At 68.5% G+C, this 56552-nt stretch carries 51 protein-coding genes (2 of these 51 running past the window's edge); 35 read left to right on the forward strand and 16 right to left on the reverse strand.

Going from position 1 to position 56552, the window contains the following annotated elements; translation table 11 throughout:
• From WDZ95_RS19415 to WDZ95_RS19530, 24 genes are all read left to right on the forward strand, one after another.
• On the forward strand, positions 1-481 hold the 3' portion of the coding sequence (locus WDZ95_RS19415; RefSeq protein WP_425780884.1) for a response regulator. It extends 215 nt beyond the left edge of the window; the window shows 481 of its 696 coding nt (coding positions 216-696); the start codon falls outside the window, past its left edge; the stop codon is at positions 479-481.
• A 201-nt stretch (positions 482-682) separates the two neighbouring features.
• Positions 683-1114: a type II secretion system major pseudopilin GspG gene (gspG, locus tag WDZ95_RS19420; protein ID WP_425780886.1), complete on the forward strand. Its 432-nt coding sequence runs from the start codon at positions 683-685 to the stop codon at positions 1112-1114.
• Between the two features lie 6 nt (positions 1115-1120).
• Positions 1121-2302 (forward strand): type II secretion system F family protein, encoded by a 1182-nt coding sequence (locus WDZ95_RS19425; RefSeq protein WP_166222979.1) that lies wholly within the window; start codon positions 1121-1123, stop codon positions 2300-2302.
• A 47-nt stretch (positions 2303-2349) separates the two neighbouring features.
• On the forward strand, positions 2350-3960 hold the full coding sequence (locus WDZ95_RS19430) for a GspE/PulE family protein (protein WP_425781093.1): 1611 nt from the start codon (positions 2350-2352) through the stop codon (positions 3958-3960).
• Positions 3947-4759: a hypothetical protein gene (locus WDZ95_RS19435; protein WP_425780888.1), complete on the forward strand. Its 813-nt coding sequence runs from the start codon at positions 3947-3949 to the stop codon at positions 4757-4759. Before WDZ95_RS19430 ends, WDZ95_RS19435 begins: the two co-directional genes overlap by 14 nt.
• 2 nt (positions 4760-4761) lie before the next feature.
• Positions 4762-5286, forward strand: a complete 525-nt coding sequence (locus WDZ95_RS19440) for a hypothetical protein (protein WP_425780890.1) — start codon at positions 4762-4764, stop codon at positions 5284-5286.
• A complete protein-coding gene (locus tag WDZ95_RS19445) occupies positions 5283-5828 on the forward strand; it encodes a GspMb/PilO family protein (protein WP_425780892.1) in 546 nt (181 codons plus the stop codon). The genes WDZ95_RS19440 and WDZ95_RS19445 overlap by 4 nt, the downstream gene beginning before the upstream one ends.
• Positions 5825-6355, forward strand: a complete 531-nt coding sequence (locus WDZ95_RS19450; RefSeq protein ID WP_425780894.1) for a hypothetical protein — start codon at positions 5825-5827, stop codon at positions 6353-6355. The genes WDZ95_RS19445 and WDZ95_RS19450 overlap by 4 nt, the downstream gene beginning before the upstream one ends.
• A complete protein-coding gene (locus WDZ95_RS19455) occupies positions 6352-8511 on the forward strand; it encodes a secretin N-terminal domain-containing protein (protein WP_425780896.1) in 2160 nt (719 codons plus the stop codon). The genes WDZ95_RS19450 and WDZ95_RS19455 overlap by 4 nt, the downstream gene beginning before the upstream one ends.
• Positions 8512-8516: 5 nt before the next feature.
• Positions 8517-8996: a type II secretion system protein gene (locus WDZ95_RS19460; protein ID WP_425780898.1), complete on the forward strand. Its 480-nt coding sequence runs from the start codon at positions 8517-8519 to the stop codon at positions 8994-8996.
• 5 nt (positions 8997-9001) lie between these two features.
• Positions 9002-9379 carry a type II secretion system protein gene (locus tag WDZ95_RS19465; protein ID WP_205710750.1) on the forward strand — a complete coding sequence of 126 codons (378 nt, stop codon included), beginning with the start codon at positions 9002-9004 and terminating at the stop codon, positions 9377-9379.
• 4 nt (positions 9380-9383) lie between these two features.
• Positions 9384-9902, forward strand: a complete 519-nt coding sequence (locus WDZ95_RS19470; RefSeq protein ID WP_166223003.1) for a type II secretion system protein — start codon at positions 9384-9386, stop codon at positions 9900-9902.
• Complete coding sequence (gene epsA / locus WDZ95_RS19475; RefSeq protein WP_166223006.1) at positions 9899-10690, forward strand: XrtB/PEP-CTERM-associated transcriptional regulator EpsA; 792 nt, start codon at positions 9899-9901, stop codon at positions 10688-10690. Before WDZ95_RS19470 ends, epsA begins: the two co-directional genes overlap by 4 nt.
• 219 nt (positions 10691-10909) lie before the next feature.
• Positions 10910-11764 (forward strand): PEP-CTERM sorting domain-containing protein, encoded by an 855-nt coding sequence (locus tag WDZ95_RS19480; protein WP_425780901.1) that lies wholly within the window; start codon positions 10910-10912, stop codon positions 11762-11764.
• Positions 11765-11806: 42 nt separating this feature from the next.
• Positions 11807-13258 (forward strand): hypothetical protein, encoded by a 1452-nt coding sequence (locus WDZ95_RS19485; protein WP_425780903.1) that lies wholly within the window; start codon positions 11807-11809, stop codon positions 13256-13258.
• A gap of 114 nt (positions 13259-13372) precedes the next feature.
• Positions 13373-14947: a ShlB/FhaC/HecB family hemolysin secretion/activation protein gene (locus WDZ95_RS19490; protein WP_425780905.1), complete on the forward strand. Its 1575-nt coding sequence runs from the start codon at positions 13373-13375 to the stop codon at positions 14945-14947.
• Between the two features lie 61 nt (positions 14948-15008).
• On the forward strand, positions 15009-25385 hold the full coding sequence (locus WDZ95_RS19495) for a filamentous haemagglutinin family protein (RefSeq protein ID WP_425780907.1): 10377 nt from the start codon (positions 15009-15011) through the stop codon (positions 25383-25385).
• A 131-nt stretch (positions 25386-25516) separates the two neighbouring features.
• Positions 25517-27262 carry a DUF2341 domain-containing protein gene (locus tag WDZ95_RS19500; RefSeq protein WP_425780909.1) on the forward strand — a complete coding sequence of 582 codons (1746 nt, stop codon included), beginning with the start codon at positions 25517-25519 and terminating at the stop codon, positions 27260-27262.
• Positions 27263-27264: 2 nt separating this feature from the next.
• Complete coding sequence (locus WDZ95_RS19505) at positions 27265-27675, forward strand: ExbD/TolR family protein (protein WP_425780911.1); 411 nt, start codon at positions 27265-27267, stop codon at positions 27673-27675.
• 15 nt (positions 27676-27690) lie between these two features.
• Positions 27691-28356: an energy transducer TonB family protein gene (locus WDZ95_RS19510; RefSeq protein WP_425780912.1), complete on the forward strand. Its 666-nt coding sequence runs from the start codon at positions 27691-27693 to the stop codon at positions 28354-28356.
• A gap of 33 nt (positions 28357-28389) precedes the next feature.
• Positions 28390-29958, forward strand: a complete 1569-nt coding sequence (locus tag WDZ95_RS19515; RefSeq protein WP_425780913.1) for a putative porin — start codon at positions 28390-28392, stop codon at positions 29956-29958.
• A complete protein-coding gene (locus WDZ95_RS19520) occupies positions 29945-30787 on the forward strand; it encodes an ankyrin repeat domain-containing protein (protein ID WP_425780914.1) in 843 nt (280 codons plus the stop codon). Before WDZ95_RS19515 ends, WDZ95_RS19520 begins: the two co-directional genes overlap by 14 nt.
• Positions 30787-31440: a hypothetical protein gene (locus tag WDZ95_RS19525; protein ID WP_425780915.1), complete on the forward strand. Its 654-nt coding sequence runs from the start codon at positions 30787-30789 to the stop codon at positions 31438-31440. Before WDZ95_RS19520 ends, WDZ95_RS19525 begins: the two co-directional genes overlap by 1 nt.
• Positions 31403-32275, forward strand: a complete 873-nt coding sequence (locus WDZ95_RS19530; protein WP_425780917.1) for a DUF3047 domain-containing protein — start codon at positions 31403-31405, stop codon at positions 32273-32275. Before WDZ95_RS19525 ends, WDZ95_RS19530 begins: the two co-directional genes overlap by 38 nt.
• Here the strand turns inward: WDZ95_RS19530 and epsL are convergent.
• The gene (epsL, locus tag WDZ95_RS19535; protein ID WP_425780919.1) at positions 32249-33493 is read right to left on the reverse strand and encodes an XrtB/PEP-CTERM-associated polysaccharide biosynthesis outer membrane protein EpsL; all 1245 of its coding nucleotides are present in this window, start codon (positions 33491-33493) and stop codon (positions 32249-32251) included. The two genes, WDZ95_RS19530 and epsL, sit on opposite strands and share 27 nt — an antisense overlap.
• Positions 33493-34932 (reverse strand): undecaprenyl-phosphate glucose phosphotransferase, encoded by a 1440-nt coding sequence (locus WDZ95_RS19540; RefSeq protein ID WP_425780921.1) that lies wholly within the window; start codon positions 34930-34932, stop codon positions 33493-33495. The genes epsL and WDZ95_RS19540 overlap by 1 nt, the downstream gene beginning before the upstream one ends.
• A gap of 174 nt (positions 34933-35106) precedes the next feature.
• Here WDZ95_RS19540 and WDZ95_RS19545 point away from each other — a divergent pair, with 174 nt between their 5' ends.
• Positions 35107-35862 (forward strand): DsbC family protein, encoded by a 756-nt coding sequence (locus WDZ95_RS19545; protein ID WP_425780923.1) that lies wholly within the window; start codon positions 35107-35109, stop codon positions 35860-35862.
• Positions 35863-36111: 249 nt separating this feature from the next.
• On the forward strand, positions 36112-37794 hold the full coding sequence (locus WDZ95_RS19550; RefSeq protein ID WP_425780925.1) for a HipA domain-containing protein: 1683 nt from the start codon (positions 36112-36114) through the stop codon (positions 37792-37794).
• A gap of 61 nt (positions 37795-37855) precedes the next feature.
• On the opposite strand, the gene WDZ95_RS19555 is transcribed toward WDZ95_RS19550, so the two are convergent.
• The 3 genes from WDZ95_RS19555 to WDZ95_RS19565 form a co-directional block, all read right to left on the reverse strand.
• The gene (locus WDZ95_RS19555; protein ID WP_287468310.1) at positions 37856-38491 is read right to left on the reverse strand and encodes an NUDIX hydrolase; all 636 of its coding nucleotides are present in this window, start codon (positions 38489-38491) and stop codon (positions 37856-37858) included.
• Positions 38488-38892: a hypothetical protein gene (locus WDZ95_RS19560; RefSeq protein WP_425780928.1), complete on the reverse strand. Its 405-nt coding sequence runs from the start codon at positions 38890-38892 to the stop codon at positions 38488-38490. The genes WDZ95_RS19555 and WDZ95_RS19560 overlap by 4 nt, the downstream gene beginning before the upstream one ends.
• A 150-nt stretch (positions 38893-39042) precedes the next feature.
• Positions 39043-39306 (reverse strand): helix-turn-helix domain-containing protein, encoded by a 264-nt coding sequence (locus tag WDZ95_RS19565; RefSeq protein WP_166223128.1) that lies wholly within the window; start codon positions 39304-39306, stop codon positions 39043-39045.
• Positions 39307-39494: 188 nt separating this feature from the next.
• On the opposite strand from WDZ95_RS19565, the gene WDZ95_RS19570 reads away from it, so the two are divergent.
• Positions 39495-40598: a hypothetical protein gene (locus tag WDZ95_RS19570; protein WP_425780930.1), complete on the forward strand. Its 1104-nt coding sequence runs from the start codon at positions 39495-39497 to the stop codon at positions 40596-40598.
• A gap of 358 nt (positions 40599-40956) precedes the next feature.
• Here WDZ95_RS19570 and WDZ95_RS19575 read toward each other — a convergent pair whose 3' ends face one another.
• On the reverse strand, positions 40957-41889 hold the full coding sequence (locus tag WDZ95_RS19575; protein ID WP_240936469.1) for a LysR substrate-binding domain-containing protein: 933 nt from the start codon (positions 41887-41889) through the stop codon (positions 40957-40959).
• 83 nt (positions 41890-41972) lie between these two features.
• On the opposite strand from WDZ95_RS19575, the gene WDZ95_RS19580 reads away from it, so the two are divergent.
• Both WDZ95_RS19580 and WDZ95_RS19585 read left to right on the forward strand, forming a co-directional pair.
• Positions 41973-42716 carry a sulfite exporter TauE/SafE family protein gene (locus tag WDZ95_RS19580; protein WP_240936468.1) on the forward strand — a complete coding sequence of 248 codons (744 nt, stop codon included), beginning with the start codon at positions 41973-41975 and terminating at the stop codon, positions 42714-42716.
• Positions 42717-42722: 6 nt separating this feature from the next.
• On the forward strand, positions 42723-42914 hold the full coding sequence (locus tag WDZ95_RS19585) for a hypothetical protein (RefSeq protein ID WP_425780933.1): 192 nt from the start codon (positions 42723-42725) through the stop codon (positions 42912-42914).
• Positions 42915-43423: 509 nt separating this feature from the next.
• On the opposite strand, the gene WDZ95_RS19590 is transcribed toward WDZ95_RS19585, so the two are convergent.
• The 3 genes from WDZ95_RS19590 to WDZ95_RS19600 form a co-directional block, all read right to left on the reverse strand.
• Complete coding sequence (locus tag WDZ95_RS19590; RefSeq protein ID WP_425780935.1) at positions 43424-43891, reverse strand: hypothetical protein; 468 nt, start codon at positions 43889-43891, stop codon at positions 43424-43426.
• Positions 43892-44060: 169 nt separating this feature from the next.
• Complete coding sequence (locus tag WDZ95_RS19595; RefSeq protein WP_166228088.1) at positions 44061-44396, reverse strand: SMI1/KNR4 family protein; 336 nt, start codon at positions 44394-44396, stop codon at positions 44061-44063.
• Between the two features lie 70 nt (positions 44397-44466).
• The gene (locus WDZ95_RS19600; protein WP_166228086.1) at positions 44467-45027 is read right to left on the reverse strand and encodes a hypothetical protein; all 561 of its coding nucleotides are present in this window, start codon (positions 45025-45027) and stop codon (positions 44467-44469) included.
• On the opposite strand from WDZ95_RS19600, the gene WDZ95_RS19605 reads away from it, so the two are divergent.
• The gene (locus WDZ95_RS19605; protein WP_166228084.1) at positions 45026-45289 is read left to right on the forward strand and encodes a hypothetical protein; all 264 of its coding nucleotides are present in this window, start codon (positions 45026-45028) and stop codon (positions 45287-45289) included. The genes WDZ95_RS19600 and WDZ95_RS19605 overlap by 2 nt on opposite strands.
• Before the next feature lie 452 nt (positions 45290-45741).
• On the opposite strand, the gene WDZ95_RS19610 is transcribed toward WDZ95_RS19605, so the two are convergent.
• From WDZ95_RS19610 to WDZ95_RS19625, 4 genes are all read right to left on the reverse strand, one after another.
• Entirely contained in the window at positions 45742-46197 is a 456-nt protein-coding gene (locus WDZ95_RS19610) for a helix-turn-helix domain-containing protein (protein WP_425780938.1), read from the reverse strand.
• 164 nt (positions 46198-46361) lie between these two features.
• A complete protein-coding gene (locus WDZ95_RS19615; RefSeq protein ID WP_425780940.1) occupies positions 46362-46781 on the reverse strand; it encodes a hypothetical protein in 420 nt (139 codons plus the stop codon).
• Between the two features lie 126 nt (positions 46782-46907).
• A complete protein-coding gene (locus tag WDZ95_RS19620; protein WP_425780942.1) occupies positions 46908-47177 on the reverse strand; it encodes a hypothetical protein in 270 nt (89 codons plus the stop codon).
• Positions 47174-48898 (reverse strand): recombinase family protein, encoded by a 1725-nt coding sequence (locus tag WDZ95_RS19625; RefSeq protein WP_425780944.1) that lies wholly within the window; start codon positions 48896-48898, stop codon positions 47174-47176. Before WDZ95_RS19625 ends, WDZ95_RS19620 begins: the two co-directional genes overlap by 4 nt.
• A gap of 94 nt (positions 48899-48992) precedes the next feature.
• Between WDZ95_RS19625 and WDZ95_RS19630 the strand changes: the two genes are divergently transcribed.
• The 3 genes from WDZ95_RS19630 to WDZ95_RS19640 are packed head-to-tail and all read left to right on the forward strand — an operon-like array spanning position 48993 to position 51534.
• Entirely contained in the window at positions 48993-49406 is a 414-nt protein-coding gene (locus WDZ95_RS19630; protein ID WP_425780946.1) for a DUF3489 domain-containing protein, read from the forward strand.
• Positions 49403-49783 carry a DUF2924 domain-containing protein gene (locus WDZ95_RS19635; protein ID WP_425780947.1) on the forward strand — a complete coding sequence of 127 codons (381 nt, stop codon included), beginning with the start codon at positions 49403-49405 and terminating at the stop codon, positions 49781-49783. The genes WDZ95_RS19630 and WDZ95_RS19635 overlap by 4 nt, the downstream gene beginning before the upstream one ends.
• Complete coding sequence (locus WDZ95_RS19640) at positions 49783-51534, forward strand: recombinase family protein (protein WP_425780949.1); 1752 nt, start codon at positions 49783-49785, stop codon at positions 51532-51534. The genes WDZ95_RS19635 and WDZ95_RS19640 overlap by 1 nt, the downstream gene beginning before the upstream one ends.
• Positions 51535-51734: 200 nt before the next feature.
• Here the strand turns inward: WDZ95_RS19640 and WDZ95_RS19645 are convergent, their stop codons facing one another.
• Positions 51735-52415, reverse strand: coding sequence for a hypothetical protein (locus WDZ95_RS19645; protein ID WP_425780951.1), 681 nt, complete (start codon positions 52413-52415; stop codon positions 51735-51737).
• A gap of 159 nt (positions 52416-52574) precedes the next feature.
• Between WDZ95_RS19645 and WDZ95_RS19650 the strand changes: the two genes are divergently transcribed.
• The gene (locus tag WDZ95_RS19650) at positions 52575-52820 is read left to right on the forward strand and encodes a helix-turn-helix domain-containing protein (RefSeq protein ID WP_425780953.1); all 246 of its coding nucleotides are present in this window, start codon (positions 52575-52577) and stop codon (positions 52818-52820) included.
• A 328-nt stretch (positions 52821-53148) separates the two neighbouring features.
• Here WDZ95_RS19650 and WDZ95_RS19655 read toward each other — a convergent pair whose 3' ends face one another.
• A complete protein-coding gene (locus WDZ95_RS19655) occupies positions 53149-53832 on the reverse strand; it encodes a hypothetical protein (protein ID WP_425780955.1) in 684 nt (227 codons plus the stop codon).
• Between the two features lie 11 nt (positions 53833-53843).
• A complete protein-coding gene (locus tag WDZ95_RS19660) occupies positions 53844-54728 on the reverse strand; it encodes a DNA-processing protein DprA (protein WP_425780957.1) in 885 nt (294 codons plus the stop codon).
• A 442-nt stretch (positions 54729-55170) separates the two neighbouring features.
• Here WDZ95_RS19660 and WDZ95_RS19665 point away from each other — a divergent pair, with 442 nt between their 5' ends.
• Positions 55171-56552 carry the 5' portion of an SMEK domain-containing protein gene (locus WDZ95_RS19665; protein ID WP_425780959.1) on the forward strand. The gene runs 79 nt beyond the window's last position, so 1382 of the gene's 1461 nt are visible here — the first part of the coding sequence; it begins with the start codon at positions 55171-55173; its stop codon lies off the right edge, out of view.

A 56552-nucleotide genomic window follows, 5' to 3' on the forward strand; every position in this document is an offset into this window, starting at 1 on the left:
GAAGCTGCGCGACGTGCCGGTGATCCTGCTGTCGGCGCGCAGCGAGGAGCGCGACAAGATCGCGGGCCTGGAGGTGGGGGCCGATGACTACATCACCAAGCCGTTCTCGACGCGCGAGCTGATCGCGCGCATCGGCGTGGTGCTGCGCCGGCGCGCGCCGCAGGTCAATGCCGAGGTGGTGCGCCTGGGCAGCATCGTGCTCGACCCGGCCGCCATGACGGTGAGCGCGGCCGGCATGCCGCTCAACATCGGCGGCACCGAGTTCCGCCTGCTGCACTTCCTCATCACGCACGCCGACCGGGTCTACAGCCGCTCGCAACTGCTCGACCACGTCTGGGGCAGCCATTACGTGGGCGACGACCGCACGGTGGACGTGCACATCAGCCGCCTGCGCAACGCCCTGCTGCCCGCGGGCATGGACCGCATGATCCGCACCATCCGCGGCAGCGGTTACAGCTTCAACGTCAACGGCACGGTGTGAGGGGCGCGGCCGGCGCCGGGCGGTTTGTGTGCCTTGTGTTGCAGGCCTTGGCGCGCGCCATGGTTCTTTTGGAGGGGTGGCGTGCGCGCCGGCGCGCAGAGCCCGATCCCAAAGCGCCGTTGTAACCCGCGCTTCACGAGCCCTGCCTAACCTTTGGTCATCGGCACAACGCCGCCTGTCATCGGTCCGGAGTCACCACCCATGAGCCTTTCCATCCGCGCGCGGGCGCGGCGCGCCCGCGGCTTCACCTTGCTCGAACTGCTGGTGGTGATGGTCATCATCGGCCTGCTCGCGGGCTTCGTGGGGCCGCGCTTCTTCTCGCAGGTCGGCAAGTCCGAGGTGAAGACCGCCAAGGCGCAGATCACGTCCATCGGCAAGGCGCTCGACCAGTTCCGGCTCGACGTGGGTCGCTACCCCACGACCGACGAAGGCCTGGCCGTGCTCTTCGAACGCCCGCAGGGCGAGGCGCGCTGGAACGGGCCCTACCTGAGCAAGGCCGCGCCGCCCGACCCCTGGGGCCAGCCCTACGTGTACCGATCGCCGGGCGAGCACGCCGAGTACGACCTCATGTCCTATGGCAAGGACCGCCAGCCCGGTGGCAGCGGCGAGGCCGAAGACGTCGTGAGCTGGTGAAGCCCCATGCGCTATCGCGTGCTGTCGCTGCAGCCTGATCTGCAACGGGTGAGGCTCACGGTCGATGCGGTCGACGAGGCCGACGCCCGGCGCCAGCTCGGCGCGCGCGGCCATGAGGTGATCTCGCTGCGCGCCGACCGCGGGCCCTGGGGCGGCGCGCGCGGCGCGGCCTTTCCCCTGGTGCTGTTCAGCCAGGAACTGCTGGCCCTGCTGCGCTCGGGCGTGGGCATCGTGGAAGCGGTGCAGACCCTGCAGGAAAAGGAAGGGCGAGGCGCCACGCAGGCCGTGCTCGAGCGCGTGAATGCGTGCCTGCGCGAAGGCCAGCCGCTGTCGGCCGCGCTGCAGGCGCAGCCGCAGGCCTTCTCGCCGCTGTACGTGGCCACGGTGCGCGCCAGCGAGCGCACCAGCAACCTGGCCGAAGCGCTCGAACGCTACGTGGACTACGCGCGCCGCATCGACGAGGTGCGCGGCAAGCTGGTGAATGCGGCCATCTACCCGGTGCTGCTGGTGTTGGTGAGCGCGCTGGTGGTGCTGTTCCTGCTCGCCTACGTGGTGCCCCGCTTCGCGCACGTGTACGAAGACCTGGGCGATCGGCTGCCGCTGGCCTCGCGCTGGATGCTGGCCTGGGGCCAGGCCATCGAACAGCATGGCCTGCTGTTGCTCGCGGGGGCGGGCGCGCTGGCGGCGCTGGCGCTGTCGGCGCCGGGCCGGCGCCTGTGGGGCCTGCTGCTGCAGCGGCTCTGGGCCCTGCCGGCCGTGGGCGAGCGGCTGCGCGTGTTCCAGCTCGCGCGGCTGTACCGCACCGTCGGCATGCTGCTGCGCGGTGGCATCGCGGTGGTGCCCGCGCTCGAAATGGTGCAGGGCCTGCTGTCGCAAAGCCTGCGGGCCGATCTGGGCGCCGCCACCGAGGCCGTGCGCAACGGCCGCCCCTTGTCCGCGGCCTTCGCCGAGCACCGTCTGACCACACCGGTGTCGCTGCGCATGCTCGCCGTGGGCGAACGCACCGGCGCCATGGGCGACATGCTCGAACGCGCGGCCGCGTTCCACGACGACGAACTCGCGCGCTGGGCCGAATGGGCCACGCGCGTGGTGGGGCCGGCGCTGATGCTGGTGATGGGCGTGCTCATCGGCGGCATCGTGGTGCTCATGTACCTGCCGATCTTCCAGCTCGCGGAGAGCATCCAGTGAACGCCCCCACCGATCTGCAGGCGCTGGTCGCGCCCTACGACACCGCCATGCTGCGCAGCGCGCTGCGCGAGGCGGCCGCGCGCGGCCTGCCCCTGGTGGCCCTGCTCGAAGCGCAGGGCGAAGACCCGCAGGTGCTGTCGCTGCGGCTGGCGCGCAGCGCCGCGCTGCCGCACCTGGACAGGCACGCGCTCGACGCGCTCACGCCCGCCTTCGACGCCTTGCCCTACACCGAGGCGGTGCAGCGCGAATGCCTGTTCATGCGCGACGCCGCCGGCGCGGGCGTGCTCGTGGTGGCCAACCCCTTCGACGCCGACCTGCAGGCCTGGGCCCAGGAGCGCGTGCGCTGCCCCATGGCGCTGCGCGTGGCCGCGCGCGGCGACATCGAGGCCTGGCTCGCACGGCACGAGGAAAGCCTGCGCGCCATGGACGGCCTGTCGAGCGAGCAGGCCGGCACGGCCGACGACGCGCGCGCCGAAGACATTTCGCTGCGCAGCATCGGCGAAGACACCAGCCCCGTGGTGCGGCTGGTCAACTCCACGCTCTACGACGCGCTCAAGGCCGGCGCGAGCGACATCCACCTCGAGACCGGCCCCGGCGGCATTGCCATCAAGTACCGCATCGACGGCGTGCTCGCCTCGGTGGGCCACATCGCGGGCAGCGACACCGCCGACCAGGTGGTCTCTCGCATCAAGGTCATGGCCGAGCTCGACATCGCCGAGCGCCGCGTGCCGCAGGACGGCCGCTTCAAGGTCGCCGCGCGCGGCCGGCGCATCGACATCCGCGTCTCCATCATGCCCAGCATCCACGGCGAAGACGCGGTGCTGCGCGTGCTCGACAAGGAGCGCCTGGCCGATGCGGTGAGCGGCCTCACGCTCGACACCCTGGGCTTCGACGCGGCCACCAAGGACGTGCTGCGCGGCCTGTGCCGCCAGCCCTACGGCATGGTGCTGGTCACTGGCCCCACGGGCAGCGGCAAGACCACCACGCTGTACGGCGCGATCAACGAGATCCACAGCGGCCACGACAAGATCGTGACCATCGAAGACCCGGTCGAATACCAGCTCGGCGGCGTGCTGCAGATCCCGGTCAACGAGAAAAAGGGCCTCACGTTCGCGCGCGGCCTGCGCTCCATCCTGCGTCACGACCCCGACAAGATCATGGTGGGCGAGATCCGCGACGCCGAGACGGCGCAGATCGCCGTGCAGGCCGCGCTCACCGGCCACCTGGTGCTCACCACGGTGCACGCCAACAACGTGTTCGACGTGCTGGGCCGCTTCACCCACATGGGCCTGGACCCGTACAGCCTGATGGCCGCGCTCAACGGCATCGTGGCGCAGCGCCTGGTGCGCGTGCTCTGCAAGGAATGTTCGGTGCCCGCCGCGGCCCCCGACCTCATGGCCGCGCCCGGCGAAGGCCAGTGGCGCAGCGCCTGCGGCTGCGCGGGTTGCCGCGGCACCGGCTACAAGGGCCGCAAGGCCGTGGCCGAGGTGCTGGTGCTCGACGACGAACTGCGCGAGGCCATCGTGGGCCGCGAACCGGTGCGGCGCATCAAGGAACTGGCGTTCGCCAAAGGCACGCGCGAACTGCGCGAAGCCGCGCTGGCCCTGGCGCGCCGCGGCGAGACCAGCCTGCAGGAGGTGCAGCGTGTGGTTCGCTGACACCGCGGTCCCCGCCGGCCTGCTGGCCGACGGCGCCGTGCTGCTGCCTGTGCGGCGTGCGCGCGGTGAGCCCGAGCTGCGCGCGGCCACGGCGCCGCCGGCGGCCGGCGATCCGCCCTGGCAGTCCAGCCTGGACGCCCTGCTGGCCCTGCTGCGCGCGCCGGCCCGGCGCCCCGCGGCGCTGAGCCTGAACCTGAGCGCGGCTTTCGTGCGCTGGCACCTGCTGCCCTGGCCCCCGGGCGCGGGATCGCCCGCCGAGCTCGACGCCGCGGTGCGCCTGCGCCTGCGCGCAGTGCACGGCGCGGCCGTCGAGGGCTGGCTGCTGCAGCGCGCCGAGGGCGTGCCCGGCCAGCCGGTGCCGGTGTGCGCGATCGACCAGGCCCTGCTGCAGGCCGTGCGCAGCGGGCTGGCGGGCGCGGGCTGGCGGCTGCACCGCCTGCAGCCCTATGTCGCCGCGGCCTTCGATCACTGGCGCCCGGTGTGGCGCCGCGGCGCGGCCTGGCTGGCGGTGGTCGAGGCCGATCACCTCACGCTCGCGCTCGTGGACCGCGGGCGCTGGGCTGCGCTGCGCAGCGTGCGTTGCCACGGCGGCGACAGCGCGGCGCTGCAGGCCGCGTGCGCCGGCCTGCAGGCGCGGCTGGCCCTGGAGGCCGAGCGCCCGGTGCCGACCGACACGCCGCTGTACCTGACCGGCCCCGTGGCGCACGCGGGCGCGGGCCCGGTGGCCGGGCAATGGCTGCGGCCCGAAGGCGGGCCCGCGTGGTGCGACGGCCCCGCGCGACTGGCCTGGGGGCGCTGAGCATGGCGGCCCTGAACATCGACTTCGCGCACCCGCGCCCGCGCCACCCGCGGCTGGCCTGGGTGGTGCTGGCCCTGGGCGCGGCCGGCCTTGCGCTCGCCCTGCTCGACCACCAGGCCGCGCGCGCGCAACACCGGCTTGCCGAGGCCTCGCTCGCCCAGGTGCGCGCGGTGCCGCGCGCGCGCACGGTGGCCGCCGCGGCGGCGCCCACGCCCGAGGCGCAGCGCGCCACCGAGCGCGCGCGTGCGGCGCTCGTGAGGCCCTGGGGCGCGGTGTGGCGCGAACTCGAAAACACCCTGACCGGCGACGTGGCCCTGCTCGGCATCGACGCCTCGGCGGCCCGGCTGGACACGCGGCTGACCGCGGAGGCGACCGGCATGGAGCCCGCCGTGGCCTACGTGGAGGCCCTGCGCGCCTCGCCGCGCGTGCGCTCGGCACAGCTCACGCACCACGAGCGCCGCGAGGTCGAGGGGCAGCCGCTGCTGCGCTTCACGGTCGAGGTGCGCTGGGAAGGGGTGGCCCCATGAAGCCGGTGCGCAGCCCCGTGTGGCGCTACCGCCTGCAGCGCGCGGGCTGGCCCGCCTGGCTCGGCGGCGCCATGGTGCTGGCCGCCCTGGCCATCGGCCCCTGGGTGAGCGACCCCTTGCGCGCCGAGGCGGCGTCGCTGGCCGCGCAGGCCGAGCGGCTGCGGCGCGCCCAGGCGCAGCGGCCGGCCGATGTGTTGCAGCGCGCGAGCGACCAGGGCGCGGCCTTCGTGGCCGAGTTGCCCGCGAGCGATGCCGCGCTGGCCGCGGTGCAGGACCTGCACCAGCTCGCGCAACAGCACGGCGTGCGCCTGGCCTCGGGCGAGTACCGGCTGGTCGCCGAGCCCGGCCAGCGCTGGCAGCGCTACGAAATCAGCCTGCCCGCGCAGGCCAACGACCTGGCCCTGCGCCGCTGGATGGCCGACGCGCTCAACCGCTGGCCCAGCCTGGCGCTCGACGACTGGAGCGTCTCGCGCGAGCAGGCCGCGCAGGACGCGTTGCAGGCGCGCGTGCGCTGGTCCTTCTACCTCCGGAGCCCTTCATGACCCGGTCGCTGCTGCTTTATGGCGGCCTGGCCGCCACGCTGATGGCCGTCTGGTACACCGCCGGCCTGGACGCGGACGCGCCGGCCGATGAGCTGCTGGCGCCGGCGCGGCGCGCCGCGGCGCCCGGCGCTGCCGTGCCGGCCGCGCCCGCGCCCGCCGCCGTGGCCGCGGCCCCGATCGCCGGGCCCGTGGTGCGCATGGGCGAGGAACGCATGGCCGCGCCGCGCGGCGCGCTCATGGGCGCGCGCGACTGGCGGCCACCGCCGCCACCGCCGGCCCCGGCACCGGCCGTGGCGGCGGCGCCGCCGCGCGCGCCCCAACTGCCGTTCCAGTACCTGGGCCGCCTCGACGACGAGGGCGGCACCCGGGTGTTCCTGAGCGAAGGCAACCAGGCCCGGCCGCACGTGGTGCGCGTGGGCGACCGCCTGCGCGACTACCAGGTCGAGTCCATCAGCGCCCAGGGCATGGGCCTGATCTACCTGCCCCTCAACCAGAAGCAGCAACTGCTGTTCGGAAGCGCCCCGTGAAACCTTTGTCCGTGTCCCGCCACGCCGGCCTCGCACCGGCCGTGCTGCTCGGCCTGCTGCTGGCGGGCTGTGCGTCCCATCCGGCGATCCAGGAAAGCGAAACGCTGTATGCCAGCGGGCGCGGCGAAGAGGGCGTGCAGCGCCTGGAGAGCGCAATGCGCGAGTCGGGCAGCGACCGCGAGCTGCGCGCCGCCTACTTCCGCCAGCGCGACCGCGTCTCGGCCGCACTGGTGGCGCAGGCCGAGACCGAACGGCTCGAAGGCCGGCTCGACACCGCGCGCGAGCTGTTCGATCGCGCGCAGCGGCTCGACCCCAACAACCCGCGCGTGCGCGACGGCCTGATCGGCCTGGACAACGAGGTGCGCGTGGCCACGCGCATGGCCGAGGCGCGCCAGCAGATCGAGCGCAAGCAGGGCGAGCAGGCCGAGCGCACGCTGCGCGAAGTGCTGCGCAGCGCGCCCGGCCATGGCGAGGCGCGCCGCCTGCTCGAACGCCTGCGCGCCGAGGCGCCGCGGCCCGCGACCGCGCCCACCGCGCTCGCCGAAGCGCTGAGCAAGCCCATCACGCTCGACTTCAGGGACGCGCCCATCAAGTCGGTGTTCGACGTCATCGCCCGCACCAGCGGCGTGAACTTCGTGTTCGACAAGGACGTGCGCGCCGACACCCGCGTGACGCTCTTCGTGCGCAACACCAGCGTCGAGGAGGTGATCCGCATCGTGCTCACCACCAACCAGCTCGACCGCAAGCTGCTCAACGACAACACGCTGATGGTGTTTCCGGACACGCCCGCCAAGGCGCGCGGCTACCAGGAGCTCGTCACGCGCAGCTTCTACCTCGCCAACGCCGACGTGAAGCAGGCGCAGACCATGATCCGCACGCTGGTGAAGTCGCGCGACATCTTCATCGACGAGAAGCTCAACCTCGTGATCGTCAAGGACACGCCCGATGCGGTGCGCCTGGCAGAGCGCCTCATCGAGTCGCTGGACATGGCCGAACCCGAGGTGATGCTCGACGTCGAGGTGCTCGAGGTCACGCGCAGCCGTCTGCTGGAGCTGGGCGTGCGCTTCCCCGACCAGATCGGCTACGGCCGGCTGCAGAACGACCTCACGACCACCATCGTCAACAACGGCGTCACGCAGAGCAACACCACGCCGGGCGGCCGCCTCGCCGAGGGCTTCATCGACCTGCAGAACCGCAGCGGCCTGACCTCATTCGTGGCCAACCCCGCGCTCACGCTCAACCTGCGCAGCCAGGCCGGCACCGGCAACACGCTGGCCAACCCGCGCATCCGCGTGAAGAACCGCGAGAAGGCCAAGATCCACATCGGCGACAAGCTGCCGGTGTTCACCACCACGTCCACCGCCAACGTGGGCGTGTCTTCGTCGGTGTCCTACCTCGACGTCGGGCTCAAGCTCGACGTCGAGCCCAACGTGTATCTCGACAACGAGGTGGCGATCAAGGTGGCGCTCGAAGTGAGTTCGGTGGTGCGCGAGATCACCGGCCCGGCCAACGCGCTGGCCTACCAGATCGGCACGCGCAGCGCAGGCACGGTGCTGCGCCTGCGCGATGGCGAAACGCAAGTGCTCGCCGGCCTCATCAGCGACGAAGAGCGCAGCAACGCCAACCGCCTGCCGGGCCTGGGCGACGTGCCCGTGCTGGGACGGCTGTTCTCGAGCACGCGCGACAACTCGGGCAAGACCGAGATCGTGCTGCTGATCACGCCGCGCGTGGTGCGCAACGTGGCCCGCCCCGAAAGCGCTGATTTCGCGCAACCCGCGGGCTCGGAGGCCGCCGTGGGCGTGGCGCCGCTGCAGCTGCAGCGCACCGCGCCGCGCAACCTCTCGGTGTCGAGCAGCGGCGGCGCGTCCGCGCGCCTGCCGTTGCCGCAGGCCGTGCCGGCGCCGCGCGAAGCGGCCGATGCGCCCGCCGAGGCCACCGCCCCCGAGCCCGGCGCGGGCCGCGAGCTGCGCGAGGGCGGCGCGCCTTCGGCCAGCGCCACGCCCGCCGCGCCCGCCAACGCCACCGCCGAGGGCGCAGCCAGCGCGCCGGATCGCGCGGCCGAGTCCACGCCACCGGCCAACCCCTCGTCGGTCACGCTCACGCCGGTGGCGCCGTTGGCGCCCGCCACGCCGGCCACGCCGGCCGCACCCCGGTGATGCCCATGCAGGCCCTGCAGCGCGGCTTCACGCTCATCGAACTGGTGGTCACCGTGGCCATCGTGGGCGTGCTCGCCTCGGTCGCCGTGCCGCTGGTGGAGGTTCAGGCGCAGCGCGCGCGAGAAAGCGAGCTGCGCGCCGCGCTGCGCCAGATCCGCGAAGCGATCGACGCCTACAAGCAGGCCTACGACGAGGGCAAGCTGCCGCAGCGCGTGGGTGCCAGCGGCTACCCGCGCTCGCTCGACGAACTCGTGCAGGGCGTGCCCGACGTGCGCAGCCCCGACGGCAGCCAGCGCCTGGTCTTCCTGCGCCGCATTCCGCGCGACCCCATGAGCCCCGACCTGGACGCCCCGGCCACCAGCGGCTGGGGCCTGCGCGCCTACGGCAGCCCGCCCGACGAGCCGCGCGCGGGCGAGGACGTGTTCGACGTCTATTCGCTCTCGCCGCGCCGTTCGCTGCGCGGCGAGCCCTACCGCCAGTGGTGATGCGCATGCGATCCCGCGGCTTCACGCTCATCGAACTGCTGGTGGTGATGGCCATCGTGGCCACGCTGCTCACGCTGGTCACGCCGCGCTACTTCGCGCAGGTCGAGCGCGCGCGCGAGGTCGCGCTGCGCGAAACCCTGGGCGTCACTCGCGCGGCCATCGACCGCTTCCACGGCGATCACGACCGCTATCCCGCGAGCCTCGAAGAACTGGTGGACAAACGCTACCTGCGCAGTCTGCCGCTCGACCCCGTGACCGAGCGCAGCGACAGCTGGGTGCTGCTGCCGCCCCCCGGGCGCGCCGACGGCGAAGCGGCGGGCGGCGCGGTGTGGGACCTGCGCAGCGGCGCCGTGGTGGAGGGCAAGGCCTATGACCAGTGGTGAGCGCATGCCGGCGCCGCGGGCCCGCCGCCAGCGGGGCATGGGCTACCTGCTGGTGCTTTTTGCCATGGCGGCCATCGGCATCGGCCTGGCGGGCACGGGCGAGGTGTGGCGAACGAGCGCGCAGCGCGAACGCGAAACCGAGCTGCTGTTCGTGGGGCAGCAGTTTCGCCTCGCGCTGGCCTCGTACCGCGACAGCAGCCCGCCCGGCACGCCGGTGGCGCCGCAGAGCCTGGACGAGCTGATCGAAGACCCGCGCTTTCCCAACGCGCGGCGCCACCTGCGCCGGCTCTGGGCCGACCCCATGACCGGCAAGGCCGAGTGGGGGCTGGTGGTGGCGGGCGGGCGCATCGTGGGCGTGCACAGCCTGGACACGCGAGAGCCGCTGCGCAGCGCCTTTCGCGCGCGCGACGCCGAGCTCGCGGGCGCGAGCTCGTACGCGCAATGGATCTTCAAGGCTGCCGAGATCCGGCAGCCCCTCAGCGACCCGTCCGTTTCGCCGAACGCCCCCCGGAGCCCTCCATGACCACGACCCCGCTGCCTTTCGTTCGACTCAACGCCAGTGACCTCGAGCATTTGCTCATCACCATCGAGCGCTCGCTCGAGGTGCAGACGCACGCGCAGTTCTACCTCTGGGCCCAGGGCGCGCTGCAGGGCTTCATTCCCCATGAGGCCATGTGGTGCGCCTGGGGCAATGTGGACACGATCCAGCTGCGCGTGCAGATGTTCGCGCGCGGCGTGATCGCGCCGCGCGTGGAACAGCAGATGACCGATCCCACCGACGGCATCCTGCCGCGCCTGGTCGACGACTGGTTGCGCGGCGGCCGCGCACCGCGCCTCATCAGCAGCGCCGGTGGCGACCAGATGGGCCGGCGCCAGCTGATCGGCGACCTCAAGCGCTGCGGCTTCGAGCATGCGGCCGTGCACGGCGTGCGCGAGGTGCAGGGCGACTACGGCAGCTTCTTCGTCTTCGCGGGGCTCGACCGCGTGCCCGACCACCGCACCGCCTACATGCTGGAGCTGCTCATGCCGCACCTGCACCTGGCGCTGCACCGCATGCGCCAGCGCGAGACCCACGAGGCCTGCGCCGAGGTCGCGCCCGTGACCATCCTGTCCAAGCGCGAAATCCAGGTGCTGCACTGGGTGCGCAACGGCAAGACCAACACCGAGATCGGCCAGATCCTGGGCATCAGCCCGCCCACGGTGAAAAACCACGTGCAGAAGATCATGCGCAAGCTCAACGTGAACAACCGCGCCCAAGCGGTGGGCAAGAGCGCCACGCTGCGCCTCGTGACGCACGCCGACCTCGGCTGAGCAGGCCTTCGCCCGGCGGTGGGCCGGACGGGTCCGATGGTCAAAAACGTGACGCAATTCACCCTCTGAACGGACTATCGGCCGCCGGGAACACGGCGGCGGCCCCGCAAAGTTCGGTTTCTACAGTCCATCTCGTTCAACGAAGAAGCCATGGCGGTTTTGGAGTTGGCAGACGAAAGAAGTTCCTTCAACTTTTTCCTTCTCAGGACTGGACCCGACATGAAACTCAAACTCATCGCAGCCGCCGCTGCCTTCGCCGCTGCCGGCGCTGCGCACGCGGCCATCGCCCTGCCCACGGCCACCGGCAACAGCGACCTGGTCGCCAGCTTCTACAGCGTGGCCAGCAACTCGTCCGTGTATTTCGACCTCGGCGTGTCGATGTCCGACTTCGCCGCGGCCACGGGCGGCGCCTCGGGCACCGGCATCAAGCTGGTGTGGGACCTTGACGCCGGCACCTTCCAGGACCTGAGCGCCGCTGCCACCGGCCTCGCGACCCAGGCCATCAACTACGGCAGCGTGTTCACCAGCTTCCTCGGCGAGGTCTCGCTGGGCGACGTGAAGTTCGACGTCAAGGCCGGTGACCGCCAGTACTCGGGCCTGCAGCCCGCGGCCGGCGCCGTGAGCCTGCTGACCACCAGCGCCGCGCCCACCGTGAGCTCGACCAACTCGAACCTGCTCACCGCGCTGACCAACCTGAACACCGCGTTCGGCTTCATGAACGGCGACACCACGAGCTCGACCCACAGCGACGCCGCCGGTGCCAACAAGTTCGACGAAGGCGACAACGCACAGCAGCTGGCCTACCTGAACGCCCAGGGCGAAAACATCAAGGTGCTGCCGTTCCAGACCGCCGGCTCCATCGCCAACCCGCTCAACATGTTCCTGGTGAGCTACACCACCGGCATCAACCCCACGGCCGTGACGACCTACGCCGGCCAGTGGAGCTTCGACTCGGTGACCAACCAGCTGATCTACGCGACCGCGCCCGTGCCCGAGCCTGAGGCCTTCGCGATGCTGCTGGCCGGTCTGGGCCTGATGGGCGCGATCGCCCGCCGCCGCCGCACCCAGGCCTGAGCGCCTGACACCCCATCCCCGTCTTTCATCCAGAGGTTTCTCATGAAGCTCAAGCACATCGCCGCGATCGCCAGCCTGGCGGCCGCCGCTCCCGCCTTCGCCGCCACCGGCTCGCTGCAGGCGCTCTACAACGTCACCGCCGCGCGCACCGTGTACATCTCGGGCGCCTCGGCCCTCACCGGCTCGCTGGCCAGCGCCGTGGGTGCGCTCTGCCAGGGCGGCGTCGCCAACGTGCGCACGCTCAGCGTGGGCGGCAGCACCAGCGACGGCCGCGTGTTCGTCTGCACCACCTCGTCGGCCGGCCCGGCCGCGGGCGTCTTCAACGCGCCCTTCGCCGTGGTCAAGCGCGACACCAACGGCTCCTTCGACGGCGTCGGTCCGGTGATCAAGGGCAGCGCCCTGACCACCTGGGCCAACGTGGGCAACTGCGACGACGTGGCCCTGAACTGCGCGCGTGACACCACCACCGCCATCGTGCCCAACGGCGGCCTGTCCGACGTTGAAACCGCCATCTGGCGCGGCCTGAGCAACACCGGTGCGCTGAGCCAGCCGGTGCCCGTGCCCACCGGCATCACGCTCGAAACCGGCTTTGCCGGCCAGGGCTTCGGCATCATGGTCAGCGAAGAGCTCTACAAGGCCATGCAGACGCAGCAGAAGGCCGCCGGCCGCCTGCCCTCGACCTGCACCGTGGGCGACTTCACGGCCGGCGCGTGCCAGCCCAGCATCTCCAAGGCCGAGTACACCGCCGTGGTGCGCGGTGACGCCTTCAACTACGCCTTCAACGCCGCGCTCACGGGCACGAACGACCCGATCAACCTGTGCCGCCGCGTCGAGACCTCGGGCACCCAGGCCGCGTCGAACGCCTACTTCCTGAACAACCCCTGCGGCAACGGCAACCCCACGTTCGGCGCCATCCCGCCCAAGACCGTGGACTTCAGCGGCGGCACCGCCGTGAGCTGGACCAACGGCGTGGCCGGCGCGACCGTGTCGGGCAACTACGACGACTTCGGCGGCCAGTTCGGCCTGTTCGAAGGCTCGGGCACCGGCGATGCGCGCAACTGCGTGATCCGTCGCAACAGCGGCAACAACCCCAACAACGTGGCCGACAGCCTGGGCAAGTACGCCATCGGCTTCATCTCGCTGGAGAACGCCCCGGCCGCCGGCTGGAAGCTGATCAAGCTCGACGGCGTGTCGCCCAACGCCTACGAGTCCACCGCCGCCGGCGGCTGGACCGTGGACAACGACCAGCGCCGCACCGTGGTGCAGGGCCGCTACGACCTGGCGCCCGAGTTCGAACTGCTGTACCCCACGAACAGCCCGTTCGCCGGCTTCTTCAGCGCCCTGAAGACCGCCTTCTCCACGCCTTCGGTGCTGAACACGCGCGGCATCTTCATCTCGCCGGCCGGCGCCAACACCTACACGGCCTTCCCCACGCAAGTGGCCAAGGGCACGCGCGCCGGCAACTTCTGCGCGCCGCAGAGCCTGACCGAGTAAGCCTCGGTTGAACAGGCCGTCCGGGCCCCCGCGGGCCCGGATCGGGCCGGACCATCCTCCAACCATCTGCCGGCAACGGCAGATGGTGTTTGTCTTCCTGGGCTGGGGTTTCTGATGCCTGCTGTTTTTCCGCGCGCCTGGCGGCGCGCCACCGGTGGCCTGCTGCTGGCGCTGTGCGCGTCGGTGCAGGCGCAGGACGCGCGCTTCGACGTCTTCGAGTACCGCGTCGAAGGCACTAGCCTGCTGCCGGCGATCACCATCGAACGCGCGGTGTACGCGCACATGGGCGAGAGCAAGACGCTGGCCGACGTGGAGAAGGCGCGCGAAGCGCTCGAGAAGGCTTACCACGGCGCCGGCTACCTCACGGTGCTGGTGAGCATTCCGCAGCAACGCGTGGACGGCGGTGTGGTGCGCCTGCAGGTCACCGAAGCGCCGGTGGACCGGCTGCGCGTGACCGATGCGCGCTTCTACAGCCCCGAAGACATCAAGGCCGCCGCGCCCTCGATGCAGGAGGGGCAGGTGCCCAACTTCCAGGACGTGCAGGCCGAACTGACGGCCCTCAACCGCAGCCCCGACCGCCGCGTGACCCCGGTGCTGCGCCCCGGCAAGACGCCGGGCACGGTGGAGGTGGACCTGAAGGTGCAGGACCGCTTCCCCTTCCACGGCAGCTTGGAGCTCAACGACCGCTACAGCCCCGACACCACGCGCACGCGCGCCAGCGCCAACCTGCGTTGGGACAACCTCTGGGGCCGCCAGCACAGCATCGGCCTCACGGTGCAGACCGCGCCCGAGAAGCCCAGCGAGAGCCGGGTGTTCTCGCTCAACTACACGCTGCCCCTGCAAAGCGGCGGCCTCCTCGCGCTATACGGCATCCGCTCCGACTCCGACGTGTCGGCCGTGGGCGCGCTCAACGTGGTGGGCCGCGGCGACATCTTCGGCCTGCGCTACATCCGCCCGCTGCCGGGCAGCGACGGTTTCTTCCACAACGCCAGCTTCGGCATCGACCACAAGGACTTCGACCAGTCGGTCAACCTGATTGGCAGCGGCGGCTTCAACACGCCCATCGCCTACACGCCCTTGAGCATCGGCTGGGACGGCACCTGGCTCACCGCGCAGCGCACCACGCGCGCGGGCCTGTCGTTCAACTTCCACACCAGCGGCCTCGGTGCAAGCGAACAGGAGTTCGCCGACAAGCGCTTCATGGGCCGGCCTTCGTACATGTACCTGCGCGGCCATGCCTCGCAGGAACGCACGCTGGCCGGCGATTGGGGCATCGACTGGCGCGCGAGCGGCCAGTGGGCCGACCAGGCGCTGATCTCCAACGAGCAGTTCGCCATCGGCGGCCTGGACACGGTGCGCGGCTACTACGAGTCGGCCGCACTGGGCGAGCTCGGCCTGGCGCTGAGCGTGGAGGGCCGCAGCCCCAACCTGGCCAGGCGCTGGCCTTCGCTGGCCGACACCTTCAGCGAACTGCGTGCGCTGGCCTTCGTGGACGCGGGCCACGTGCGCGTGATCGACCCCATCACCGAAACCCGCAAGTACACCCTGGCCAGCCTGGGCCTGGGCGTTCGCGCGCGCGGGCCGAACGGCCTGCAGGCGGCCCTGTGGTGGGCCTACCCGCTCAAGGCCCTGGGCAGCACCGCGCGCGGCGAGCAGCGCCTGCACTTCAGCCTCGCCTACGAGTGGTGAGGCCGCGCCGCGCCGCCGCACCCCCAACCTTGCCGATCACCGCCCCGAGGAGAACCCCGCCATGAACCGCCAACGCTACCGCATCGTCTTCAGCCGCCACCTCGGCGCCCTCGTGGCCGTGGCCGAATGCGCGCGCGCCCAGGGCAAGGCCGCCAGCGGTGCACGCGCCGCGGGCGCGGCGCTCGCGGGCGCGCTGCTGCTCACGGCCACCGCGCACGCGCAGAACCTGCCCGTGCCCAGCGCGGGCGTGGGCATGCCCTCGTTCGTGACCTCGGGGCAGGCGGCCTACCAGACGCTGGGCAACCAGGCCTTCGTGAACCAGGTGGGCAACAAGGCGATCCTGAACTGGCAGAGCTTCAACGTGGGCGCGGGCCACAGCGTGCAGTTCCGCCAGGTGCAGGACCTCGCGGGCAACCAGCTGGTGCCGGGCGCGAGCTTCACCACGCTCAACCGCATCTGGGACATCAACCCCAGCGTGATCGCCGGCAGCATCGGCCAGGCCCCGGGGCAAAAGGCCAACGTGATCATGGTCAACACCAACGGCATCGCCTTCATGGGCGGCTCGCAGGTCAACCTCAACAGCTTTACGGCGAGCTCGCTCAACATCGCCGACCGCTTCATCACCGAGTCCTTCGTGCCCGGCGACGGCGTGGCCCAGTTCCAGGGCGACACCGGTTTCATCAAGGTCTTCGAAGGCGCGCAGATCAGCGCCGGCAACTTCGGCCGCGTGATGCTGCTGGCTCCCACGGTGGTCAACCGCGGCGAGGTCAAGGCCCCCGATGGCCAGGTGATCGCCGCGGCCGCGAGCAAGGTCTACCTGAGCAGCGCGGGCGCCGACAGCAACGTGCGCGGCCTGCTGGTGGAGATCGACACGCCCGCGGCCGCCACCGTCCTGGACGTGGCCAACACCAGCGTGCGCGACGGCGTGCTCGACGGTCGCGCGGTGGCGCTCACCAACGCCGCCGAGGACAAGCTGGGCGCGGTGACCAACCGCGGCACCCTGGCCTCGGACCGCGGTAACGTGACCATGATCGGCCTGTCGGTGAACCAGTCGGGCATCGCGCGGGCCTCGACCTCGGTGGTGGCCAACGGCTCGGTGTACCTGGTGGCGGCCGATCGCGCCATCGACGCGAACGGCCAGCGCCTGGCCAACGGCGCGCAACGCGGCGGCCGCGTGGTGCTTGGCGCGGACAGCCGCACCGAGGTCACCATCGACGAACAGACCACGATCGACGCCGCGACCGGGCAGCCCAAGCCGCTCACCTCCACCGACAACCCGCAGCTCGGCGGCAGCGGCCTCGACCGCCCCTCGGTGGTGGCGGTGACGGGGCACGACGTGCGCATGGAAGGCGGGGCCGCCATCACCGCGCGCGCCGGCCGCGTCACGCTGACCGCGCTCGACGCGCCAGGCGCCGCGAGCCAGCTCGTCGAGGGCGGCGTGCCCGCCTCGTCATCGGCCAGCCTGCACATCGCCGACGGCGCGCGCATCGACGTCTCGGGCCTGGACGACGTGCAGGTTTCGGTGGCGCGCAACAGCGTGGCCGTCGAACTGCGCGGCGACGAGCTCAAGGACTCGCCCATCAACCGCAACGGCCCGCTGCGCGGGCGCACCGCCTACGTGGACGTGACGCGCGCGCTCGCCAACGCCGAGGCCGGCCTGCCCACGCTGATCGCCGAAGACAGCCTGGCCGCCTACGCCGCGCGCCTGGAGCGAACGGTCTCGGAGCGTTCGACCCAGGGCGGCCAGATCGAGCTCTTCAGCCAGGGCCAGGCGGTCGTGAAGAGCGGCGCCACGCTCGACGTGTCGGGCGGCAAGGTCACCTACACGCCGGGCGTGGTGAAGACCTCGCTGCTCGTGAAGGACGGCAAGCTCACCGAGCTCGCCGACGCGCGCGCCGACGTGGCCTACAGCGGCATCGCCAACCAGTACGTGGTGGACCACGGGCGCTGGAACGTCAAGGAGACCATCGAGCTGCCCAGCACCTGGCAGTACAACGCGGGCTATGTGGAAGGCAAAGCCGCGGGCGGGGTGCAGGTCTTCGGCATGAAGGCCACGGTGATGCAGGGCCAGGTGCAGGGCCGCACCACCGCGGGCAGCCTGCAGCAGCGCGCGGGCACGCTGCCGCGGGGCGCCACGCTCACGCTGGGCTACGACGACCTCAGCGCCGCGCGCAACGCGGTGAGCACGCTGGCCTTGCCCACGCGCGACTTCAAGATCAACCAGCAGGTCGTGATCGGGCAGGGCCTGGCGCGCCTGCCCGACGGTTATCAGGTGGGCGACGCCCTGCCCGACGAGCAGGCGCGCCAGCTCAACCTGGACAGCGGCCTGGTCGGTGAAGGCAAGGTGGCCAACCTGCGCGTGCTGTCCAACCAGGCGGTGGTGGTGCGCGATGCGCTGCGCACGCCGCAGGGCGGTTCGGTGTCGCTCACCGGGGCCTCGGTCGACGTGCAGGCCGACATCACGGCGCGCGGCGGTTCGGTGAACCTGCTCGCGCGCAACACGGCGGGCACCATGCCGGTGTCGGCCTCGGGCGCGGTGCCCGACCCGGTGCTGCGCCTGGCCGACGGGGTGCGCATCCAGACCGAGGGCGTGTTCACCAACGCGCGCGCCAGCGCGCCGGGCGACCGGCAGGCCGCGGTCGCGCTCGACGGCGGCAGCATCCAGCTGCGCGCGGAAAGCCAGGCCAACGGCACGGTGCAGGCTTCGCGCGGCCAGGTGCTGCTGGGGCAGGGCGTGCGGCTGGACGCGAGCGCGGGCGCCGCGCTCGCGGCCGACGGCAGCGTGCAGCAGGGCGCGGCCGGCGCCGTGACGATCGCGGGCCACACGGTGCAGGGCTTCACGGGCGACACCGCGCAGGCGTACGGGGCCGACCGCGGCGGCTCGCTCACGCTGGGCAGCCAGCGCATCCAGGTGGGCGGCGCGGCAGCGGCCACCGCCGGCACGCTCAACCTCGACCCGGCGCTGCTGTCGCGCGGCGGCTTCGGCACGGTCCAGCTCAACGGCATCGAACGCGTCGAGGTGGCGGCCGACACCACCGTGGCGCCGCGCCTGCAGAACCGCGTGCTCGACGCCAACGCCCCGGCGCGCGCGAGCGGCACGGCCATGGCCGAGGTGTCGTCGGTGGTCACGCGCAGCGACGAGCAGCGCCGCGCGGTGAACCTGGGTCTCGCGGCGGGGCAGAGCGAACTCGGCGTGGGCACGGTGGTGGTCAACGCGGGCGCGCGCATCGAGGCCGATCCGGGCGCCACCGTCACGCTGTCGGCGCGCGACGCCATCGTCATCGACGGCACCGTGCGCGCGCAGGGCGGGCGCATCAGCGCCACGCTCGACCGCAGCACGGGCCAGGCCAACACGCCGGGCAACGTGAATCCGATCTTCCTCGGTGCCCGGGCCGTGCTCGACGCGTCGGGCACCTTCGTGGGCTACACCGATGCGAGCGGCGCGCGGCAGGCGCGCCGCTTCGACGGCGGCACGGTGGAGCTGCTCGCCAGGTCGGGCTACGTGGTCACGCAGCAGGGCGCCACGATCGACGTCTCGGGCGCTGCGCCGCAGACCCTGGACCTGCCCAACGAGGCCGGCGGCGTGGGGCGCACGCTGGGCACCGACGGCGGCACGGTGCGCATCCGCGCCGAAGAGGGCGCGCTGCTCGACGGGCGCCTGCTCGCGCAGGGCGGCACAGCGAGCGATCGGGCCGGCACCTTCGAATTCACGCTCAGCCAGTACGTGCAGCAGCCCGCGGGTTCGCCGCCGCAGCCGCCCATCACGCTGCGCTTGGACGACAGCGTGGCGCCGCAGACCGCGGGCCTCACGCCGGCCTCGGCCATTTCCAATGCGTCGAGCACGCGCGCCACGCTGAGCGCGCAGGCGCTGGAGCAGGCGGGCTTCGACCGCATCCGCCTGAGCAGCCGCGACGGCATCGCGCTGGGCGACGGCCTGGCGCTGGGCGAAGGCCGCGCGCGGCCCCTGCGCGAGCTCACGCTCGACGCGGCCCGCATCCGCACCGACAACGGCAGCGCGCGGGTGCAGGCCGAGACGGTGCGCCTGGGCAACTTCGACACCGGCCGCGTGGCCGCCAGCGGCAGCGCGCAGACCGCGGGTTCGCTGCAGGTGCAGGCCGGGCAGATCGAGGTGGCGGGCAAGCTGCAGTTCGAGGGCATGGGCGCGGCGCGGCTCGAGGCCCGCGACAGCCTCACGCTGTCGGGGCTGAGCAATGGCAGCACGCGCCCCGCAGGCGCGCTCACGAGCTCGGGCGATCTCACGCTCAGCGCCGCCACCGTGTCGCCCTCGACCTTCAGCGACTTCACGGTGCAGGCCGACGGGCGCCGCCTGCGCATCGAATCCCCGGGCGCGGCGCCGGCGCAGCCGCTGTCGGCCCAGGGCCGGCTCACGCTCAAGGCCGCCGACATCACCCAGGCCGGCGTGCTGTGGGCGCCGCTGGGCAGCATCGACCTGCAGGCCACGGGCGCGCTGTCCTTCGAGCCCGGCAGCCTGACCTCGGTGGCGGCCACGCCGGGCAGCGTGCTGCCCTTCGGCAAATTGGTCAACGGCCGCGACTGGGTGTACGACGTGGACAGCACGCGCGTGCCCGCGGGCCAGATCGCGGTGGCCGGCCTCGAAGGCAAGGCCGTGCGCGCCAGCGGCGGCACGGTCAAGCTCAAGCAGGGCGCGCGCATCGACCTCTCGGGCGGCGGCGACCTGCAGGCCTACGAGGTCACCGTGGGGCCGGGCGGTTCGAGCGACGTGCTCGCGGCCGCGGGCACCTACGCTATCCTGCCCGGCTACCGGGGCGGCACCGCGCCGGTCGACGCGCAGGAGGCCCGCGGCTTCGACCGCGCGGTGGGCGATGCGGTCTACCTCTCGGGCGTGCCGGGCCTGGCCGACGGTGTCTACACGCTGCTGCCGGGCCACTATGCCCTGCTGCCCGGCGCCTACGCGGTGCGGCTGGACAACCGCGCCGGCGCGGTGCTGCCGGGCCAGGCCTACACGCGCGAGGACGGCATCCGTGTGGCCGCGGGCTACTTCACCGACACGCGCGCCAACGCCACGCGGTCGTCGCAGTGGCAGGGCATCCAGTTGCTCAGCGGCGATCAGGTGCGCGAGCGCGCCGAATTCACCGTGGCGCGCGCCTCGTCGTTCTTCGCGAGCGGCAGCCGTCCGCAGGACGCGGGCCTGCTGTCGGTGCAGGCCACGCAGGCCGGGGCTGGCGCGATCGCGCTGGGCGCGCAGGTCTCGGGCCGCGCGGTCGGCGACGGGCGCGGCTTGGCGCTGGACATCGCCGCGCCCGACCTCGCCATCGTGGGCGGCGGCGCCACGGCCCCGGCGGGCGCCACGGTGATCGACACCGCGCAGATCGCGGCCATGGGCGCGGACAGCATCCTCATCGGCGGCGTGCGCAGCACCGCGAGCGCCAACGGCCAGGCGGTGACCACGGTGCGCACCCAGGCCAACCGGGTCACGCTGGCCAACGACGCCGGCCACGCGCTGAGCGCCGACGAAGTGATGCTCAGCGCGCGTGACCGGATCGAGCTGCAGGACGGCAGCGTGGTCGAAGGCCAGGGCGCGCAGCGCGCGCGCGAGGCGGTGCAGGTCGACGGCAACGGCGCCTTCGTGCGCGCCGCGTCCTTCGACGCCGGCTTCGAGCGCACCGGCAGACCCGACGGCAGCACCGGTGTGCTGAGCGCGGCCAGCGGCGCCACGGTGCGCGCGTCCAGCGCCATCGTGCTCGATGCGACGCGCGACAACGCCTTCGGCGGCCAGCTGCGTTTCGAAAGCGGCGGCCAGCGCACCAAGGGCCACTTCGCCCAGGGCGCTTCGCGCTTCAACTTCGGCGCGGTGCCGGCCGGCACCAGCGGCATCACCTACTCGCAAAGCGCGCTCGACGACTTCGCGGACCTGGCCTCGCTCACCCTCACGAGCTACAGCAGCTTCGACTTCCACGGCGGCGTCACCGTGGGCCAGGCCGATGCCCAGGGCCGCGCCACGCTGGGGGCGCTGCGGCTGCAGGGCGGGGCCATTCGCGGCGTGAACAACGACGGCCAGACCGCCACGCTGCGCGCCCGCTCGCTCACCCTGGCCAACCCCGGCGCGCCGGTGGCGGCCGGCGCCACGGCGAGCGGCAGCGGTGCCTTGCGCGTCGAGGCCGAGCAACTGGTGCTGGGCACGGCCACGCCCCAGCCCCTGCCCGCGGGCCAGACCACCGACAACCGCGGCCAGGTGGCCGTGGCCGGCTTCGCCCAGGGCGTGAGCGTGCGCGCCGACGAGGTGCTGGCGCGCGGCAAGGCCGCCCTGGCCGTCGACGGCACGCTGGCCGTGTCGACCGCGCGCATCGCCGCCGACAAGGGCGCCGACCTCGCGCTGTCCAGCAGCGGCGCCATGGCCGTCACGCAACACGCGCCGGCCGCGGCCCTGCCCGGGTCGCAGGCGCTGGGCGGGCGCGTGTCGCTGCAAGGCCCGTCGGTGCGCTTCGACACCCTGGCCAGCCTGCCTTCGGGCCAGCTGGCCATCACGGCGGACAGCGGCGAACTCGAGCTCGGGCCGAACGCGCGCGTGGACGTGGCGGGCCGCCGCCTGGCCTTCGGCGACGCCAGCGCGGTGTCGCCCGGCGGCGCGGTGCAGCTCACGGCCAAGGCCGGCAACGTGCGCGTGCAGCCGGGCGCGCGCATCGACATCTCCGCGCCCGCCGACGCCGATGGCGGGCGGCTGCAGATCGACGCGGTGGCCGGCACCGTGTCGCTGGCCGCCGGCAGCGTGGCGGCCGGCACCGCGGGCGCGGGCGAAGGCGCGCGCGTGGCGATCGATGCCGGGCGGGTGGACAACTTCTCCGACCTCAACGCGGTGCTGGAGGCGGGCGGCGCCAGCGGCGCGCGCAGCGTGCGCGCGCGCACCGGCGATCTGGTGGTGGCGCAGGGCGACACCGTGCGCGCGCACGAGATTGCGCTCGCGGCCGACGCGGGCCGCGTCGCGGTCAACGGCACGCTCGATGCCTCGGGCGCACAGGCCGGGCGCATCGGCGTGCTGGCCGGGCAGGACCTCACGCTCGGCGGACAGGCGCTGGTTCAGGCGCGCGCCAGCGCCGCGGGCGAGAACGGCGGCCAGGTGCTGCTGGGCTCGCGCGAGGGCACGGTTACGCTGCAGGGCGGCAGCCGCGTGGACCTCGCGGGCGGGCAGGGCGGCCGCGGCGGCACGCTGCAGTTGCGCGCCCACCGCACGGGCACGGGCGGCGCCGCGGGCACGGGCGCGGGCGCCGGCACCGGCGTGGCCGTGGCGCGCGTGGACGGCACCGTGGCCAACGCCGCCGCGATTCACATCGAGGCCGTCAAGGTCTACGAGGGCAAGACCACGCTGACCGCCACCGGCGCGAGCACCGGCAGCACCCTCAGCCGAAGCGACGTGGACAGCCAGAACACCGCGTTCGCGGCCTCGCACGGCGCCATCAAGTCGGCGCTCGGGCTGGCCAGCGACCCGCGGGTGCACGTGCTCAATGGCGTGGAGGTGCGCTCGGCCGGCGCCATCACGCTCGCTGCCGACTGGAACCTCGACACCAGCAAGGCGGGCGGCGAGCCGGGCGTGCTCACGCTGCGCGCGCAGGGCAACGTGAACCTCAACAACAACCTCTCCGACGGCTTCAGCGTGGCCACGCCCTGCACCACGCCCACCTGTGCACCCAACGCGCCCTCGGTGGCGGTGCTGCGCGCGGCGCCCTCGTGGTCGTACCGCATCGTGGCCGGCGCCGACGCCAGCGCGGCCGACCCGCTGCAGCTGCGCCCGGCCGATGCCGACGTGGTGCTGGCCAGCGGCAAGCTGGTGCGCACGGGCACGGGCAGCATCGACGTGCGCGCCGCACGCGACATCGTGCTGCAGGGCAATGGCAGCGTGATCTACACCGCGGGCCGCGTGGCCGACAGCCTGCCTGGCTACGCGATCCCGAACAACCTGCTGCGGCCCGTCTTCGCGCAGGACGGCGGCGACCTGAGCCTGCAGGCGCAGCGCAACATCACCGCCCAGCCCTCGACCCAGCTGTTCTCGGACTGGCTGTTCCGCCAGGGCGCGGTCAACCTGGGCACCGGCGCCTTCACGCAGACGCCGTCGTGGTGGGTGCGCTTCGACCGCTTCCAGCAGGGCGTGGGCGCGCTCGGCGGCGGCGACGTGAGCGTGCGCGCGGGCCAGACGGTCAAGGACCTCGCGGTGTCCGCGCCCACCCAGGGCCGCACAGTGGGCGCCCAGCCCGGGGCCGCCACCACCACGGTGACCGGTGGCGGCGACGTGCGCATCGAGGCCGGCGCCGACGTGCTCGGCGGCGCCTGGCTGGCCGGCGATGGCGCGCTCAACGTGCGCGCCGGCCGCAGCGTGGGCGCCAGCGACACGGCCGTGCTCACCGGCGCGGCGCCGCTGGCGCCGGTGATCGCGCTGGGCGACGCCCGGGCCCGCGTGACGGCGGGCGGCGACCTCAGCGTGCAGCAGGTGCTGAGCCCGCAGGCGCTGGTGCAGTCGCCGGCCAACCTGGTCACCGGCATCGGCCTCACGCAGCCCGCGCGCAGCCTGTTCACCACCTATGGCGACGACAGCGGCCTGCAGGCGCAGTCGATCGCGGGCGACGTGCGCCTGATCGCCTCGCGCGATGCGCTCGAAAGCGCCTACCCCGCGCTGGCCACGCTCGAAGGGCGGCGCGTGGCCGACGCGGCCTACGTGATGCCGCCGCAGCTGTCGATGACCGCGCTGCAGGGCTCCGTCGCGGTCGGTACCAACTCGCGCGATCTGCTGCTCGCGCCCTCGCGCCAGGGGCAACTGGCCCTGCTGGCCGCCGACTCGGTGAAGATCAACAACCTGGTCACGCTGAGCGACCAGGGCAGCGGCGTGGTGCCGACCGCGGCACGACCCGCGCTGGTCAACACCGCCTCGGGCGACCTGAGCCTGCCGGGCGTGATCGTGAACCCCGACGCGCCGCGCGCCAGCGACCACGCGTCCACGCCGGTGCACGGCGCCGACGCGGCGCCGGTGGTGGTGGTCGCGCGCGACGGCGACGTGGCGGGTTTCTACAACCCGGCGCTGCAGCAGCTCTACGGCGGCATCCAGAGCGCCAAGCCGGTGCTGGTGCAGGCCGGGCGCGACGTGCAGGACCTGAGCGTGCTGGCGCAGCACAGCGACGCCGCGCAGACCTCGCGCATCGAGGCCGGGCGCGACCTGCGCTTCTCGGGCAGCCAGCGCCGCGAGCGCGCGCGCATCGCGCTGTCCGGACCGGGCGCGCTCGAGGTGACGGCGGGCCGCGACATCGCGCTCGGCACGTCGGCGGGCATCAGCTCGCGCGGCAACCTCGACAACCCCAACCTGCCCGAGGCCGGGGCCGACCTGCGCCTGGCCGCGGGCGTGGGCCCGCAGGGCCTGCAGCTCGAGAACGCGGTGACGCGGCTGCTGCAGAAACTCGATGCGGGCACGGTGGACGACAGCAGCCTGTGGCAGGCGCGCTGGCTCACGGGCGACGCCACGCTGCAGGCCGGCAACGCGCGGGCCGCGGTGCAGGCGGTGGCCGCGCTCGACGTGGCGCAGCAGCGCCTGAAGGTGCGCGAGATGCTGTTCACCGCCTTGCGCCAGACCGGGCGCGACTCGAACGACGCGGCCAGCGGTTACGCCGGCAACTACCAGCGCGGCTACGACACGATCGAGTTGCTGTTTCCGGGCATCGGCCAGGCCGGCCAGACGCGCTACCAGGGCAAGGTCGACCTGTTCGCCAGCCGCGTGAAGACCGAGCGCGGCGGCAGCATCGACGTGCTGGTGCCGGGCGGCGACCTGGTGGTCGGGCTGGCGAACACGCCGGCCGATCTGGTCAACGTGGGCAGCAACGTGCTCGGCATGGTGGTGGCCGGGGCCGGCGATCTGCGCGGCTTCTCGCGCGGCGACATGCTCGTGAACCAGTCGCGCATGCTCACGGTGGGCGGCGGCGACGTGCTGCTGTGGTCGAGCGAAGGCGACATCGACGCCGGCCGCGGCAAGAAGACCGCGTCGGCCGTGCCGCCGCCGCTGATCGCCATCGACGCCCAGGGCAACGTGACGCAGGTGCTGCAGGGCGCGGTCTCGGGCTCGGGCATCGGCGCGCTGCAATCGGGCGCCACGCCGGCCGGCGACGTCGACCTGATCGCGCCCAAGGGCACGGTCAACGCGGGCGACGCGGGCATCCGCGCGGGCAACCTCAACATCGCCGCGCAGGTGGTGCTCGGCGCCGACAACATCTCGGTGAGCGGCACCAGCACCGGCACGCCGGTGGCCGACACGAGCGCCGTGACGGCCGCCGCCTCGGGCGCCACCACGGGCGGCGACGACGCCTCGCGCGTGGTCGAGTCGCTCAACCAGGCCGCGGCCGAATCGGCCAAGGCGGCGCAGGAACTCGCGAGCGCGCTGCGCCCGTCGGTGGTGCGCGTCGAGGTGCTGGGCTACGGCGAATGAGCGCGTGTGGCGGGGCCGATCGGACCTCGATAGTCCGATCGGCTCACGCCACGTTTCTGACACAAGCGCGCCGCCGTCGCTTCTTAACGTCGCTGTTTTGCCGCGCGACCGCGGCCTTCGTTCTCACGACCATGAAACGTTTTCTCGCCCTGTTTGCGCTGGTGCTCGCGCTGCCCCTGTCCGCCCACGCCTGGTGGAACGGCGACTGGTCCGCCCGCAAGAAGATCACCCTGGACACCGCCGCCGCCGGCATCGGCAGCGAGGTGGTGGACGTGCCCGTGCTGGTGCGCCTGTCCACCGGCGGTTTCGACTTCCTCGCGGCGCAGGACAACGGCGGCGATCTGCGCTTCGTCGCTGAAGACGACAAGACCGTGCTGGCCCACCGCATCGAGCGCTTCGACAGCGTCAACGAGCTGGCCTTCGTCTGGGTGCGCGTGCCGCGCCTGGCGCCGGGCAACAGCACGCAGCACGTGTGGCTCTACCACGGCCACCAGGCCGCGCCCGCCGCGCAGGCGCTGCCGGTCTACGACGAGGCGCAGTGGGCGGTGTGGTCGATGAACGAGGAACAGGGCCTGCCGCAGGACAGCACCGCGGCGGGCCACCACATCGGCGCCGGCGCGCTCACGCCGGTGCCGGCCGGCCTCGTCGGCGGCGCGGCGCGGCTGTCCAACGGCGCCGGCCTGCAAAGCGGCGCGGCTTCGCTCGCCGCGGGCAGCGGCTTCACGCTGTCGCTGTGGGTCAAGCCCGAACAGGCCGATGGCCAGTTGCTGGCCTACGGCAGCCTGAGCCTGGCGCTGGCGCAGGGCACGCCGGTGGCGCAGGTCGGTGCGGCGCGCGCCGCGGCCCCCGCGCCGCTCTCGCTCAACGCCTGGCACCACGTGGCTGTGAGCTGGGGGGGCAACGCGCTCACGCTGTTCGTGAACGGCCAGCCTGTGGCCACGGCGAACGCGGCCTTCGTGGGCGCGCCCGCGCTCACGCTGGGCGCGGGCTTCACGGGCGAACTCGACGAGGTGCAGGTCTCCACGGTGGCGCGCAGCCCGGCCTGGGTGGCGGTGCTGGCCGACAGCCAGGGCATGGCGCCGCGCCTGGTGCGCCAGGGCCCCGAGGAAAGCGCTGGCGGCGGCGAACACACCGGCTACTTCATGGCCACCATGAACAACCTGACGGTGGACGGCTGGGTCGTGACCATCATCTGCGTGTTCATGCTGTTCGTGGCGCTCTACGTGATCTGGGCCAAGGCGCTGCTGCTGGCCCGCGTGGAGAAGAGCAACCCACGCTTCAGCGAGGCCTTCCAGCGGCTCAGCGAGCAGCTGCGCACGCTCGACGCCGACGCGCGCGAACACGCCAGCCGGCTCGACGCGCTGACCGCGCAGCAGGTGCAGTTCCGCCACTCGCCGCTGATGCGCATCTACGAGGTCGGCGCGCGCGAGCTGAAGTCGCGCTTTCATTTCGGCGACGAGCGCGCCTCGGTGGTGCACCCCGATGGCGTGAGCGCGCCGTCGGTGAGCGAGCGCGCCATGCTCGCCGTGCGCGCCGCGCTGGACGCGCAGATGACGCGCGAGCGCGCGCGGCTGGACCGCAACATGGTGTTGCTGACCATCGCGATCTCGGGCGGGCCCTTCCTGGGCCTGCTGGGCACGGTGGTGGGCGTGATGATCACCTTCGCGGCGATTGCCGCCGCCGGCGACGTGAACGTGAACGCGATCGCGCCCGGCATCGCGGCCGCACTGGTGGCCACGGTGGCCGGCCTGGGCGTCGCGATTCCCTCGCTGTTTGGCTACAACTACCTGCAGACCAAGATCAAGACCTTGTCCAACGACATGACGGTGTTCGTGGACGAGTTCGTGACCCGCATGGCGGAAACCTACGGGGACTGAACATGGCCAAGGCCCAGGAAGACGGTGCCGTCTACGACGACATCAACATCACCCCCATGCTGGACCTGTCGTACGTGCTGCTGGTCATCTTCATCCTGATGACCACGGCCTCGGTGCAGGGCATCCAGGTGAACCTGCCGCGCGCGAGCAACACGCCCAGCCTGGCCAAGCCGTCCACGCGCGCCATCACCATCACCAACACCGGCGCGCTCTACCTCGACGCCTACCCCATGGCCACCTTGGCCGACCTCGAGGCGCGACTGCTGCAGTTCAAGGCCAACACGCCCGATTTCCCGGTGATCGTCAAGGGCGATTCGGCGGTGCAGTACGAGAAGGTGGTCGAAGTGCTGGACCTGCTCGGGCGCATCGAGCTCAACCAGATCGGCCTGGTGACGCAGCGCCCTGCGCGCTGAACGTGCGGGTGCCTCATGTCCGAAGCCCCCAAGCGGTACGCCCGTCTGGTGCTCGTCGCGCTGCTGGCAGCGTTGGCGATCGCGCTCGTGGTCTGGCTCTACCAGCTGTTTTCCAAGCCGGCCGAGGGCCCGCGCAAGCGCGCGGTGCAGGAGATCGAGCTCGTGAAGCCGCCCCCGCCGCCACCTCCCCCCAAGACTCCACCGCCGCCCCCCCCGCCGCCGCAGCAGGAAAAGATCGACGTGCCCAAGCCCGCGGCCTCGCCCGCGCCCACGCCAGCGCCCGACGCGCAGCCGCCCGGGCCCACCTCGTCACTGCCGGGCAACGGCAGCGGCGATGCCTTCGGGCTGCCGCCCGGTGACGGCCGCGCCAGCATCGGCCCCGTGGGCGGCGGCGGTGGCGGTGACCGCTTCGCCTGGTACGGCGCGCTGGTGCGCGAGCGCATCACCGAGGCGATCCTGCGCGACGAGAAGCTGCGCAAGGCGCAGGACTACCAGCGCGTGGTCAACGTGTGGGTGAGCGCCAGCGGCGCGGTCACGCGCGTGGAGCTGGTGGGCGCGGCCGCCCAGCCCGAGCTCGACGAGGCCTTGCGGCTGGCCCTGCGCAACCTGGCCCCGGTGCGCGAGGGCGCACCGGCCGACATGCCCCAACCGATCCGGCTGCGGGTGTCCGCCCGCTCCTGAAACCCTTTCATCCGATCCCAGACGAGAACGCCCATGAACCAGCAGCCCTTTGCCTTTGCCCTGCGCCCCGGCGTCCTGGCCGCGGCCCTGCTCATCGCCGGCGCCGCGCAGGCGCAGACCGCGGGCAGCGAGCGCGAAAGCCTCGAAACCCTGCGCCAGACCACGCTGCAGCTCATCGAAGCCCTGGTGCAGCAGGGCGTGCTGCCGGCCGACAAGGCGCGCGCCCTGGTGGCGCAGGCCGAGGCGCGGGCGCGCGCCACCGTGGCCGAGCAGCAGAAGGCCGAGCAGAACACGGTGCGCATCCAGTACGTGCCGGCCTCGGTGCGGCAGCAGATCGCCAACGAGGTGCGCGAAGAGGTGGTGGCCCAGGCCAAGGCCGAGCGCTGGGGCGACGTGAACGCGGTGCCCGAGTGGGTCGACCGCTTCCGCTTCGACGGCGAGATCCGCGTGGGCTACCAGCGCGACATGTTCGACAAGACCAACGCGCCCGAGGTGTTCCAGCAGATCGCGGGCCAGAACATCAACAACACCCTGATCGACCGCGACCGCGAGCGCCTGCGCGCCCGCCTGGGCCTGACCGCGCGCGTCACGCAGGACGTGACCGCCGCGCTGCGCCTGACCACCGGCAGCAGCAGCGATCCGGTGTCGACCAACCAGACCCTGGGCAACTACGGCAGCAAGTACAACTTCGCGCTCGACAGGGCCTACCTGCGCGCGCGCTCGCAGGACGTGCTGCCCTGGCTCACCACGACCGCGGGCCGCATCCCCAACCCCTTCTTCAGCACCGACCTGATGTGGGACGACGACCTCGCGTTCGACGGCATCGCGCTGCAGTACGAAGACCCCGCCGCGAGCACGCGCGAATGGCGCCCCTTCGCCACCGTGGGCTGGTTCCCGCTGCAAGACAGCGAGCGCTCGGCGAGCAATGCCGCGCGCAGCCGCTCGCTGCTCGCCGCGCAAGGCGGCGTGGAATGGGTGCCCAGCAACGAGTTCCGCGCCAAGGTCGGCCTGGCGCTGTACGACTTCCGCAACGTCAGCGGCGTGCGCAACGACTTCAACAGCGTCACGCAGAACGGCACGCAGCCCGCGTTCCGCCAGAAGGGCAACACGCTGTTCAACCTGTCGAATCCGACCAACTTCAGCGGGCCCTTCGGTCTCGCGGCCGACTACCGCGTGCTCAACCTCACGACGGCGGTTGACTACACGCTGTTCAACCCGGTGCACCTGATCCTCGGTGCCGACTACGTGAAGAACATCGGCTACAGCCAGGCGCGCGCGCTGGCGCGCACCGGCCTGAACCTGGCGCCCGAGGACCAGGGCTACATGCTGCGCGCGGCCATCGGCATGCCCAACATGCTGCTCAAGGGCGACTGGCAGCTCTCGCTGGCTTACCGCTACCTCGAGGCCGACGCCGTGCTCGACGCCTTCACCGATTCGGACTTCCACCTCGGCGGCACCAACAACAAGGGCTTCATCGTCGGCGCCCAGTACGGCCTGAGCCGCAACACCTGGCTCAGCGCACGCTGGCTCTCCAGCCGCGAGATCTCGGGCCTGCCGCTTTCGATCAACAGCCTGCAGGTCAACTTCCATGCGCGTTTCTGACGGCCTGACGGCGCTGCTGGCGTGCGCGCTGCTGGTCGGCTGTGCCTCGCACGGCGAGCAGGCGCTGGCCCTGCGCGAGCGCCTGGAGCAGGGCGCGTCCACACCCGAGGACCAGCAGCGCTGGTTCACCAGCCCGCAGGCCACCGCCGAGGCCGCGCGCGCCGCGCGCGAGCAGCCCCCGCGCCTGGCCACGCCGCTGGACCAGCGCCTGCTGAACGCGGCCGCCGAGGGCGACGCCGCTGCCGTGCGCGAAGCCCTCAAGGAAGGCGCGCTGGTGAACGCCACCGACGCACTCGGGCGCACGCCGCTGCTGCAGGCGGCGCGCGCGGGCGACCTCGAAACCGCGCGCGTGCTGCTGCGTGCGGGCGCCGAACCCGAAGGGCGGCCCCACGCGGGCGCCACGCCCTTGTCGGCCGCGGTGGTGCGCGGCCACCTGCACATGGTGCGCCTGCTGCTCAAGGCCGGCGCCGAACCCGACGCCGCGCCGCCCGGCGAGCCCACGCCGCTGGTGCTGGCGGCGCGCCTCGGCCTGGGGGGCGTGGCGCAGGCGCTGCTCGCGGCCGGCGCCAACCCCGAGGCGCGCGACCGTTCGGGCGACAGCCTGCTGCTCATCGCGATCAACAGCGACCAGCCCGCGCTGCTCGATGCCCTGCTCGCGCGCGGGGCCGACCCCAACCGCGCCGACAGCAGCGGCCTGTCGCCCCTGTACTGGGCCGAACAACTGCAGCGCCCCGACCTCGCCCTGCGCCTGCAAGCGGCCGGCGCGCGCGACGGGCTGCGCCAGCAAAGCCCGCGCGCGAGCGGGCCCTACCGAACGGAGGATTTCTGATGGTCTGGCACAACACCGGCGTGCGCGCCGTTCTCGGCGTGGTGCTGTTGGCCCTGTGCGTGGGCGCGTCGGCGCAGGACGACAAGCGCAGCCAGCGCGAGCGCGAGGCCCTGCGCCGCGCCCAGCAGCAGGCCCAGCGCGCGACGCAGGAACTGGGCGCGCTGCAGCAGCAGCTCGCGGCCGCCGAAGCGGCGCGTGCCCGGCTCGACGGCGCGGCCCAGGCGGCGCAGCAGCAGGCGCGCAGCGAGGCAGCGCGCGGCCAGCGCCTGGCGCGCGATCTCGCCGCGGCGCGCGAGGAGCGCGACGCGCTGGCCCGCGACAAGGCCGCGCTCGAAGCGCAACTGGCGCAAGCGCAGGCGCGCGCGAGCCGCCTGGACAAGGAGCTGGCGGCGGCCACCGAGCGCGGCCGCGCGCTCGATGGCCGCCAGGCCACGCTGGGCCAGGAACTGGCCGCCTGCACGCGCCGCAGCCAGGGCCTGTACACGACGGGCCGCGCGCTGATCGAAGACTGCCGCCAGTACCACGCCGACAAGCCCGCGCTGAGCCTGGAGGCCTTCACCGGCCTGCGCCGCGTGGGCCTGGAGAACACCTTGCAGACCTACCGCGACCAGCTCGATGAGAACAAGCCTGTTGCCTTGCCCGCTCAGCCCTGAGGGCCGAGCGCGGCCGCGCACTTTCTCGCGCCGCCTGCTCGGGGGCAGTGCGCTGCTCGCCGCAGTGGTATCGGCGCTGGCGGCCTGTTCGGCCACGCCCCACGAAGCGCACCACGCCGAGACGCCGGCGCCGCTGGCGCAATCGGACTGGGTGCAGGCCTCTGACTTGGCCGACCTTGGCGACACGCCGGGGTGGCGCCATCAGCGCTACGGCCAGCAGCGGCCCACCGACTACGAGCCCGGACACCACCAAGGTCGCGCCGCCTTGCGCGCCCGCAGTGAGGCCGGCAACAGCACGCTGCGCCTGCCGCTGGCGCGCGCGGTCGAGCCCTTGCTGCGGCTGCGCTTCTCCTGGTTTGTGCCTCGGCTCAACGACAGCGCCGACCTGCGCGACGCCGACATCGACGACGCGGTGGTCCGTGTGATCCTGACCTTCGATGGCGATCGTTCGGCATTCCGTGCGCGCGATCATCTGCTGTCCGAAATCGTGCAACTGGTCACGGGCGAGCCGCTGCCACAGGCCACGCTCATGTATGTGTGGGATCACCGCTACCCGGTGGGCACTGTGATCGCCAATCCCCATACCGAGCGCATCCGCATGTTGGTGGTGCAGTCGGGCGCCGAGGGGCTGGGTCGCTGGAGCGACATCGAGCGCGATGTCGAGGCCGATTACCGGCTGGCTTTCGGCGAAGCGCCTGGTCGGGTCACGGGTCTGGGTCTGATGAGCGACTCGAACAACACCGGCGAAACCGTGCAGGCCTGGTTCGGTCCGCTGGCCGTGAAGGCGCTCGGCCGAGCCGTCCCGGGCTCAGAAGCTCGCGTTCAAACCGAGTGATAGCGCGCGGCTGTCGAAGGTGGCGCCGGGGTCGGTGCTGAACCGGCGCACGCGCTGCCAGCGCAGGTCCAGGCTGGCGTTGTCCTGCACCGACCAGCGCAGGCCCAACGACTGGTCGCGCGTGCGGTCGCGCCGGGGGTCGGGGGCCTGGCCCGGCGGTGGCTGCAGGGCACGGCGGCGCTCCTCGCCGGTCTGCAGCGTGAGCGCGAGGCGCGGCGTGATCGACCAGTTGGCCAGCAGCGACCAGCGCTGCGTGCGCGCGATGCTCGATTGCGCGGTCTGATAGCTGTCGGTGTCTTCGCTGGCGCTCCAGCGCAGCAGCGTCTTGGCGGTGGGCGTCCAGCTCAGGTTCAGGCGCGTGTTGGTGGCGTCGTAGTCGCGCAGCGCGAGCCGCTGGTGGCGCCGCTGCACCCGCGCGAGGCCGGCGTCCACGCTGAGCTGGCCGGTGGCGGGCCAGGCGAGGTCGAGCAGCCATTCGTGCTGCGAGAAGCCGTTGTCGCGCAGCGGGTCGGGCGTGCGCAACGGGTCCAGGGTTTCGCCGCGACCGCTGCGCAGGCGCAGTACCGCGCTGCTGCCGCGCGCGGTGTCGTGGCGCAGGCCGATCGCGCCCGAGCGCAGGCGTTCGCTGGCTTCGCCGAGCAGCGGCTGCTGGTTAATGTTGCTCGTGTCGCGCACATCGGCCAGCAGGCTCCAGCGCGCATCGACCTGCCAGCGCAGGTCGGCGCTGTCGTCGCGGCGCAGGCGCCGGTTGCCTTGCGTGAGCACGCTGGCGTCGGCGAAGCTGTTGACGCTTTCGTCGCGTTGCGAGCGCAGCGTGCCCGTGATCCATGGCGTGACGGCCCAGCGCCAGCGCAGGTTGTGGTTGCGCGCGAGCAGATCGAGCTGCGTGTAGCGGTCGTAGGCGTAGTCCACCAGGCCCAGGTCGGCTTCGAGCCGCTGCAGGCCGAAGTCGTGCGCGTAGCGCAGGCCGACGGAGCGCAGCCGCACGGTCTCGCCGGCATCGGCGCGGCCGAGCACGCGCTGCGGGTCGGCGCCGTCGGGCAGGCGAAACAGGTTGTCGTCGTGCTGGATGCGGTAGCCCGCGCTCAGGCTCAGCCCGTCCTGCGGCTGCGCGCACAGCGGCGGGCCGGCCAACCCCAGGGCCAACCCCAGGGGCAGCGCCAAGGCTGGCACAGGGAGGGTGCGCAGGCGGCGCACCGCGCGGCGGCCGGCTTGCATCAATAGGCCTGCTGGTCCTTGAAGACCAGGCGGATGGTCTTGAGGATGATGAGCAGGTCGAGCTTGAGCGACCAGTTGCGCAGGTAGTCGAGGTCGTGCGCGATGCGGCCTTCCATCTTGTCCAGGGTGTCGGTCTCGCCGCGGTAGCCATTGACCTGGGCCCAGCCCGTGATGCCGGGCTTGACCTTGTGCCGCACCATGTAACCCTTGATGAGCTTGCGGTAGAGCTCGTTGTGCGCCACCGCGTGCGGCCGTGGGCCCACGATGCTCATGCGCCCCTGCAGCACGTTGAAGAACTGCGGCAGTTCGTCGAGCGAGGTGCGGCGCAGCACCGCGCCCAAAGGCGTGATGCGCTGGTCGTTGCGGCGCGCCTGGGTGATCTGGGCGCCGTCTTCGACCACGGTCATCGAACGGAACTTGTAGACCAGGATCTCTTCGCCCGACTGGCCATAGCGGCGCTGCTTGAAGATGACCGGCCCGGGCGAGCTGAGCTTGACGGCGATCGCCAGCGCGAGCAGCAGCGGCGACAGCACCAGCAGGATGCACAACGACAGCAGGATGTCGCTGCCGCGCTTGAGCAGGCCGTTCATGCCCTGGAACGGCGTGTCGCACACGGAGATCACGGGCACGCCGCACAGCACGGTGGGCTTGCTCTGGATCAGGTCGGTCACGAACAGGTCGGGCACGAAATAGATCGAGGCCGTGGTGTCCTTGAGATCGTCGAGCAGCTTGAGGATGCGCGGCTGCGAGGCCATGGGCAAAGAGATGTAGACGTGGTCGATGCCCTGCTGGCGGATCACGTCGGCGAGGCTGTCGAAGCGGCCCAGCAGCGCAAAGCGCGGCTCGGCGGGCAGGCGCTCGCGCGAGCGGTCGTCCACGAAGCCGACCACATGGAAGTTGTGCAAGCGCGCGTCCTGCAGGTTGTGCGCGAGCTGCAGGCCCTGGGCGTTCATGCCGGCCACCAGCGCGCGCACCGGCGGGCCCTGCCACCGCACCAGGGCGGGGGCGGCCGCGCGCAGCGCGAGCCAGGCCGCGGTGTCCAGCGTGGGCACCAGCGCCATCCAGCCGCCGATGACCTCGTGCGGGAACAGCTTGACGTAGCCCGTCGTCCAGCCCGCGGCCAGCAGCAGGCCGAAGGTGGTGGCCCAGCTCAGCGCCACGTCGAGCAGCAGCATGCGGACGGTGCCGTTCAGCCGCGAAGGGCCGGGGAAGGTCATGGCGAACACGACCACGGCCAGCAGCAGGTATTCGGGGTGGATGCCGCCGTCGAGCAGGCTGGCCAGGCTCCAGAGCACGGCCACGCCGAGCACGGGGCTGGTCGACACCTCGAGCACGTTGAGCAGGCTGCCACGCGAGGTGGCACCGCCCGCGCTGGCGCTGCGCGTCGGGGGGTGTTGACCGGGGGTGGTGGCGTCGAGCACGGGTGGCCGTTGGGACACTGAATGGCCACGAGTGTGCGAGGCCTTTGTGACAGCTTCGATGCGCGCCACCCCACCAGGCCCCAGCCAGGGCCCGCATGGTCCGTTCGGACCATTCGGCTGCGCCCGACCCCGAAGCGTCATGGAGCGCTGCCAGAGTGCGCGCATCCCCCCACCCACCCGGCAGGAAGCACCATGGACAGGCAGCGACGCGACGGTTTGAAGCACATCTCGGTCTGGGCCGGCCTGGTGGCCGCGGGCCCGGTCTGGGCCCAGGCACCGGGGCCGCGCAGCGCGGCGGCGCTGTCGGCGATCGTGGAGGCCCTCACGGGCGCGAAGGTCGAGGCCATTCAGGCCGGTCCACTTCCCGGACTGCACGAGGTCATCGTGCGTGGCAAGGTGCTCTATATCGACGACAGCGGCGAGCACCTGATCCAGGGGCAGATTGTTGAAATCGCTCAGCGTCGTTCACTGACGGCCGAACGCGAGGCGGCATATCTGCGCGCCACCACACCCATGCTGAGTCTCAAGGACCTCAACCTCGCGGATGCGATCACCTATGTGCGGGGCAAGCCCAATGAAGGCCGTGTTCTGGTGACATTCGAAGATCCCCGCTGCGGGTTCTGCAGGCAATTGCACACGTTGCTGGACGGCATGCGTGACCTTACGGTGCATACCTTCCCCGTGTCGTTTCTCGGACCGGAGTCTCGATCACTGAATCAGCGCATCTGGTGCTCGGGGTCGCGTGTGCAAAGCTGGAACGAAGCCATGGCTGGCAAACCCGTCGCCGAAGCAGCGGCTTGTGAATTTGGCGCACTTGATCGCAATATGGCATTGGCCGAGCGCTTTCGTGTGCGAGGGACGCCCACCATCTTTACCGCAACTGGACGCCGATTTGATGGTGTTGTCGGGTTGGATGCCATCGAGTCTGCTCTCGCGAGCGTGGGTTGATTCCCTTGCTTGTAATTCCACAAAGAGAGTTCACGCCACCGACCGCCCAAAGGGCGCTTATCTTCGGTTTTGCTGTTCCATTGGCGCGCTCAACACAGCACCGCTATGTGCACGTTGTGGTCCCCTCGATTTCCTGAGCCAGTCAGAAGTAGAGGTTGGGTTGGCGCGTGGCGTGATCCCGCAAATGCAGGGTAGACCAGCAGTCGTGACGCAAGAATGGCAAGGGTTCCTTGAGACCCCTTTGCCGCCATGAATACCTCTGCTAGCCACGCCATCGCCCGCGCTGAGAAACACCTCGCCAATTGCATTCACCAAGCCCGGCGCCGCCGCGGCTGGACCCAGCACGAGTTCGCTTCTCAGGTTGACACCTCCATCAGCATGGTTCGCCGCATCGAGCGTGGTGACCCGGGTGTCTCTCTGTGGATCCTTATGCGCGGCGCGCTGCACCTCGGATTGCTGAGGGCGTTCAACCGGCTGCTGGCCATCCGGCATCGGCAGTACCGCGACAGGCGTGGCCGCAGCGGACACTCGACGCCGCGCCCGGCCGTGGTGGCTGCGCCTGCGCAAGCGACAGTCGACGTCGTAGCGCTGCCTGAAAAACTCCGGCAGTTGCCTCATGAGCCGCAAGCTCGCCTGTTGGTCCACCTCGCGGTCTACTTGGGTCAGACTTCTCTGGCGCTGGGTAGTTTGAACGTCTACACCCAGAACGACGAGGTGTATTCCGAGTTCACCTACGACAAGGGTTGGGTGATCAGCCCCCGCTTCTTCTCCGTCTCACCCGACCTGGCCCATACGGCAAAGCCCCAGCGGTTCACGCCGCGTCAGGGGGAAGACCTCGACGTTTTTGCAGCATTGGCGGAGACCACGCCGTCTGGCTTCGGGTTGCAGGTTGTGAGCAAGGCTAGCGAGCGCGGGCTGCTCGCGGCGTCACATGGGGAAAGTAGGGCGCTTCGTGTTCTGGAGGGGTTGAAGGCCGTGCCCAACGTCGCGCGCCTGGGCGCGCTGCGGCTCGTTTCGCCAGAGGAGTCGCCAGACGAGCTTCCTCATGCGCGTCGCACGCTCCCCCGCGAATCCGATTTGCCTTCCCTTGCTGCGGCTGTTTACGCCTTGGAGGGCGGGGCCGTGAGCTCTGCGCAATTGCAGCTGCTGGTGACGAGCGCCACCGCTCTGGGCGGCTCACGCCCCAAGGTCACTTGGTTGGGCAAGGACAATACCCTTTGGGTCGCAAAGCTCCCCAAGAGCTTCGGTGACTCTCTGTCCAATCGCTCCGAGGCCCTGGCCATGTCGCTGGCCGAGATGGCCGGGATCGACTGCGTTGCGGTCACCCTGCGGCACTCGCCTTCAGGCCCCTTCCTGATCGCACCGCGGTTCGACCGGGAAGGAGAGGGCAAGCGCAAGCACGTTCTGTCGGCCAGGGGCATGCTGCACGCCAACGAGTGCGATGTCATCAGCCCACTGGAGCTCCTGGGTGTGATGCGCGAGCGGTGCCTCGATTTCTCATCAGACGCCCGCGAGCTGTGGCAGCGTCTGCTGTTCATGTGCCTCATCCGTCAACCGGGCGATGAGTTGCGCAAGATCAGCTTTGTCTACGCGGGGAACGGGCTGTGGCGTCTTGCGCCGGCGTATGGCCTGCGCCTGCATTCCTTCTCGATGCAGTCGTTGAAGGCGCAGCAGGCAGCTGGGTCAGGGCTCGAGATGAGGCTCTTGCCCTTGATGAAGGCGTCAAGCGCATTTGGCATGGAGCCTAAGCAGGCACTCGATCAGTTGCGCCGGCAGCTCAATGTGCTCGCGCGTTGGAGGGATCAGGCGGCCCATCTGTCGGTGGGCATGAGCCAGTTCGACATGGCGCAGTTTCAGCACGCCATGACCCAGACGGCCATTGAGGGTGCGACCCTTGCCGCGAAATGTGGGCGCGAGCTCGACATCGCTTAGCCTCAACGCCGCAAGCCCAAGCACAAGGCCTCAAATGTTCCCGCCCGCTTGATTCGACGTTTTAGGCGGTCGTCGCCAGCAGGTTCACGATTGGTCCGTCGTGGGGGCTTTTGAGGACCTCGTGCAGCTGCGTTGATGGCACGAGCATCACCGCCTGCGTTTCCCAGCCCATGTCCGCCGGGTTACCCCCGACCCGCTCGGCAAGGTAGTAGCGCGTGTAGCTCTGGGTGCGAGGGACGTCGATGAGGTGCTTGATCAGCCTCACCTGCAGCCCACTCTCTTCGAAAACCTCCACCAGGGCCGTCGCCTGCGCCGACTTGCCTTCCATCGTGCCCTTCGGAAACGTTGCCTGGTAGCCCGCGAAAGCGTTGCTGGGCGCCACGATCCAGATTCGGCCGTCTGCCTCGCGGATGACCGCACCGGCTGCCTTCTTGTAACCCTTGGGGACCTCGAAGGGCGGCTCACCAATCGCTTGGCTGGCCGCCAGCGCTTCCCAGCCCTCGTCGGAGGTGGGGGCGTCTGACCAGCGCCTGATTGCGATGCCGTTCACTGAGGCCGGCATTTCGCCCTCGGGTACCACGCAGGCGGTCGCGCTCGGATCTGACCAGGCGGGGAGGGGCGTGGGGCTGCTGGGATTCTTCAGCCGTACAGGCGCACCCTGATCGTCGGGCCTGGGGTGAAAGACAGGCGCGCTCATGAGGAGCTGGCCCCAGGCGAGCGCGCACGGCCGCGCTTGGTGGGGGTGCTCATGTACACGCTGGGCTCTTGCTGGAGCCGATAAAGGACATCCCACACCCCGTGATACAGGTGAGCCCGGGCGGCACCCTGGCGCTGTTTTACGGCATCCTTGAAATTCGAATAGTCCAGGGTCTCGGCAAGCCGCGCCATGGCGGCAGCAACCGTATCCTGAGGCGCGACCGCCCTGAAGCGGTAGTCATTGACCGAGCTCTCCTGAATCGGGCCCAGTTCAGCGAGGTACTGCGCTTGCAGCGCTTCCAGATCCGAGCGCACGCGGGCGCGGACGGTCAATGTCTTGTTTTTGATGTCCGTGGGCTTGCGAACCACGCTGAAGAACCCGATGGGGGTGATGAGCCACATGCTGGCGCTCCCTGAAATGACGAATGGCCCCGTGGCCGAGCGCGACCAAAGGCCAGTGACCGCCATGATGGACAACACCGCTTCCGCAAGCCACAGGCGATAACCCTGTAAGCGGGCACGGCTGCCACCAGCAGTTCGGTGCCGAGATGCTCAGGTCTTGGTGCGCTTGAGCCGCTTGTAGCGCAAGAGTGTCAGGCGCAGCAGCTCTGGCAGGTCCATCTCCAAGCCCAGCGACAACTTGTGCAGCACGGTGAGCGAGGGCTGGTTCTGCGCCAGCTCCACCTTGGCCACGAACGTGCGGTTGACGGCTGCTCGGTGGGCGAGCTCTTCCTGGGAAATGCCCAGTTCGCCCCGACGCGCCTTCACCTCCGCCGCGAAGGCCTGCATGAGGTCGGGGTTCTGGGTACTGCGCACCGCCGCACTGTCATGCGAAAGTACTGTTTACACACCCGTATATATGGTACAAAACGCGCCGCCTGAAGGGCCCTCGAATCCATTCAATTCAGCGTGAAGTCAAGGCCTGCCATGAAGCACTGGCCGGATCAAACCAGCGGGAGCATTCATTGAAATCACATCTTTCACACTTGGTGGCGGGCGCTGCCATGTTTGCCGCGCTGCTCGGCGCGCTGCAGCCCGCCCCGGCTCGAGCAAGCGGAGAGCCATGGGCCATTGAGTACACCGAGCGCCTGGGCGCTCAAAGCGCCTATTGCTTCGGCAAGAGCTGTCGCGCAGCGGAGCAGCAGTACGCCGCCACATTGCTGCGGGTCTGTATCAATCGAGATCCGAAGACCGCTGGCTTCTTTACGCAGGGCGACTGGGTGGTTTCGGTGGGGCCGGACGGGCCTGCCACCTGCCGCGAGCGACTGCATGCGGACCCGGCCAAGAAGATCCTGTATCTGCAGGCGAACTTCTTGGGCGGTACCCGGCTGGATACCCGTGCGCCTGCGACCATTCGATGCGAGCCCAACCCACCGGGCCAGGTGGAATACAACCCATGTGAGTCCGCCTTTTTCACCCCGAACCCGTCCAACCCGCGGTTCATGTTCCTGAACGGTGATGGGATTCACCGTGTGGTTCGTGATGCCAAGGTGGTTGACAGCATCGAGCGCTACTTGCGCGAGGAGGACATGCGGCGCGCCGAGCAGCAGCGCGCGCAGTACCTGGCAGATTTTCAGAATGCCAAGGGGTCGCTGATCGCGCTGCGCGCTTTCGAGCAGAAGTACCGGGGGGATGATCCGGACCGACTGATCGAGCAGCTAGCCGATGTAAGGCGAGAACTGCAACTTCAGGAGTACCGAGATCGGTATGCCCAGGTCAATTCCACATCGTCAATGTTGGCGTTCATTGAGGACTACCGGGACAACGATCCAGAGGGCAAAGTGCCCGGCGTTCGCCGTCGCCTGGATGAAGAGATGCAGCGCCAGCGAGACCTTGAAGCAGCCGAGACCAAGCGCAAGGAGGCGGAAGAGTTGCAGAGCCAGCTCGCCGAGATCGAGCGCGACATCATCTGGTGCAAGCGGCGCACTCAGGCTGCGAGGCAAGTCATTGCCCGCGAGGAGGAGATTGGGCGAATCTCGGGTTTCGTGAACAAACGGCTGATGCGAGAGGCTGGGGAGCAAATCGTGGCCTGTGAGGAAAACAACCCCAAGCGCTTCGCGGAGTACCAACGGCGCGGCGGGCGCAAGAGCTACGCTCAGCTGCAGTGATGTTCGGGCCCGGTGGGCGGTCTTCGGGACGCGGCAGTCGCTTCTCTGAATGCTGCCGATTCAGTTCCGCAGCGGCTGACAGTGAGCAACTTCTGGTTAAACGAGAGCACGTGTTCCCGCGGGGATTTTCCGCACCGTCCCATAAACGGATCCGCGACCTCCTTCTTTCCGCTGTGAGGTAGCACGCTACCTGAACGAATTGGACCGTTCACCGGTTGCGATGAATGGCGATGCGGTTGATCAGAGGCTCGTGGCGAGGATCCCTACTTCTTGAATATCGGATTGGTGCCGCCGCAGCTAGACTTCCGCAATCGGCCAGAAGCAGTCGTTCCCCATGACCCGACCATGCGTCCTAGAGTCATCGACCAATGAGCGTCGGTTGCATCTTCAGCAGCGCATCGGCCAGAGCGCATACGCTGGAGAGCCCACTCCCTGCGGGGGTCATGCAAACGAGCAGTTTTCTGCGAGACCAAGCATCTGACAGTGGGACGATGCGGGTACCGTCCATGCCAAAGCGCGCGGCAGCGCTCTCGGGCATGACCGCCGCCCCCACGCCCGCAGCGACCAGTTCGGCCACAGCGTCAAAGCCGCCCAGACGTACTCGATGGCGCGGAACGCGGCCACTGCGGCTGGCCTGGGCCGCCAGAAAGCGGCTGAGTCCACTGTCCCAGGCCAAGCCCACCAAGGGGTGCTCGAGCAATTCGCCATAGGCTATCGAGCGGCGGCGGCCCAGCGACCAGTGCTCTGGCCACAGCACCACCAGACGGTCATCGACCCAAGGTTGCGCCAGCAGCCCGGAAGTATCGACGTGATCGGCGACGATGCCCAGCTCGGCCGTGCCACGGCGCAAGGCGTCAATGACCGCCTCGCTCGGTAGCTCTTGCACGTCCACATCGAGGTCAGGGGTCTTCACCAGAAACTGTCCGATCGTGCGCGGCAGCGTCTCGGTCATGGCGGCCGTGTTACACAGCAGCCGAACCGTACCGCGCAAGCCATGGCCAAAGCTCGCCATCTCCACATGCAGCGATTCGAGCTCAGCCAGCACGCGATTGGCGTGGCGCAGCAAAGCGCGTCCCGCATCGGTGGGCGCCGCACCGGACTTGGAGCGCTCGAGCAGGTGCGATCCGGTCGCGTCCTCCAGAGCCTTGAGGCGCGCACTCGCGGCAGCCAGCGAGAGGTTCACGGCCGAAGCAGCAGCTGTGATAGTTCCATGCGCCACGACAGCGGCAAACAGATGCAGGTCAAACGGATCGATGCGGTAATCGGTGGTACGGCGCTTGGCGGTGCTCATGGTGGCCATCCTACGGAATTCACGAAGGATGTGTTCGCGACTGCACGATGGACAGCACATGCGCTGTGCCGGCACCATCGGGCATGGACATGTTGCAGCTCTTGATGGTGGTCATGGTCTTTGTGCTCGCTGGCAGCGTAAAGGGCATCACCGGCATGGGGCTGCCCACGGTGGCCATCAGCTTGCTGGGCTTGTGGATGCCACCGGTGCAAGCGGCTGCGCTGCTCGTGATCCCCTCGTTGGCGACCAACGTCGCGCAGTGCCGTGGCCCTCACCTGCGCGCGCTCGCTGCCCGGCTGTGGCCAGGCTGGCTGGCGATAGCGATCGTGACCGTCAGCGCACCGGGTCTTGGAGGAGCCGTTTCTGCGCAAGTGGCCAGGGGCTGGCTCGGCGGCATCCTCGTGGCCTATGGCCTTTGGGGCCTGTGGCGACCCCGCCTGCCCGATCTTTCGCTTTCGAGCAAATGGCTCGGCCTGCTTGCAGGCACGACCACCGGGTTTGTCACGGCCCTCACGGCTGTCTTTGTCTTGCCTTGGGTTCCCTACTTGCAGACGCTGAGGCTGAGCAAGGATGAGATGGTGCAAGCGTTGGGGCTGTCATTCACCGTTGCCACCCTCTCACTCGCAGTGAGAATACAGATGTCCGCGCCGCTCGGGTCCGTCTCGTCGTCCGTTGCCATCGCGGTGTGCGGGGCTTTGCTCGGTGCATTCGGCGGACTCAGGCTTGGGGAGGTGCTTCGCGGCCGCCTCGCCGGCCCAGCGTTCCAAAAGGCACTTTTCATCGTTTTCATCGGTCTGGGCGCAGCCAACCTGGTCCAGGCCCACTGACAGACCATGAGCGGACAACCGGAGCTGCTTGCGGCCGCCGCCCTGCTGGAGCGGGCTTACCGGCTGGCTCATGTGCTGCAAGGCGAAGCTTGGCTTGACATCGAGAGCCGGCAGTTCGTTGTGAACGAGCTGGTCGAGGTGCTGGATGAGGCTCGTGTCGCGCTTCTTGCTGCAAACGGCTTGCCTGGACCGGTCTGACTTACACTGGAAATTGCTGGCGGAAAGCTGCCTTGGGTCGAAACTTGAAGCTAGGGTCGGAGTGAAGCGGTCACCGGCCTATGTAGGCTCACCTGGATCCGGCGACCTTCGAATCAACAGGCTGATTCATACCGACCTGCAGATCCTCAACAACGCCAGCCCAATCGGCGCCCTGCCGGACGGCATGACGATGGATCTGATGGGACAGGACGCAGACGGCAAAAGCTACAAACTGGCAGAGGGAGTTGTGCGTGACGGGCAGCTCCACTTTCGCAGACGACATCGAACGGCAGATCAGGCAGGTTCCTAGCTCCGACGACGCACCAGCTGACGAGTGATCGGATCAATGTCGGACAGCAGTCCGTCTGGCCTGCAGGCCAATGCCGATGCCAGAGTTGACCGACGCCTTCTAGAAGTACACCGGCGGAATGAGACTCCGTTGGACAGAGAGGGCGGGACAGAGCTGCGACCTGACGTCTGCTCTCGGCCAGGAGCTGTCATTGGCACCATCATTTCGACCCAAATGCCCGCGACATCGGGTAGGCAAGCCAAGTAAGAATTACGCCAAAAATAATTCCATAGCCCACACCCTCTTCCGGGGCGCTGGAGATGAAGTTAAAGACGTATATCGCGATTGCGATGGCCGCAAAAGCGAACGCAACCGCCCGACCTCGTTGCTTAGGGTCATGAGCTTTTAGAAAGGCGAGGAGCCAAGGCCAACTGCAGAAGCCGCCTATTAGCAGAAAGACGACAACAACTTCAATAAGGCTCTCGACCGCTTTCCCGGTAGCTACGAGCCGCATGTACGGTTGTGAGAAGAGACCTGCCCCCACCAGGCCGATGGATGCCACCCATGAAATGACGACGAACCAAGCCGACAGTGGGGGGCTTTGCCAGTCTTCCCGTTCGGAGGCGCGCCTTGGTTCATCGTTGACGTAGTAAACAATCCCAAGAAATTTGCGTTCGCTTTTTGACATCTTGGTTGACCTCCATCGGTTCCATCATGCTGCCAAGAATGCTGGTACGTCGAGAGGGTACTGCGCATACATAGCGCCTCGAAGCTCCACCTGTACCAACTGACCGCTTAGGGTAGGCAGCAAGGTCCGCTTCGGGCCCTGAGCCGCCGCTCAGTCTTCTCCGAAGCGGTCACTCGCCAAGTGCAGCTTCTCGCTTAAACCCTTTCGCAAGCGTAAGAAAGTCGCTCGCGACTTGGATCGCGGCGTCAGGTTCCATACCAATCGTGGGCAGCATGAATACTGCGCCATCTTTGTCGAAGGCAAACACTTCTCCACCGCCATTGCCTGCGAAAGCTACAAAGCCTGGGGCGTACAGCTCAACCTCTAGTTCCCTGTTGCCACTAGCCACCTCATCGGCGCCCCAAAGGATGATGTCATGGTCCCCCTTGGCAGTGGCCACGATGCCCTCAAACAGGCCGCTTGCGGCGACGTAAGCCCGATAAGCAGGCGGCAGTTCAATGGTCATCGGAGATGTCTCCTTGTGGCCGATGACCGTCATGCTAGCTAAGGCCGAGCTGGGCCCAAAGCAAACATACCTAGTCGCAAAACTGAAAGTAGACGTGGAATAGTCGATCCCATGGAGGTTCGCCAATACTGCGTTCGTCCGGTTCGAAATCGCTGGGGGCTGGCTGCATGAGGTACGCAGGAGAAAGAAGCGCAAAGGTTGTCTTCTCCAAAGCAGTTGCAATTCGACTGCGTCGCAGATCTGGCAGCACTTGCTCGAGCGTGACTAGGTTCTCGATGTCAAGCTGGTCATAGCCCCGCGAACTCCAAGTCCCATCCGGTCGAAGCGACTCACCCCAACCACCTTTCCCCAGAGCGACAACAGGCGCAAGTTTGTGAAAAAAGAGAAGTTGCCCTTCGTAGTTCACCCGCACCTCTCCGTTTTCAGAGTTTCGTCGAACGGCCTCTGCCGGCGAGTACACAAAGACGGACACGAAGCTATCGTACGAACCCATATCGACCAATGACCGAAGATCGGAATGGGAGTCAATTGCAGAGCAAAAGCGTGCGACTGCTTCATGACATTCATCTTCGCTTGTCGCGCTGAGCGGCTCCAGTGCACCGATCTTCAACAAAGTTCGTTCGTCGTACATGGATGTCTGCTTCTGGCCGAACGCGCGGCTAGACCGCACCTCGCAAAACTGCGGCGGCCACCTCGTATGCGAGCTGTTCTGCATCGCCGCGCCCTGGGTTGTCGCCTGGGACCACCTCAATGGCCTCGATCTCCAATACACCGTTGAACTCAGCGTTCGCTCGCCCAACACCCGCGAGGACCTCCTCTCGATGCGCCATCAAATCGAAACGAACGGCTGGGTCTTCACCCTCACTCAACAGACGAATCACATGTGGCCCTGACAAGGGAGCCTTCCCAAACCGGAGAGAGACCAAAACTGCAGTTGGCCCGGTGATGCGCTGAGCGCGGTACGAAACTGAGCGATGGACGTTCATTGGGTGGAGTTTGGCGAAGGTCCGCTACTGGCCGTTAGCGGAAGTCTACCGTGAGCGTTCAAGCACATAGAAATTTTCCGATGTCATAGAACGAAGCTAAGCCGTCGATGTAGTCGGTCAACGCATTGCCAAATGCGTTTGGTTCTGTCGTCTGTGAAGGCGGCAGATTTATGGTAGCGACGCTGATCCGATCACAGGCATAGCAATCGACTCATGAGCGCTTATTCCCCGATGCTTCGGGGCGCTATGTAGGAGCGCTCGTTTTCAGGGGTGCTGCATCTGCCTGGAGTCGGTGGCGCGCTTCAGTCGAAGCCGTCTGACTGCACCTGTTTGCAGATTCCCCGAGCTGTGTCCACGGATCAATGGCTGGATATGGAGAGCCGGCTCATCGCCTCTCGCTTACCGATTTTCTTGATCTCAAGGATCTTGTCTTGCTGGGCCGCACGCGGTGTTGTTTGACCGCTCTCCCACTTGTAGACCGACAAAGCAGATACCTCCAATAGGGCTGCCATCTGCGCTTGGGTCAGACCCAGTCGTTTGCGAATGGCGAGTAGCCCCTCAGCGGTATACCCAGCTGGTCGCCTACCACGACGCGTGCTTTGCGGTGCGGGACTTTCCTCGGCAGGCTTAGCTTTGCTCATCTGCCTGGCCAGTTGCTTCGTCGCGTCCTGCGTCGCTTTGAGCTCACGCTTGAGCGCTGCGATTTCACCGCGGTGTGACGCCACTGTCTTTCGCAAAAGCTGAATCTCGGATTTCAGCTCTTTGCGCGCCAGGCGTGCAATTTCGGACTTCAGGGTGCTTGCGAGGTTAGGCATATGGGCATGCTACTCGCCGAAGATTAAGAAGGCCATATTTGCATTGTGTTCTTTGGCGTTGAGACGAAGCGCCGGCATTGGTGCACAAACATCAGATCGAATCCAGGCAACCATGGCGCTCGACCCAACCGGTGATGTCGCCTCGCCCAAATCCCGCAAGAAGCTCAAACCCGCATCGCCGCCCAGGTCGTGGTCTTCGCATGTTCCGCGAAGTCCCTGCGCGTGACGCCTGTCTTGATCTTGCGGGTCCAAACCACCCCAGTGGGGAGCATGTAGGTCACGCCCACCTCGGGCGGCATGCCCGATGCGTCGAGATCGCTGCGGGTCGACTTTCTCTGCGTTGGCCGGCCAGCCATCGCATTCAGCTCGGCAAGCGTCTGCTCGGCCTCGATGCTGGTCATCATCTTCACCAGGTGCACCACAGCATCGCGCTTGGTCTTGCCCATGGTCTTGAGTTTGTCCGACAGGAAATTGAGCGTCGACTCGAATTCCTTCGTTGCTTGCTGCTGGGCCTGACGCAGCAATGCTTCGGCGCGCGCCTGAAGCTCCGCTGCACTCATCTGGGACAAATCGCTTTCAATCACGTGATTCTCTGTTTCGCCGCGTCTGGCGCTATAGCGTTCTCGGGAAAGTTCGCATTTTGACTTGGTGCCGGGGTACGGCCTGGCGAGAGTAGTCTTCCATCCGGAGTAACCTCCTCGTCCCCCGCACTAGTCGGCAAGCCCATCCTGGATGATTGCTGCAGCAATCTCCCCCGCGATTGCTTGTGCCGCGGCCCTCCACGACCATTCACCAGTGAGCTCTGACCCTTCAGTGGCTTCAAGTGCGATCGACAGTCGATCCTCAATTTCGGCACGAATGGCGGTGATCGATTGGACATCCACGTGTTGGCAGTTCTTGACTCGGTGAACGACAACTGCGTCAAGCGTCCGTTGGACGATGTCGCTAAAGGCTCTGGGGTCCAAGCCGTCTGCTTTCATGGTTGAACTGCGCAGTTTTGCGTTTCAAGCGGCTGCTCCCGGGGCCGACCAGCGTCTGTGGCTGAGGGGTTCAGCCGTGCAAGCTGCTTCTTGAGCTCACGCACGATCGCCCCAGGCGTGTAGAGCGCCTTGACAGCACTTGGCGGATCCTGATGAACCCATGGTGGCAAACGTCGAAACTCTTCCATGCTCGAAACGCCAAACCAGTGGGCTTTGGGTCCTAGATCCATGGCCGCGAAGATCACCAAATCGCCTGCAGGTAGGGACTTCTTGAGCAGCAGCCACCGGTTTCCCGCTTCCGAGGAGTGGGGCCAGCAAAGCTGAATTCTCGCTCGGAGGCCATTCTCAAGGATCAGAACCCGGCTCCTGGTGTGGGGAGTGCACTCGATGCCCTCACGCACGAGAAGCTTGACGAGGTCGTACTGAACCAGGTCGCCGATCGCTCGTGCCACCAGGATCTGCTTCAGGTGGTGTTCTCGCACCTTGCCAACGTCTCTGCCAGCCAGCCGCATGGCGGCTTGGAGCGAGCCGAACGCACGGTTGTACGTTTCCTTTGACGGCATCCCCGTTCTCTCAAGATCCACCTGGCTGAGCAGGGGGTTCTTCTCGAGTTGGCGTCGCAGCGCTTCAAGAAGCTGATCGTTGGTACGCCTCTTGAACCGACGTCGCTGCAGCTTGCACTGCACCGTGTCCCAGAGAGCTCGCGAGATGACTGGTTCGATCACACCGTCAGCACGCGTTTCGCGCTGATGGTTCTTCTTCTGTCGATAAGCTCTTCCCCAGACGAAGTTCCCTATGAACGCCTCGTTGCGCAGGAGCAATAAAACCGTGTCGTTCGTAAAGCGCTGACCGTTACCCGTGAGTACCCCTTCATATTGGAGCTGTCGTGCAACAGACTTGAGCGACCCGCCTTCTGCGGCGTACATCTGAAAAATCCGCCTCACCAAATCGACTTCCCATTGAGGTCCGTGTACCCAGGCGACCCGCTCGGCCTGCGAGCCTTTGGGTTGCTTTCGCCCGAGCAGGCGCCGCTTCCCCAGGCGATCTACTGCCACGCGCGTGAGTCCCAGCGGGGGCAGGGGCCCTACTTGGAAGCCGAGTCGAATGGCTCTGTCCTGGCCGTCGCGGCATTTCATGCCCAGCTCGCGTGAGTATTCGGCTGCCATCGCGCGCTTGATGGTTTTCAGAAGCGCAGTCATCGCGTCTTGCTTGGCGCCGAAGCTTTCTTTGACGTACACAACGGACACACCGTGCAGCCGGCAGGTGTATTCGTAGTAGGCGGCAGCATCGATGTCCTGAAACCGACCCCAGCGGCTGACGTCGTACACCAAGACAGTGTCAAAGGGCCTGGGGACCTCCATCACGTCGCGGATCAGGCGCTTCATGCCTTCTCGGTTGGTGATCCGGAGGCCGCTTTTGGCAGCGTCCTCGTAGACGTTAACCAGCTCGATCCCGTTGATGAGCGAGTAGTCCCGAATCGCATCGAGCTGCATGCCGATGGAGAGATCCTGGTGATCGGTGGACATGCGGACGTAAGCCGCTGCTCGCATGACCTTGGCGCTGTTGTCGGCTGCATCCATCGTCAGGCTCCGGTTGGTCAGTCGCTCACCATGATGCGCCGGAGTGCCGGAAATGGCGAGCTTGCTGCGATCTGCCAATCCGCGGGCGTATGCAGCACATTCATCAACGCGCCGCACATAGCAAGCGGTGCGTGGAATCATGACCAAACACCACGGCTACTGCCGATACGACTTGGGTCTTCGCTGATGCAGAGCGTTACTACCTGCGCGCCGCTGTTGGCGCAGGAGAACCTCAATGAAACGCGCTCTGTCGAAGACCAGTAAGCCAGCTTCCAAAGCCCCGGCCAAGGCCTCCCCCAAGGCCGCCGCCAAAACCCCTTCCAAGCCGAAGGCCCCTCAGGCCTCTGCTACCCGCCGCAGCCCTGCCAAGTCCGCTCGCCCTGCGGCCAAGCGCGCGCCCCAGAAACTCACTCCGACCCCCGTCGCTGCACCCCCCACCGGTACCAAGAAATCCCAGCTCATCGCCTTGCTGAGCTCCGGCGCCTCCATGGCCCAGATGACCGAGCTCACCGGCTGGCTCCCCCACACGGTGCGCGGCATGCTCAGCGGCTCACTCCGAAAACGTCTGGGCCTGAACGTGCAGCACAGCCTGCAAGACGGCGTTCGGGTCTACCGCATCGTTCCGGCCGGGGAGGCGGTGGCCCAATGAGTTTTCCGGCAGAGATCCTGACCGCCGAGCGCGACGTGCTCGTCTCGCGCTGGAAGGCCGCCTTCCACCGCGAGCCCCCGCCACGCGTGCACACCAGCCTCATGCGCCGGGTGCTCGCCTGGCAGGCGCAAATCGAGGCCAGCGGCACGAAGACGCCTTTTCAGTCACCGGCCCAGCCCCCGTCCCCTAAGGCAGCCCCGCTGCTGCCCCCAGGCACCCGCCTGCTGCGCGAGTGGCAGGGCGCCACCTACGAGGTGCTGGTCCTTGTGAATGGCTTCCAGTACGGCGGCAAGACCTACACGAGCCTCACCGCCATCGCCCGCACCATCACCGGCACGCCCTGGTCGGGCCCGGCGTTCTTCGGGGTCAAGCGCTGATGGCGTCGAAGTCATCTGCCAAGGCCCTGGCCGCCGGCGCGACCGGTACGAGTGGTGCTGTTGGCCAGATGGGTTTCCCGACGCTGGCTTGCGCCATCTACACCCGCAAATCCTCCGAAGAGGGCCTGGAGCAGGATTTCAACTCCCTTCACGCCCAGCGCGAGGCCTGTGAGGCCTTCGTGCTCAGCCAGAAAGGCTTGGGCTGGACGCTCAACCCCACCACCTACGACGACGGCGGGTTCTCCGGCGGGAACGTGGAGCGACCCGCGCTGAAGCGGCTGATCGCCGATGTGGAGGCCGGCAAGGTCAAGGTGATCGTGGTCTACAAGGTCGACCGGCTCACCCGATCGCTTGCTGATTTCGCGAAGCTGGTTGAACTCTTCGATGCCAAGGGGGTTTCCTTCGTCTCGGTCACCCAGCAGTTCAACACCACCACCTCCATGGGTCGGCTGACCCTGAACGTATTGCTCTCCTTCGCTCAGTTCGAGCGTGAGGTCACGGGAGAACGCATCCGGGACAAGATCGCCGCGTCCAAGCGCAAGGGCCTGTGGATGGGAGGCGTGCCTCCCGTGGGCTACCGAGCCAAAGGCCGGACCTTGGAGCCGGAGGCGCCGCACGCTGGGCGGATTGCCGAGATCTACTCGCTGTACCTGCAGCTCAACTGCGTGCGCAAGGTGGCGGCCGAGCTGCAGGCCCGTGGCTGGCTCACGCCCGCGCGGGAGAACAAGCGGGAGGGATTTGGGGGCAACAAGCCGTTCAGCCGGGGCCACCTGTACCGGATCCTGAGCAACCCCATCTACGTGGGCCTGCTCCCCCACCGAGGAGAAAACCACCCCGGCCAGCACCCGGCAATCGTGGAGCAGACGCTGTGGGACCAGGTGCAGCAGCGCCTGGAAGCCAACCGCCAGGGGCACAAGAGCCAGTCCAAGGCGGCAGCCCCCAGCCTGCTCAGCGGCAAGCTCTTCGACGAAACCGGGCGCAGGCTCATCCCGTCGCACACCCGCAAGGGCAAGAAGCGGTACCGGTACTACGTGACACCGGCCGACGACCCGGGTGAGCCGATCCGGCTGCCGGCCAATGAACTCGAGAAGCTGGTGGTCCGGGCGATCATGGAGTGGAGCGCGAGCGAAAAGCGGGTGCTCGATGCCGTGGGCTGGAAGGACGCCAAGCGGGCCCAGGAAGCGCTCACCGGTGCCAAGAAGCTGGGGCAGGCGATTCAGCATGAAGCCGGCACACAAATCGCCAAGGCGGTGCGCCGGGTGGAGGTGGTGCCTGAGGAGGTGCGCGTCACGCTGGACCTGGTGGGCTGCGGGGTGCTGAAGTCGGAGACGAAGTCAGAGACAAAGCCCGCGACCCAAAACGGAGCAGGGCAGGGGAGCACCACGATCTCAGTGCCAGCGAAGAGAAAGCGCTGCGGCATGGCGGTGCGGCTGGTGATCGGAGACAACGCCTCGGGGCAGACCACAAAGCGCGAGCCTGACCCGACGCTCGTGGCGCTGATGGCCAAGGGCAAGGCCTGGCTGCAGCAGTTCACTCGTGAAGGGCAGTCGATCGAGGAAATCGCCACGCGCGAGAAGTTCAGCGTGCGCTATGTGAATCGGGTGATCAACATCGCACTGCTGGCGCCAGACATCGTGCAGGCGATCGAGAAGGGTGAGCACCCCGAGGGGATCAATGCAACCAAGTTGCTAACCTCGGTGCCGTTGCCTGAGGCGTGGGCGGAGCAGAGGCAGGCTTTGGGGCTCCTGTAACGCGATCTCCCCTCGCATGGCTCGCCTGAAGAGCTGTTGCAAGGGAAGTCTATTTGCGCCGTTCCTTTGCCTGGGACAGGGCCTTGACCAATTTGAGTGCAAGGCGCTTGTTGTGCGGTGTCAGTGCACGAAAGAAGCCCATCAAGCATTCGGTTCTGCGGCCCTGGTCTGTCGCTGGGTCCGCAGAGGACCCTTGCTTCTTAGCGCTGGCCGGCATTCTCGCGCTGGCGGGTTGTCAGGCTCGCGGCAAGCGCAACCTTCATGTCCTCGACCACTGCCGCGTGCAGTTTCCCGCTCAGGTAAGCCTCACAGGGGTACTTCCGCTGCGTATCGGCCATCCAGACCTCATAAGCGCACGTGGGCGAGGGGATTCCTGTGCGCTCGAACTCGTCGTCTCGCACGAAGCCGCTCACGCCGTACCTGGTGGCGCCTTGGACCACAAATTGAGGTGTTGGATCGAAGGGGTGACCCACCATGACCAGGTAAGGCCCATCAATCTGTTGGGTGGCCACCAGCTCCGACATGCCAGCATTTCTGCGGGTGATATTGACCAGCCGCAGGTCGTCGACCACGGGAACCATACGAATGCCTGCAGCCTTGGCCGCAAAGTAAACCTCCCGGGTCACCGCGGCGTTGCGCTCTGCGAGGCGGCGCTTAACCTCGGCGACTCTGAGCCTGACCTGCTCCTCCTGTGCTCTGGTGTCCAGGAGGCCGCGCTGGGCGCGCACAGCGTCTGACAGGGGGTTGGCTGCCTGGGCCAAGAGCATTGGCGGCTGTAACTGACCGCCTGGCGTTCCCGCATGTGCGGAACTGAATGTGGTTGAGAGGCCGGGCCCAGCCGAGGTGGCAAGTGCAATGCAGAGCAGGAGATTGGTCTTCATCTGAGGAGCTTCGCTGTGGCGGTAGGTCGCCTCGCGAGCTCTTCAAGCGTCAGTCGCTCTCCGGCCCGGCGGCGCTCACTTAGCCTTGGGTTGAGGAAGCCCACTATATGTAGACGATCGTCCGTGGTCAAATAGTCGTACAAAACCAACGATCGCGGCATGCCCGCATCGTCTCCCCGTTACGCCGATGACCCAGCGCTGGTCGCGCTGGGCGCTGCCATCCGGCGCCTTCGAACGGCGCGGGGCATCTCGCAAGAGGAGCTCGCCCACCGCTGCGCCATCGACAGGGCCTACATGAGTTCGATCGAGCGCGGCAAGCAGAACGCTGGGGTGATGACGCTGTTGGGGATCGCGGCAGCGCTGGAGATCACGGCAGCGCAACTCCTGCACGAGGCGCAACTGTAGAGGTGTACCGCTGGCAGATGGTCAAGTCACTCAACTTGAGGACGCTCTGATCCTCACATTGAGGGTGCCTCGACGACCTTGACGAAACAGGATCTCGACCGGCGAATGGCAGTTCTGCAGCGGTTGCTGTCGTTCGGCGGCGTCCGTCAAACGTCGGGTATCGGTTAGAGAGCCGGCATTGACCCACAACGTCTTGCCGCGCGGGTGATTGGCGACCAACTTGCTAGATCAGACTGGCTGGTATGGCCTTGGGGGCGGGTCATACAGACCAAACGCCCCGAGTGGAGGTGGCTAAACGACGCTTGGAGGAACCTGAGACACGGCAGCGTCAAGTCAGTTCATCGAAGTCATCGAACGGGTTGGGAACGACGCGGCGGGCCACGAAGTTTCCAACCACCGGCACACCAGGAAAGTGTTTCGCCAGAAAGTTTGTCGCCGCGATGTAGTGAGCACCGGTGGTCAGCATGTCATCGAACAGGAAGTTCAGACTAGGCTGCTGCGCTGGCTTACCGGACATCGCGTCAAAAGACAGTTCGGCTAGAAGTTCGTCGGGCGTAGGCCTGCTGTCGGACTCATGGCTGGCCCCGTACTTTCCGCTGAATGTGAGGCAGTCGCGGATGTCGAGGGGAAGCTTGCAGTGATGGGCGATGCCCTTGAGGACCTCGACCATCCGAGGGTCGAACATCGGGTCGGTGCGCGCCTTCGATGGAGGGACGGGAATCAAAGCGACGCGATGCGACTGATGGATGTCTGGCCACTTCCAGAACTGTGCGAAGCTCCGAGCGACCTGATCGATCGCTTGCCCCTTGTAGCGCCAGTCGGCATGCCCCTGACGGTCCATCTTCTTCTTGAAGTTACTGATCAGCTGATTGGTCGCCGAAAAGTTCCAGCGCTTGCCACCAGTCCGTTCGTAGGGGGTGTACTCGCCCCAGAAGTAGCAGCGCGCCGACGCAGGCAAGTGATGGTGATCAGGCCGTTCACGATCGCCGACAACCGTGAGGCGCTTCGGCATCGGGTCCATGCCTACCCCAGCACACGCAGAATGTCTTCGAACTCCCGCACTCGGATGGCCCCAAGCTTTTCGAACTTCGCAGGCCAGGTGATCGCCGGATTCTGGAAATTACTTTCCAGGATGAACAGCTTTCGGCCCTGGTCCAGCGCAGCCTGAGCCTGGATCAGCGTCCCCGAAGTCTCGCTCGCCTCGACGATGATCGTTGCTTCGGAGAGCGCGGACATCGTCTTATTTCGTTCAGGGAAGAAGAAGCGATTACCCTTCCAGGTCTGTGCCATGTAGCGAAGTACCGGCACCTGACTGACGAGCAAAAACTCCTCAGCGATCCGCCGCTGCAGATCGGCGTTTTCCTTCGGGTACACCTCCGAGATCGGCGTACCGATCACGGCGATCGTGCGCCCCCCCGCCTCGATCGCGGTCGTGTGAGCGATGGTGTCGACGCCCTCGGCCAATCCGGAGACGACCGTGAAATCGTGTTCGACGAGCGCGCGAACCAGTTTGCGCGTTCGCGCGGCGCCCTCGGGCGACACCTTGCGGGTGCCCACGACGGCCACCCGAAGCGGGGCTTCTGCAAGCTCCCATGAACCCAGGAAGTACAGAACCTCGATCGGTTCCGACGCATCACGCAGGCGCGCGGGGTAGTCGAAGGTGCCATTGATCCGCACCCCAAAGCGCTTGATGCCGCGAGCCGAGAACTGCTGGAGAACCTCCTGCGCCGCCTGCTGGGCAAGATCGTCGTCAACGAGGTCGGAGGGTAGCTGACCAGGGTGAGCGTCGAACAGCTGCGCCAGCTTCTTGGTGCTGGTGTTCGGCTGCTTCCATAGGTACTCGTACGCCCCGATCTCGGCGAGCGTGTCGACTGGCTTGTTCGCCAGGAACTCAGGCCACGCGCCCATGATGTCCTCTCAATCTCATGTCCGCAGCGCTCGGCCGCTTGCGGCGCTCCTACCAAACCTGCTGCTGTTCGTCCAAATGTACCCGCCCAAGTGATCTCTCTCGCGGGAAGACCGCGCGGTACATGCACACCAGGGCGTCGCGCAGGTCGACGGCACGAGCGACGGCGCCCAGCCGGAACTGGACAAGCATACAGCCTTCGCTGCTAGACTGTGTACAGACCAACCGCAAAGCCGCTGAAGGCCGTGAGGCTTCCAGCGGAGGCTTGTGATCGCGAGGGGAGGCGCTGGAGCCGTTGTTCCTGGACCCGTTCGCCGGACCTGGCGAGCTATGCGTCCGTCCGGTGCGCTGGGCGTCGTCGGTGGTGCGTCACCCAGCGCGCGAGGATTGCTCGTAGCCGCGTGACCGACACTGTTCTGAAGAAGATCTGCAGGGAAGACACGCATGAAACACCTCGATCTACTCAACGAGTTTCGGGTCGCGATGTCGCAACTGGCGACACAGGTCGAGGCCGCATCTGCCATGCAGATGTACGACATCAATAAGGTGTCCGAGAACCTCGTTCTCGGCGTCCTGCGCGAGCTGTATGGGTGGAGGCATCTCCGGAACCTGAACTCGACCGAGCGCGCGAACTTCCCCGGCATCGACCTTGCGGATGATGTGGCCGGCGTCGGCATCCAAGTCACCGCGACGCCCACGCTCGACAAAATCAAATCCACCATCGACACCTTCCTGGCGCACGGCCTCGACAAGAAGTACAAGCGCGTCGTCGTCTACGTCCTGGGCCGCAAGCAGGCTACCTACTCCCAGGAAGCTATCGACCGCGCGGCAAACGGTCGGCTGCGGTTCGACGCCGGCAAGGATATCCTGGACCACCGTGACGTGTGCGGTGTCGCGCCCGACGCGGACCCGAAGCAACTGATCGCAGCCCTGGAGGTGGTTCGGACATACATGCGCGGCGGAGTGGCAAAGGGACTTGGTGAAGAGGACTTCAACCCGCCCACGGCAGCAATCGAGCGCGTTAACCTGAACCTCGTCGAGGTCTACTTCCCCTCGACCTTGTACATCGCAGACCTGAACGATGACCTTGAGCCCTTCAAAGCGAAGAAGGTGCGCAACGAGAGGAAGACGTTCGGCGAAGCCGTCAGGGGCCTGAACCTGCGCGTACCCTCGGACTACGAAGTATCGGGGCGCCAGCTGATCACGTTTCATCCGCTTGACGACACGGGCGGTCCGTTTGCAAAGCTGATCGAGCTGGGTACGGTGACGCCACTGCAGGCGCGCGAGTTCTACGGAGCAAACGAGGATCGCGAGCGCATCTTCAAGTCTCTGCTTCGGTTTACGCTGCAGCAGAAGCTCTACAAGCACGGCGTGCGGTGGATGCACGAGGACAGTCTCTTCATTTTCGTACCGTGGGCCGACGGTGACCTGCTCCGCGAGGAGACCTGGTACGGCCAGCGAGCGTCAAAGCGCGCGGTCTATGAGCGCAAGCTCAACAGGAAGGACCCCAACAAGACCTTCCTGTGCAAGCACCTAGCATTCGCAGCTGATTTCATCTTCAGCGAAGGTAGGTGGTACGTCGCCCTCACGCCCGATTGGTACTTCAGCTACGGTGAAAACTTCAGACGATCCGCGTTCGCCGACGCGAACCTGAGCTGGCTCAAGCGCAAGGAGGTCAATAGCACCGTTGCCGGGCACTTCCGATTCCTCGCTTCTTGGTTGTCGAAGTTGGATCAGGACGATCTGTTCGAGTCCATCAGGTCTCCAGCAGCGACCTTGTCACTCGGGGAGACGGTTGCCTTCTCGAACCATCCCGCGCTACCCGA

The sequence above is a fragment of the Hydrogenophaga sp. T2 genome, assembly GCF_049843535.1.
Taxonomy (GTDB): domain Bacteria; phylum Pseudomonadota; class Gammaproteobacteria; order Burkholderiales; family Burkholderiaceae_C; genus Hydrogenophaga; species Hydrogenophaga crocea.

Excerpts from the sequence above, each read along its gene's own strand:
- gspG (WP_425780886.1), top strand. The coding sequence starts at position 683 with ATGAGCCTTTCCATCCGCGCGCGGGCGCGGCGCGCCCGCGGCTTCACC.
- WDZ95_RS19425 (WP_166222979.1), top strand. The coding sequence starts at position 1,121 with ATGCGCTATCGCGTGCTGTCGCTGCAGCCTGATCTGCAACGGGTGAGG.
- WDZ95_RS19430 (WP_425781093.1), top strand. The coding sequence starts at position 2,350 with ATGCTGCGCAGCGCGCTGCGCGAGGCGGCCGCGCGCGGCCTGCCCCTG.
- WDZ95_RS19440 (WP_425780890.1), top strand. The coding sequence starts at position 4,762 with ATGGCGGCCCTGAACATCGACTTCGCGCACCCGCGCCCGCGCCACCCG.
- WDZ95_RS19445 (WP_425780892.1), top strand. The coding sequence starts at position 5,283 with ATGAAGCCGGTGCGCAGCCCCGTGTGGCGCTACCGCCTGCAGCGCGCG.
- WDZ95_RS19450 (WP_425780894.1), top strand. The coding sequence starts at position 5,825 with ATGACCCGGTCGCTGCTGCTTTATGGCGGCCTGGCCGCCACGCTGATG.
- WDZ95_RS19460 (WP_425780898.1), top strand. The coding sequence starts at position 8,517 with ATGCAGGCCCTGCAGCGCGGCTTCACGCTCATCGAACTGGTGGTCACC.
- WDZ95_RS19465 (WP_205710750.1), top strand. The coding sequence starts at position 9,002 with ATGCGATCCCGCGGCTTCACGCTCATCGAACTGCTGGTGGTGATGGCC.
- WDZ95_RS19470 (WP_166223003.1), top strand. The coding sequence starts at position 9,384 with ATGCCGGCGCCGCGGGCCCGCCGCCAGCGGGGCATGGGCTACCTGCTG.
- epsA (WP_166223006.1), top strand. The coding sequence starts at position 9,899 with ATGACCACGACCCCGCTGCCTTTCGTTCGACTCAACGCCAGTGACCTC.
- WDZ95_RS19480 (WP_425780901.1), top strand. The coding sequence starts at position 10,910 with ATGAAACTCAAACTCATCGCAGCCGCCGCTGCCTTCGCCGCTGCCGGC.
- WDZ95_RS19485 (WP_425780903.1), top strand. The coding sequence starts at position 11,807 with ATGAAGCTCAAGCACATCGCCGCGATCGCCAGCCTGGCGGCCGCCGCT.
- WDZ95_RS19490 (WP_425780905.1), top strand. The coding sequence starts at position 13,373 with ATGCCTGCTGTTTTTCCGCGCGCCTGGCGGCGCGCCACCGGTGGCCTG.
- WDZ95_RS19495 (WP_425780907.1), top strand. The coding sequence starts at position 15,009 with ATGAACCGCCAACGCTACCGCATCGTCTTCAGCCGCCACCTCGGCGCC.
- WDZ95_RS19500 (WP_425780909.1), top strand. The coding sequence starts at position 25,517 with ATGAAACGTTTTCTCGCCCTGTTTGCGCTGGTGCTCGCGCTGCCCCTG.
- WDZ95_RS19505 (WP_425780911.1), top strand. The coding sequence starts at position 27,265 with ATGGCCAAGGCCCAGGAAGACGGTGCCGTCTACGACGACATCAACATC.
- WDZ95_RS19510 (WP_425780912.1), top strand. The coding sequence starts at position 27,691 with ATGTCCGAAGCCCCCAAGCGGTACGCCCGTCTGGTGCTCGTCGCGCTG.
- WDZ95_RS19515 (WP_425780913.1), top strand. The coding sequence starts at position 28,390 with ATGAACCAGCAGCCCTTTGCCTTTGCCCTGCGCCCCGGCGTCCTGGCC.
- WDZ95_RS19520 (WP_425780914.1), top strand. The coding sequence starts at position 29,945 with ATGCGCGTTTCTGACGGCCTGACGGCGCTGCTGGCGTGCGCGCTGCTG.
- WDZ95_RS19525 (WP_425780915.1), top strand. The coding sequence starts at position 30,787 with ATGGTCTGGCACAACACCGGCGTGCGCGCCGTTCTCGGCGTGGTGCTG.
- WDZ95_RS19530 (WP_425780917.1), top strand. The coding sequence starts at position 31,403 with ATGAGAACAAGCCTGTTGCCTTGCCCGCTCAGCCCTGAGGGCCGAGCG.
- epsL (WP_425780919.1), bottom strand. The coding sequence starts at position 33,493 with ATGCAAGCCGGCCGCCGCGCGGTGCGCCGCCTGCGCACCCTCCCTGTG.
- WDZ95_RS19545 (WP_425780923.1), top strand. The coding sequence starts at position 35,107 with ATGGACAGGCAGCGACGCGACGGTTTGAAGCACATCTCGGTCTGGGCC.
- WDZ95_RS19550 (WP_425780925.1), top strand. The coding sequence starts at position 36,112 with ATGAATACCTCTGCTAGCCACGCCATCGCCCGCGCTGAGAAACACCTC.
- WDZ95_RS19555 (WP_287468310.1), bottom strand. The coding sequence starts at position 38,491 with ATGAGCGCGCCTGTCTTTCACCCCAGGCCCGACGATCAGGGTGCGCCT.
- WDZ95_RS19560 (WP_425780928.1), bottom strand. The coding sequence starts at position 38,892 with ATGTGGCTCATCACCCCCATCGGGTTCTTCAGCGTGGTTCGCAAGCCC.
- WDZ95_RS19570 (WP_425780930.1), top strand. The coding sequence starts at position 39,495 with ATGTTTGCCGCGCTGCTCGGCGCGCTGCAGCCCGCCCCGGCTCGAGCA.
- WDZ95_RS19575 (WP_240936469.1), bottom strand. The coding sequence starts at position 41,889 with ATGAGCACCGCCAAGCGCCGTACCACCGATTACCGCATCGATCCGTTT.
- WDZ95_RS19580 (WP_240936468.1), top strand. The coding sequence starts at position 41,973 with ATGGACATGTTGCAGCTCTTGATGGTGGTCATGGTCTTTGTGCTCGCT.
- WDZ95_RS19585 (WP_425780933.1), top strand. The coding sequence starts at position 42,723 with ATGAGCGGACAACCGGAGCTGCTTGCGGCCGCCGCCCTGCTGGAGCGG.
- WDZ95_RS19590 (WP_425780935.1), bottom strand. The coding sequence starts at position 43,891 with ATGTCAAAAAGCGAACGCAAATTTCTTGGGATTGTTTACTACGTCAAC.
- WDZ95_RS19595 (WP_166228088.1), bottom strand. The coding sequence starts at position 44,396 with ATGACCATTGAACTGCCGCCTGCTTATCGGGCTTACGTCGCCGCAAGC.
- WDZ95_RS19605 (WP_166228084.1), top strand. The coding sequence starts at position 45,026 with ATGGATGTCTGCTTCTGGCCGAACGCGCGGCTAGACCGCACCTCGCAA.
- WDZ95_RS19600 (WP_166228086.1), bottom strand. The coding sequence starts at position 45,027 with ATGTACGACGAACGAACTTTGTTGAAGATCGGTGCACTGGAGCCGCTC.
- WDZ95_RS19610 (WP_425780938.1), bottom strand. The coding sequence starts at position 46,197 with ATGCCTAACCTCGCAAGCACCCTGAAGTCCGAAATTGCACGCCTGGCG.
- WDZ95_RS19620 (WP_425780942.1), bottom strand. The coding sequence starts at position 47,177 with ATGAAAGCAGACGGCTTGGACCCCAGAGCCTTTAGCGACATCGTCCAA.
- WDZ95_RS19625 (WP_425780944.1), bottom strand. The coding sequence starts at position 48,898 with ATGATTCCACGCACCGCTTGCTATGTGCGGCGCGTTGATGAATGTGCT.
- WDZ95_RS19630 (WP_425780946.1), top strand. The coding sequence starts at position 48,993 with ATGAAACGCGCTCTGTCGAAGACCAGTAAGCCAGCTTCCAAAGCCCCG.
- WDZ95_RS19635 (WP_425780947.1), top strand. The coding sequence starts at position 49,403 with ATGAGTTTTCCGGCAGAGATCCTGACCGCCGAGCGCGACGTGCTCGTC.
- WDZ95_RS19640 (WP_425780949.1), top strand. The coding sequence starts at position 49,783 with ATGGCGTCGAAGTCATCTGCCAAGGCCCTGGCCGCCGGCGCGACCGGT.
- WDZ95_RS19645 (WP_425780951.1), bottom strand. The coding sequence starts at position 52,415 with ATGAAGACCAATCTCCTGCTCTGCATTGCACTTGCCACCTCGGCTGGG.
- WDZ95_RS19650 (WP_425780953.1), top strand. The coding sequence starts at position 52,575 with ATGCCCGCATCGTCTCCCCGTTACGCCGATGACCCAGCGCTGGTCGCG.
- WDZ95_RS19655 (WP_425780955.1), bottom strand. The coding sequence starts at position 53,832 with ATGCCGAAGCGCCTCACGGTTGTCGGCGATCGTGAACGGCCTGATCAC.
- WDZ95_RS19660 (WP_425780957.1), bottom strand. The coding sequence starts at position 54,728 with ATGGGCGCGTGGCCTGAGTTCCTGGCGAACAAGCCAGTCGACACGCTC.